Origin of the sequence: Streptomyces sp. NRRL S-350 (genome assembly GCF_000719705.1) — a bacterium.
Classification (GTDB): domain Bacteria; phylum Actinomycetota; class Actinomycetes; order Streptomycetales; family Streptomycetaceae; genus Kitasatospora.
In genome coordinates, this window is the sequence record NZ_JOHO01000003.1 from 284,858 (window position 1) to 336,114 (window position 51,257).

A 51,257-nucleotide genomic window follows, 5' to 3' on the forward strand; every position below is an offset into this window, starting at 1 on the left:
GCCACTACACCGTCGCCTGCGCGGCGGACGGCACGGTCGTCGGCTACGCCGGGCTGATGGCGATCGCCGGCGAGGGCGACGTCCAGACCATCGCCGTCGACGACCGCCACCAGGGCGCCGGCCTCGGCACGGCGCTGCTCACCGACCTGATCCGGGAGTCCGCCCGGCGCGGCTGCGCCGAACTGCTCCTGGAGGTACGGGTGGACAACCTGCGCGCCCAGCGGCTGTACGAGCGCCACGGCTTCGCGCCGGTGGGCATCCGGCGCGGCTACTACCAGCCCGCCAACGTCGACGCGCTGGTGATGCGCCTCGACCACCCGAGCACTGACAGCACCGACCCGAAGGACATTGAGGACACCCCCCATGGCTGACGAACCGCTCGTCCTCGGCATCGAGACCTCCTGCGACGAGACCGGCGTCGGCATCGTGCGCGGCACGACGCTGCTGGCCGACGCGGTCGCCTCCAGCGTCAACGACCACGCCCGTTTCGGCGGCGTCGTCCCCGAGATCGCCAGCCGAGCGCACCTGGAGGCGATGGTCCCGACCATCCAGCGCGCCCTGGACACCGCCGGGGTCAAGGCGAGCGACCTGGACGGCATCGCGGTCACCGCCGGCCCCGGCCTGGCCGGCGCGCTGCTGGTCGGCGTCAGCGCCGCCAAGGCCTACGCGTGGGCCCTGGACAAGCCCCTGTACGGGGTCAACCACCTCGCCTCGCACATCTGCGTCGACCAGTTGGAGCACGGCCGGCTGCCCTCGCCGACGATGGCCCTGCTGGTCTCCGGCGGGCACTCCTCGCTGCTGCTCAGCGAGGACATCACCACCGACGTCCGCCCGCTCGGCGCGACCATCGACGACGCGGCAGGCGAGGCCTTCGACAAGGTCGCCCGGGTGCTCGGCCTGGGCTTCCCCGGCGGCCCGGTGGTGGACCGGACGGCCCGCGACGGCGACCCCGGGGCGATCGCCTTCCCGCGGGGCCTGAGCGGCAGGAACGACCCGGCGTACGACTTCTCCTTCTCCGGCCTCAAGACCGCCGTCGCCCGCTGGGTGGAGGCCAAGCGCCGGGCCGGCGAGGAGGTGCCGATCGCCGACGTGGCGGCCTCCTTCCAGGAGGCGGTCACCGACGTGCTCACCCGCAAGGCCGTCAAGGCGTGCAAGGACAACGGCGTCGACCACCTGATGATCGGCGGCGGCGTCGCGGCCAACTCGCGGCTGCGCGAGATGGCCCAGCAGCGCTGCGACCGGGCCGGCATCCGGCTGCGGGTGCCCCGGCCGGGCCTGTGCACCGACAACGGCGCGATGGTCGCGGCGCTGGGCTCCGAGATGGTGTGGCGCGACCGCGCGCCCTCCGCCTTCGACCTGTCCGCCGACTCCTCGCTGCCGGTGACCGACGTCCACGTGCCTGCCGCGGGCACCGGGCACGCCGACTTCCACGGCCAGGCCTACCACGCCCTCGGCGGCGGCACGGCATGACCGTCGCCGCGATGTGGGAGGCCCGGGCGGCGGACGGCCGCGGAGCCGAACTCGCCGCCTGGGTGCGGGAGGAGGCGCTGCCCGCGGTGCGCGGCACGGCCGGGCTGGAGCGGCTCGAACTGTTCGGCGCCCCCGGGGACCGGGTGCTGCTGATCACCTGGTGGAGCGGCGAGCCGGCGCCCTTCGCCGACCCGCCGGCCGAACTGCTCGGCCGTCCGGTGCACCGCTGGTCCTTCACCAGTGAGCTCGTCGAACAGCCTGCGGCGGGAACCGCCGACCCGACCGCTACCGTGCATAGCTGAGAGAAAGCTGGACGGGAACCGGGAGCGCGGTGCGGTGAGCAGGGTCGGACGGAACAGGACCAGGACGTACGCGGCAGGGGCGCTGGCCCTGCTGGCCTTCGCCACCGCCTGCGGAGACAACGGCGGCGGTGGCAGCGCCGCCCAGCCCGCCCCGACGGCGGCGCCCGCCGCGCCCACCGGGGCCGCCCCGACCAGCGGCGCGGCCGCCACCCCCGGTGCCGCCCCGGCGGGCGCGAACGCGGCGGCCTGGGCGAAGTGGAACCTCACCCCGCTCGCCCCCGCCCCCGCGCCGCCCGCCGACAAGCCCGTCAAGCTCGAACGGACCGGCCCCGTACCGGTGTTCAGCGACATCAAGACGACCGACAAGGTGGTCTTCGTCACCATCGACGACGGCGCCGAGAAGGACCCGAAGTTCGTCGAGATGCTGACCGACCTCAAGGTGCCGATCTCGATGTTCCTGACCAAGGACATCGTCAAGAACGACTACGGCTACTTCAAGCCGCTGCAGGGCCTGGGCAACCACATCCAGAACCACACCGTGGACCACCCGGTGATGAGCAAGCTGCCGGCGGACAGGCAGAAGGCCGAGGTCTGCGACGACCAGACGGCGCTCACCCAGCAGTACGGCACCGCCCCGCTGCTGTTCCGCCCGCCGTTCGGCGACGGTGCCAACACCCCGATGCTCAACACCTCGGTGCAGCAGTGCGGCCCGCGCGCGATCGTGCTGTGGCGCGAGTCGATGCAGATCCACGACATGCAGTACCAGGCGGCGGACAAGAAGCTGAAGCCCGGCGACATCATCCTGGCGCACTTCCGCGGCCCCAAGGAGCTCAAGGGCGCCACGATGACCCAGATGTTCGGGGACCTGCTGGCCCGGATCCAGGAGCAGGGCTTCTCGGTGGCCCGCCTGGAGGACTACATCCAGGCCCCGGCGGCCTAGCCCGCGCGGACCGGCTGCCCCAGCATCATCAGCGGGCCGTGGTCGGTGCGGCTGAGGATCACCGTGACGGTGTTCGGCCCGGAGGGCTTGAGCTGGCGGCGCAGCTCCTCCGGGGTGATCGCCATCCCGCGCTTCTTGATCACCACGGTGCCGACGGCGCGTTCGCGCAGCAGCGCCTTCAGCTTCTTGATGTTGAACGGCAGCACGTCGGTGAGTTCGAAGGCGTGCGCGTACGGGGTGTCGACCAGCTGGTCCGAGGTCAGGTAGGCGATCTTCGGGTCGATCAGCCGGCCGCCGACCCGCTCGGCCACCTCGGCCACCAGGTGCGCCCGGATCACCGCGCCGTCCGGCTCGTACAGGTAGCGGCCGACCGGGCCGGCCGGCGGGTCGGGCAGGTCGCCGCCGGTCAGGTTGGCGCCCTGCGGCAGCAGGGTGGCGCGGTGCGGGTGGGCCGCCCTGGTGCCGAACCAGAGCACCGCCTCCTTGACGTCGCCGTGGTCGGAGACCCACTCGGCCTCGGCGTCCTGCGGGACGGCCTCGTGCGGGATGCCCGGTGCGACCTTCAGCGCCCCGATCGGGGTCCGGCGGCCGGCCTCGACGGCCCAGGAGAGGGGCGGCGCGTACGCCTCCGGGTCGAAGACCCGGCCGCGCGAGGTGCGCCGGGCCGGGTCGGTGAACACCGCGTCGTAGCCGGTGACGTCGATCTCGGCGACGTCCGCGCAGCGCACCTCGACGAGGTCGGCCAGGCCCAGCGCGGCGGCGTTCGCGGCGGTGGCGGCGCAGGCCGCCGGGTCCTTGTCGACGGCCAGCACCTCGATGCCCGCCCGGGCCAGCGCCAGCACGTCCCCGCCGATGCCGCAGCACAGGTCGGCCAGGCGCCGGACGCCCAGTGCGGCGAACCGCCGTGCCCGCCACTCGGCCACGCTGCGCCGGGTGGACTGCTCGACGCCGTCGGGCGTGAAGTACATGAGATCGGCGTCCGGCCCGAACTTCGCCCGTGCCCGCTGCCGCAGCCGGGCCTGCCCGAACGCCGCCGACACCAACTCCGCCGGGTGCTCCCTCCGCAGCCGGGTCGCCAGCGCCAGCTCCTCCTCGGGGGTGAACTCGCGCAGCTCGGCGAGCAGGGCCTGGCCCTCGGGGGCCAGCAGGGGCAGGAGGTTCTCGGTGTCCACGGGCCCATTCTCGCCGGTCCGCGCGGCCGCGAGCACGGGTCGCCGTCCGTCATCCGCGATCCGACGGGCGCGCCGTTGGCACTCTGGTTGACTGAGTGCTAACACAGGCCTATGGTCGTCCTTGGCACTCCCCACCGGGGGAGTGCTAACGCGAAGACGTGTGTCTGACCCCCGCGACGGCAGGCCCGCAGGTTCGCCCTACCCGTTAGAAAACCCCGTAATCTCCGAAGGGGAGCTCGGACGTGACCACCAGCAGCAAGGTTGCCATCAAGCCGCTCGAGGACCGCATCGTGGTCCAGCCGCTCGACGCCGAGACCACCACGGCCTCCGGCCTGGTTATCCCGGACACCGCCAAGGAGAAGCCCCAGGAGGGCGTCGTCCTGGCCGTCGGCCCGGGCCGCTTCGAGGACGGCCAGCGGCTGCCGCTCGATGTCGCCGTGGGTGACATCGTCCTGTACTCGAAGTACGGCGGCACCGAGGTGAAGTACCAGGGCGAGGAGTACCTCGTCCTCTCCGCCCGCGACGTTCTCGCCATCATCGAGAAGTAAGTCGTCCCGACCCGCCCCGGATCCGTGTCCCCCGTGACAATGGCCCGGGGCGTGGTTGTTGGTTCACGTAGTTCGGCGGCCGGTGGGCCGGCCGCAGCCCCCGAGGGAATAGGGAACATGGCGAAGATCCTGCAGTTCGACGAGGACGCCCGCCGCTCGCTGGAGCGCGGTGTCAACAAGCTGGCCGACACCGTCAAGGTGACCATCGGCCCCAAGGGCCGCAACGTCGTCATCGACAAGAAGTTCGGCGCCCCGACCATCACCAACGACGGTGTCACCATCGCCCGTGAGGTCGAGCTGGACGACCCGTACGAGAACCTTGGCGCGCAGCTCGTCAAGGAGGTCGCCACCAAGACCAACGACGTCGCGGGCGACGGCACCACCACCGCCACCGTGCTGGCCCAGGCCCTGGTCAACGAGGGTCTGCGCAACGTCGCCGCCGGCGCCGGCCCGGCCGCCCTGAAGAAGGGCATCGACAAGGCCGTCGCCGCCGTCTCCGAGCACCTGCTGTCCGTCGCCCGTGAGATCGAGGGCAAGGACGACGTCGCCGCCGTCGCGTCCCTCTCCGCGCAGGACACCCAGGTCGGCGAGCTGATCGCCGAGGCGATCGACAAGGTCGGCAAGGACGGTGTCATCACCGTCGAGGAGTCGAACACCTTCGGCGTGGAGCTGGACTTCACCGAGGGCATGCAGTTCGACAAGGGCTACCTGTCGCCGTACTTCGTCACCGACGCGGAGCGGCAGGAGGCGGTCCTGGAGGACCCGTACATCCTGATCAACCAGGGCAAGATCTCCTCCATCCAGGAGCTGCTGCCCCTGCTGGAGAAGATCCTGCAGGGCGGTACGTCGAAGCCGCTGCTGATCATCGCCGAGGACGTCGACGGCGAGGCGCTGTCGACCCTGGTCGTGAACAAGATCCGCGGCACCTTCAACGCCGTCGCCGTCAAGGCCCCGGGCTTCGGCGACCGCCGCAAGGCGATCCTCGGCGACCTGGCCACCCTGACCGGCGGCACGGTCATCTCCGAGGAGGTCGGCCTCAAGCTCGACCAGGTCGGCCTGGACGTGCTGGGCACCGCCCGCCGCGTGACCATCACCAAGGACGAGACCACCGTCGTCGACGGCGCCGGTGACGCCGAGGCCGTGGCCGGCCGCGTCGCCCAGATCAAGGGCGAGATCGCCGCGACCGACTCCGACTGGGACCGCGAGAAGCTGCAGGAGCGCCTGGCCAAGCTGGCCGGCGGCGTCTGCGTCATCAAGGTCGGCGCCGCCACCGAGGTGGAGCTGAAGGAGCGCAAGCACCGCCTGGAGGACGCCATCTCGGCGACCCGCGCCGCGGTCGAGGAGGGCATCGTCGCCGGTGGTGGCGCCTCCCTGGTCCACGCCGCCAAGGTGCTGGAGGGCGGCCTGGGCCTGTCGGGCGACGAGGCGACCGGTGTCGCGGTGGTCCGCAAGGCGCTGCACGAGCCGCTGCGCTGGATCGCCCAGAACGCCGGCCTCGAGGGCTACGTCATCACCCACAAGGTCGCCGAGCTGGAGACCGGTCACGGCTACAACGCGGCCACCGGCGAGTACGGCGACCTGCTGAAGGCCGGCGTCATCGACCCGGTCAAGGTCACCCGCTCGGCCCTGGAGAACGCCGCCTCCATCGCCTCCCTGCTGCTCACCACCGAGACCCTCGTGGTGGAGAAGAAGGAGGAGGAGGCCGACAACGGTCACTCCCACGGCGGTCACGGCCACTCCCACTGAGGCCTGAACCACTGACCGGAGGCCCGGTCCGCGCCCCGCGAGGGGTGGCGGGCCGGGCCTCCGGCGTTCGCCTTTGACGCTTCAACTATCAGTGGAATTTTGCAGAACGCAAAGATTGCCTTATAACTGAGGCATGATCGAGGCCCGCCATCTGCGCGTCCTGCGTGCCGTCGCCCGCACCGGCTCCTTCTCCGCCGCCGCCCGCGAGCTGGGGTGCACGCAGCCTGCCATCAGCCAGCAGATGAAGGCCCTGGAGAAGTCCGTGGACACCCCGCTGGTGGTCCGTTCGGGCCGGGGGATGCAGCTCAGCGAGGCCGGGCGGGTCCTGCTCAAGCATGCCACCGGGATCCTGGCCGGGCTCTCCGCCGCCGAGGAGGAGGTGGCCGCGATCGCCGGGCTGCGGGCCGGCCGGGTGCGGCTGGTCTCCTTCCCGACCGCGAGCTCCACCCTGGTGCCGCCCGCCGTCGCCCGGCTGCGGGACAGCCATCCGGGGGTGCGCGTGTCGCTGGTCGAGGCGGAGCCGCCGGAGTCGCTGGCGATGCTGCGCGGCGGCGAGTGCGAGATCGCGCTGGCCTTCCGCTACCCGCAGTCCGACGGCGCCGTCGCGCTGCCGGCCCCCGCGCACGGCACACCGCGCGAGGCGCGGGCCGAGGCCAACCTGGAGGCCCAGCAGCTGACGGCCGGCACCGACTGGTCCGACCTGGTGGTCACCCCGTTGCTGGACGACCCGCTGGTGGGCCTGCTGCCCGCCGCCCACCCGCTGGCCGGGCGGGGCGGGCCGGTGGAGCTGGCCGGACTGGCGGGGGAGCAGTGGATCGCCGGCTGCCCGCAGTGCCGGGGGCACCTGGTGGAGCTGTGTGCGGGAGCGGGCTTCGAGCCCAGGATCGACTTCGCGACGGACGACTACCCGGCGGTGGTCGGCCTGGTGGCGGCGGGGCTGGGAGTGGCGGTGCTGCCCCGGCTGGCGCTGCAGTCGGTGCGGCCTGACGGCGTGTCGACGGTGCCGGTGCGGACGGCCGCCGGGGCGCCGGCGGTGCGCCAGGTGGTCGCGCTGACCCTGCCGGACCTGGCCGAGGTGCCGGCCGTGGCGCTGATGCTGGAGCGGCTGGCGGGGGCGGCGGGCGCCCGCTGACGGCGCGTGACGGGGCCGGGATGGGCCCCCGCGCCCGCTGCGGGCAGGCCCAGTCGCCGTGAAGAAACGTTTCTTCACGGCGCACCGCGGAGGCGGGGCTAGCGGTGCGCGACGGCCGGCGGGGTCAGCGGGACCTCCACCAGCCGGTGCCGCGAGCGCCCCAGCATCTCCTCGCGCTCGTCCTCGGTCATCCCGCCCCAGACCCCGTACGGCTCCCGGACTGCCAGTGCGTGCGCCGCGCACTCGGCGATCACCGGACAGCGCATGCAGACCTCCTTGGCGCTGGCCTCGCGCGAACTGCGCGCTGCCCCGCGCTCGCCCTCGGGGTGGAAGAAGAGCGAGCTGTCCACGCCGCGGCAGGCTGCCGAGAGCTGCCAGTCCCAGAGGTCCGCGTTGGGACCGGGGAGGCGGGAGAAATCTGCCATGGCTCATTCCCTTCAGAGGCCGTCGGCCGTCAGCCGGGCACTCGGCGGGCTGCTGCCGAGCGGCACGGCGGGGCTTCGATGCACTGGTGTGGACACCTGGAAATATGACTTAAGGCAACTCCATGGACAAGTCACCCACACACTGGCACAACAGTCAATGACCATATGAAAGCTATAAAAAGCGGCAAAGCGGGCAAAGGGTTCGGCAGGCGCGGGCGTGGCAATCGGGTGGCCGACGGGCGCGCGACCAGCCGAATCGGTGTGCGGGTCGCACGCCGACCGCGCGCGAGCTGCGGAAAAGTGCGGCGTGTGCACCGCGATGCGGCTGATCGGTAACGGCTCGGCCACGTACAGTGGTGGAGATGGCCCTGAAGGCCGTAACTCATTCGAGTGACGGTCGTTGGAAGTGCGGAGGCGGTTAGCGGGCGCCGGACGTCGGGAACGATCGCGGGCAAGTTGGGGCGATCAGGACGGAGTCCGTCGCCGATCGGCCGTGTCGGAGAGGTTCGTACCAGCCAGGAGGCTCAACGTGACGCGGATCAGCTGCGGAGGACGACGGTCATGACTTCCGTTCTCGTTTGCGACGATTCCCCGCTCGCCCGCGAGGCGCTTCGCCGCGCCGTCGCGACCGTACCCGGTGTCGACCGGGTCACCACCGCGACGAACGGGGAGGAGGTCCTCCGCCGCTGGGTGGCCGACCGCTCCGATCTCGTCCTGATGGACGTCCGGATGCCCGGCCTCGGCGGGGTCGAGACGGTCCGGCGGCTGCTGTCCGCCGACCCGGGCGCCCGGATCATCATGCTCACCGTCGCCGAGGACCTCGACGGTGTCGCGCTCGCGGTGGCCGCGGGCGCCCGCGGGTACCTGCACAAGGACGCCTCGCGCGCCGAACTGCGGGCCACCGTCACCCAGGCCCTCGCCGACCCGACCTGGCGGCTCGCCCCGCGCCGGCTGCGCAGCCCCGACATGGGCGCCGCGCCGACGTTGACGGCGCGTGAGATCCAGGTCCTGGAGGGCATGAGCCACGGCCGCAGCAACGCCGAGATCGGCCGCGAGCTGTTCCTGTCCGAGGACACCGTCAAGACCCACGCCCGACGGCTGTTCAAGAAGCTCGGCGCCTCCGACCGCGCGCACGCGGTGGCACTGGGCTTCCGCTGGGGCCTGGTCCGCTGACCACCGGCGGCGCCGCCGGGTGCGGCGCACCGCCGGTGATTTCCGGAGCGGGCACCGCACAGGCGTGTGACGTTACGGTCCCGAGGTTGCACCATGGAGGAGTGGAGCACCTCGGGGACCAGCGGACAGGCACTGCGGCGAACCGCGCAGCCGCAGGACACTCGGCGGACGGCGCGACGGACGGGACCACCGACGGCGGGGCGGGAGGCGGCACGGTGCAGGAGGGGCCGGTGGTGCGCGGCACGCCCCACGGTGCGCCAGCGCATAACGTTCCGGTGCACAACTCCGGACGCGGTGCCGCGTTTTCCCACTCGACCAGGCACCATGGACCGATGCGCGACGACGTCGCCGGTGCGGCCGGCCAGGCGGACCCGGTGGAGGCCGAGCCCTCCGGCCCGGGTCACGATCCGTCGTACGCGGAATCCGGCACCCCCCGGGCCGAGGCCGGCCCGGGCCGCCCGCCGGTGCTCGGCACCGGCGGATCGCCGCTGGTGGGCGAGCTGGTCGCGGCCGCCGTCCGCGGCGAGAACCCGGCCATCGACGCCCTGCTCGCCTACGTCCACCCGCTGGCGCTGCGGTACTGCCGCGCCAAGCTGGTCCGGCTCCCCGGCGGCGCCCGGCACCACGTGGACGACGTCGCCCAGGAGGTCTGCGTCGCGGTGCTCTGCGCCCTGCCCCGGTACAAGGACCAGGGGCGGCCGTTCGAGGCCTTCGTCTACGGCATCGCCGCGCACAAGATCGCCGATCTGCAGCGGGCCGCGATGCGCGGGCCCGGCTCGACCGTCGTCCCGCAGGACGACCTGCCGGAGGTGCCGGACGAGGCGCTCGGCCCGGAGGAGCAGGCGCTGCTGAGCAGCGACGCGGCCTGGGCCAAGGAACTGCTCTCCAACCTGCCGGCCCGTCAGCGCGAGCTGGTGCTGCTGCGAGTGGCCGCCGGACTGTCGGCGGAGGAGACCGGGGAGGTGCTCGGGATGTCGCCCGGCGCCGTCCGGGTGGCCCAGCACCGGGCGCTCAGCCGACTGCGGGCGCTCGCGGAGGAGTCCTCCTGACCCCGTCGGCCCCGGGCCGCTCCGGGAGGCCTCCGTACCTCCCCGACCTGGGGCTTCCGGCCGGGCGGCGGGCGGAATGAGCCACGGGGCGGGGTTGTTGTCAAGGGCACACGAGGACACATTCGCGGTGCCAGTACCATGGGGTATCGGCGCCTGGGCGGGTTGCCAAAGTGTCACGGGTGTGCGCCGGATCTTCTTGGAGGATCCTCCCATTGCACCCGGCTTCGGCGGTCTGCGCGAGTGAGCGATGAATGCGCCCCCACCCTCAGGGCGTGAGCGGATAAGGCCGGCCACGGAAGGTACCCCCCAAATGTCTTACAACGCCGCAGGCGTACCCGAGAAGTTCGCCATGCTCGGGCTCACGTTCGATGACGTCCTGCTGCTGCCCGGGGCCTCCGAGGTACTGCCGAACCAGGTGGACACCTCCTCGCGGGTCTCCCGGAACGTCCGCGTCAACATCCCGCTGCTCTCGGCGGCGATGGACAAGGTCACCGAGTCGCGGATGGCCATCGCGATGGCGCGCCAGGGTGGCGTCGGCGTGCTGCACCGCAACCTGTCGGTCGAGGACCAGGCCAACCAGGTCGACCTGGTGAAGCGCTCCGAGTCCGGCATGGTCACCGACCCGATCACCGTCGGCCCGGACACCACGCTGGGCGAGGCCGACGCGCTGTGCGCCAAGTTCCGCATCTCCGGCGTGCCGATCGCCGACGAGGCCGGCAAGCTGCTCGGCATCGTCACCAACCGCGACATGGCCTTCGAGTCGGACCGCAGCCGCCAGGTCCGCGAGATCATGACCCCGATGCCGCTGATCACCGGCAAGGTGGGCATCTCCGGCGTCGACGCGATGGCGCTGCTGCGCCGCCACAAGATCGAGAAGCTGCCGCTGGTCGACGACGAGGGCCGGATCAAGGGCCTGATCACCGTCAAGGACTTCGTCAAGGCCGAGCAGTACCCGAACGCCGCCAAGGACGCCGAGGGCCGGCTGCTGGTCGGCGCCGCCGTCGGCGCCAGCGCCGAGGCGTTCGACCGGGCCCAGGCCCTGGTCGAGGCCGGCGTGGACTTCCTCGTCGTCGACACCTCGCACGGCCACAGCCACAACGCGCTGGCCTGGATCGCGAAGATCAAGTCGGCCGTCGGCGTCGACGTGGTCGGCGGCAACGTCGCCACCCGGGACGGCGCCCAGGCGCTGATCGACGCCGGCGTGGACGGCGTCAAGGTCGGCGTCGGCCCCGGCTCCATCTGCACCACCCGGGTGGTCGCCGGCATCGGCGTCCCCCAGATCACCGCGATCTACGAGGCCGCCCAGGCCTGCCAGGCGGCCGGCGTGCCCGTCATCGGCGACGGCGGCCTGCAGTACTCCGGCGACATCGGCAAGGCGCTGGCCGCCGGCGCCGACACCGTCATGCTGGGCTCGCTGCTGGCCGGCTGCGAGGAGTCCCCGGGCGAGCTGCTGTTCATCAACGGCAAGCAGTTCAAGTCCTACCGCGGCATGGGCTCGCTGGGCGCCATGCAGTCCCGCGGCCAGGGCCGCTCGTACTCCAAGGACCGCTACTTCCAGGCCGAGGTCGCCTCGGACGACAAGCTCGTCCCCGAGGGCATCGAGGGCCAGGTGCAGTACCGCGGCCCGCTGTCGGCCGTGCTGCACCAGCTCGTCGGCGGCCTGCGCCAGACCATGGGCTACGTCGGCGCCGGCACCGTCGCCGAGATGGAGAGCAAGGGCCGCTTCGTCCGGATCACCTCGGCGGGCCTCAAGGAGAGCCACCCGCACGACATCCAGATGACCGTCGAGGCGCCGAACTACTCGAGCCGCTGACCGGTCGGAACCGACCGCTGAGGGCCTGTCGCCGCAAGGTGGCGACGGGCCCTCCGGCGTGCCCGGACCGGGCCGTCGGGGCGGGGCCCGCCCCGGTACGGGATACTGGGACGCGGCCGGGGTGACCCGGCGGGCATGAGCAACACAGCAGAAGGGCTCGAAGTGACTGAGATCGAGATCGGGCGAGGCAAGCGCGGCCGCCGGGCGTACGCCTTCGACGACATCGCCGTCGTCCCCAGCCGCCGTACCCGGGACCCGAAGGAGGTCTCGATCGCCTGGCAGATCGACGCGTACCGCTTCGAGCTGCCGTTCCTGGCCGCCCCGATGGACAGCGTGGTCTCGCCCCAGCAGGCCATCGCCATCGGCCGCCTCGGCGGCCTCGGCGTGCTGAACCTCGAAGGCCTCTGGACCCGCTACGACGACCCGCAGCCCCTGCTGGACGAGATCGCCGCGATCACCGACGAGTCCGCCGCGACCCGCCGGCTGCAGGAGATCTACGCCGCGCCGATCCGTGCCGAGCTGATCAAGCAGCGGATCCAGGAGGTCCGCGACTCCGGCGTCGTCACCGCCGCCGCGCTGTCGCCGCAGCGCACCGCCGAGTTCTCCAAGGCCGTGGTGGACGCCGGCGTCGACGTCTTCGTCATCCGCGGCACCACCGTCTCGGCCGAGCACGTGTCCGGCGCCGCCGAGCCGCTCAACCTCAAGCAGTTCATCTACGAGCTCGACGTCCCGGTGATCGTCGGCGGCTGCGCCACGTACACCGCGGCCCTGCACCTGATGCGGACCGGCGCGGCCGGCGTGCTGGTCGGCTTCGGCGGCGGCGCCGCCCACACCACCCGCAACGTGCTGGGCATCCAGGTGCCGATGGCCACCGCCGTCGCGGACGTGGCCGCCGCCCGCCGCGACTACATGGACGAGTCCGGCGGCCGCTACGTGCACGTGATCGCCGACGGCGGCGTCGGCTACAGCGGCGACATCCCGAAGGCCGTCGCCTGCGGTGCCGACGCGGTGATGATCGGTGCCGCGCTGGCCCGCGCCACCGACGCCCCGGGCAAGGGCATCCACTGGGGCATGGAGGCCGTCCACGAGGAGCTGCCGCGCGGCAAGCGGGTGGACCTCGGCACGGTCGGCACCACCGAGGAGATCCTGACCGGTCCGTCGCACACCCCGGACGGCACCATGAACCTCTTCGGTGCGCTGCGCCGCGCGATGGCCACCACGGGCTACACCGAGCTCAAGGAGTTCCAGCGGGTCGAGGTGACCGTCAACCCGGCGCTCGACCTGCGCTGACCGAGCTGCGCTGACCGACCTGCGCTGACCGAGCTGGGCCGGCTCGACCTGGGTCGAGCCTGCTGCCGACAGGCCCTCGCCGACCCCGGCGGGGGCCTTCGGGCTGTCCGGGGGCGGCGGGTGGCTGCCGGTGGGTGGCGGCGCCGGGGGTCAGCCGCGGTCGGCGGTGCGGCGGGTGAGGAGGAAGCCGCCGATGACGGCGATGGCGTAGAAGGCGGCGTCGAGCGGGCGGAGTTCGGCGCGCCAGGTGGTCAGGGTGTCGTGCAGCAGGCCGTGGGGGCCGGGGCCCTCGGCGTTCACCCGGCGGAGCTGTCCGATCAGTTGGCCGAGGAGGAGCGCGCCGGCCGCGAGGAGGGCGCCGAGCGGCGGGAGCAGCCGGTTCCGGCCACCGAGGAGGCCGAGCGGGAGGGCGACCAGGCCGGCCGGGGCGATGGCCAGCCAGCCCAGGCTGTCGGCGGCCCGCAGCGGCGCGAAGCCGTAGACCAGCCCGCTGACCAGCATGGCGAGGACCGCGAGGGCGATGGCCAGGGCGGTGCGGCGGCGGGGGACGGTCCGCGGCACGGGGACGACGGGCTCGTACCCGGTCACCGGGGCGCCGGGCATGCCGGGGGCGACGTAGCCTTCGGGGGCGACGGGGGCCGGTGCGACCGAGTAGTGCTGGGCGGTGCGCGGCCGGGCCGATGGGCCGTCAGCGCCCGGCGCGGGTGCGGTCATGGACGTCGATCCCCCCGGAAAAGACGATGAGCTGCTGAACGTTAGCAGTGACTCGGGCGGATCTTGGCGAGTTTTCGATCACAGATCGGGCACGGAGCGCCGCACCCGTTCCGGTTCGTCCGGGCTTGGGACGGGGGCCGGGTGGTCGCGGGCCCCCGGGACAGGAGATGATGGAGGCTTCGGCGTTCGGGCCTGAGGCCGGGCCGACGCGCTGTCACCACGACCGCCAGCCGCACATGGGGGAACGTTCCGAATGACCCAGGCGAAGGGTTCCACCGGCCGCCTCTTGGCCGGCCGCTACCGCCTGAACGGCGTGCTCGGACGCGGCGGCATGGGCACCGTCTGGCGCGCCGAGGACGAGATGCTGGGCCGGACCGTCGCGGTCAAGGAACTGCGGATGAACGCCAGCGTCGACGAGGAGGAGAAGCACCGGCTGATCACCCGGACACTGCGCGAGGCCAAGGCCACGGCGCGGATCCGGCACAACTCGGCGGTCACCGTCTTCGACGTCGTCGACGAGGACGACCGGCCGTGGATCGTGATGGAGCTGGTCGAGTCCCGCTCACTGGCCGACGTCATCCGCGAGGACGGCCCGCTCAAGCCCGGCCGGGCCGCCGAGATCGCCCTCGACGTGCTGGGCGTGCTGATCGCCGCGCACGCGCTGGGCATCCTGCACCGGGACGTCAAGCCGTCCAACGTGCTGATCGGCGACGACGGCCGGGTGGTGCTCACCGACTTCGGCATCGCCAGCGTCGAGGGCGACGCCTCGGTCACCTCCACCGGCATGCTGGTCGGCGCGCCCTCGTACATATCCCCGGAGCGGGCCCGCGGGCAGAAGCCCGGGCCGCCGGCCGACCTGTGGTCGCTGGGCGGCACGCTGTACGCGATGGTCGAGGGCCGGCCGCCGTACGACCGCGGCTCGGCGCTGGCCACACTGACCGCGGTGATGACCGAGGACCTGGCCGTGCCGGTGAACGCCGGCGGGCTGCGACCGGTGATCGAAGGGCTGCTGGAGAAGGACCCGGCCGCGCGGCTGGACGCCTCGCAGACCCGGTCGATGCTCAAGCGGGTGGTCGCGGAGGCGACCGTGAAGGCCGAGTCGACCACCGAGCACGCGATGCCGGTGGGGGCGACGGCCACCGTGGCCGTGGCCGAGCCGGACGCGGAGTCGAAGCCGGACGCGAGCGCGGAGCCGAAGCCGGAGCCGGAGAAGCCCGAGGGCGCCCGGAAGCGGTCCGTGGGCGGGCTGCTGGGGACGGTCCGGGTGGGCAGCCGGGCCCGGGACGAGGAACCGCCCACCCTGCCCGCGGCGGAGCCCGCCGCCCGGGCGGACGCGCCGGCACCCGAACCGATCCGACCGGTGACCAGCGAGTGGACGATGGGCGCGACCCAGGCGGCCGGAGCCGACCCGCGCACCGGAAGGCGGCGGCTGGCCATCGCCACCGTGGTCGTGGTGCTGCTGCTGATCGCGGGAGTGGTCGCGGTGGTCCAGGCCGTCGGCGGCGGGGACGGCGGCGCCAAGGGCGAATCCACCCACGGCGCGGGCGCCACCTCGCCGGTCGCGGTGACCACCGGCCCCACGCCCGGCCAGGGCGCACCGGCCCCCGCGACCGAGGCCCCGCCCGGCGGCCCGGCCACCGGGACGCCCACGGACGCCGCCACCGCCGGCGCGCCCGCACAGCCCGTCACCCCGCCCCCCGCCACCGTGCCCGCCGCCACCACACCCGCCGCGCCCGTGCAGCCGCCGGCGCCGGCCCCCAACCCGGCGCAGTCCGCGCCGGGCGGTGCGGTGCCCGCCGGGTACCACGAGTACAAGGACCCGAGCGGCTTCTCCGTCGTGCTGCCGGACGGGCTCCAGCCGGCCGGCTCCGACTCCAACCGGCGGATCTTCAAGAACGCGGCCGACGGCAGCCAGCTGCGGATCGAGTGGAGCACCACGCCGCACGCGAGCGCCCTCGCCGACTGGCAGGAGTCCGAGCCCGACCTGCGCGCGCAGGTCACCAACTACCAGCGGCTGACGCTGTCGGCGATCACCTACCGGCAGTGGACCAACGCGGCGGACTGGGAGTGGACCAACGGCACGCCCACCATGCACTCCCTCAACCGCGGCTTCGTGACCGGGACTCCGGCCAAGTACGGCTACTCGATCTACTGGATCGTCCCGGACGCGCAGTGGGCCGCGCAGGCCCCGGCCCGGGACGTCGTCTTCAACAGCTTCCAGCCCGCGCCGTAGGGCGCGCGGGGCGCCGGGCTCGGCTCAGCCGATCAGGCGCTGCTTGGCGCGGGCGAACTCGTCGTGGGTGAGCGCGCCGGCGGCGTGCAGGGCGGCCAACCGCTCCAGCTGCCCCACGAGTTGCTCGCCCGCGCCGGGCCCGGCGGTGGCGGCGTCGGCCCGGGCGGCGTCGGCCGGCCCGACCGCGGGTGCGGCCGGCGGGGCGAGCCGGGCGAGCCGGGCGGACTCCCGTACCCGTTCGGCGAAGACGTCGGCCTTGGCCACGTCCTCGAAGCGATGGGAGCCGGTCAGTGCGACGATCGTCAGTACGTCGCCGTTGAACTTGGTGCGGGCCACGGCGGCGTCGGTGACGGCGGTGAGCGGAACCGGTACCGGGGGCTTCCCGTCCTTCAGGAAGAGCAGCCGGTGGGTGGTCAGCACGAGCACGCCCTTGCGGAAGTGGTCGGGGTGGCGCCCGGCGGTGGAGGCCACCGGCCTCTCGCCGGTGATGACGGCCGCCTCCACCGTGCGGACGGCCTCCGCCCGGTCGGTTCGGTCGGTGTTCCCCGCCACGCTGAAGGCGGTGTCGATCAGGTCGGTCCAGTCCATGGGGCCGAGGGTAAAGGAGCCGCTCAGTAGGCTGCTCGGTGAGCGAGAGGAACTGGCATGCGAGGCGGCCCCGGGCAGTTGCTGGGGGGACGGTACCGGCTGACGGACCGTCCCGAGCCGTTGTGCGCCCGCGCGGTGGACGAACGCACCGGAGAATCGGTACTGCTGCGCGCCCTGGAGCTGCCCGCGCTGCTGACCACCGGTCAGGACCCGGAGGGTGAGGCGTCCGCGCAGGCCGACCGGCTGGTGCGGCGGGTCGCGGCCGTCGGCTCCGCCGCGCCGACCGGGCACCCACGGCTGCTGCGTGGGGTCGGCGCCTTCGTCGACGGCGACCTGCTGTGGACGGTGGAGGAGCGACCGGCCGGGCTGACGGTGGCGGAGCTGCTCGCCGCCGGGCCGGTCACCCCCTACCGGGCGGCCGAGGCGGCGGCGGACCTGACCGGCGCACTGCGGGCGCTGCACGGAGCCGGGCTCACCCACGGGAACCTGACCGCCGAGTCGGTGCTGGTCTGCGAGGACGGCGCGGTGATGCTCGGCGGGCTGCTCGCCGGGGTGGCGCAGGAGGCGCTGGCCGAAGAGCTCGGCGGGCCGGGCGGGCGTCGCCGGTACGACGTCCGGGCCGTCCTGGTCGGCCCGGTGGCGGAGCGCTGGCCGCTGGACGGCGGCCCGGCGGGCGACTGCTGGGCGCTCGGGGTGCTGCTGCACCGGCTGGTCACCGGCCGCTCGCCGTACCCGGAGGGCGGCGTGCCGGAGCTGGTGACGGCCGTACGGGACGGGCGGCGCGAGCACTCGGCGGCCTGCGGGCCGCTGGGGCCGCTGGTCGAGCGGCTGCTGCAGCCCGACCCGGTGCGGCGGCCGACGGCGGAGGAGATGCGCCTGGAGCTGGCGGCCCTGCTGGCGGGCGCGCCGGAGCCGATGGACGAGGAGCGGGTGGCCGGGGCGGTGACGCTGAAGCCGGAGGCCCCGCTGGTGCCGGTGCGGCCGCGCCGGGGCCGCCGGGGCGGGCGGGGTGCCGGAGACGTCCGGGGCCGGGCCGGGGCGGCGGCCGGTCACGGGCCTGACGGCAGGTCCGGTGGCGGTCCCGGTGAGCGGCCCGGTGGCGGACTCGGTGGCGGTCCCGGTGACCGGGCGAAGCCGCCGCGGATACCCCCCGCACTCCTCGGCCCGCTGCTGGTGGGGGCCGTGTTCCTGCTGCTGGCGCTGGGAGTGGCCGCCGTGGTGCTGTTCGCAGGCTGACGGCCCGCCCGGACCACGGTCTCCCGGTCCGGAGGGTGGGCGTGATTACCGGGGGCGGCGGGGTGCGCCTAATGTGTGCGTGGGATTTGTTCGAACAGTGGTCTGCACCAGGTCCTCCGTCACGGTGACGGCAGGCGGAACGTGTGCGGGGGAGGTCGCGGATGGGCGTGCAGGACGGGCCGGAGGCGGTCAAGGCGGAGCGGTTGCTGGCCGGGCGGTACGAGCTCGGCGAGCGGCTCGGCCGGGGCGGCATGGGCACCGTCTGGCGGGCCTGGGACCGGATGCTGGACCGCGAGGTCGCGGTCAAGGAGCTGACCGTCAACCACCTGCCCGAGGAGGACCGGCAGATCCTGCACACCCGGATGAAGCGCGAGGCCAGCGCGGCCGCGCGGATCAAGCACCCCGGCGTGATCACCGTGCACGACGTGCTGGAGCAGGACGGCCGGCCGTGGATCGTGATGGAACTCGTCGACGGCCGCTCGCTGGCCGACGTGATCAGGCAGGACGGCACCCTGCAGCCGCGCGCCGCCGCCGAGGTCGGCAGCCAGGTGCTCGCCGCGCTGCACCGCGGCCACCAACTGGGCGTGCTGCACCGGGACGTGAAACCGGCCAACGTGCTGCTGGAGCGCGGCACCGGGCGGGTGGTGCTGCTGGACTTCGGCATCGCGAAGTACGAGGGCTCGACGGAGCTGACGCGCCCCGGTGACCTGGTCGGCTCGCCGGACTACCTGGCGCCGGAGCGCGCCCAGGGCGAGCGGCCCGGGCCGGCCTCGGACCTCTGGGGGCTCGGCGCGACGCTGTACGCGGCGGTCGAGGGCCAGTCGCCGTTCCGCCGGGACTCGCCGATCAGCACGCTGGCCGCGGTGGTGGACGAGCCGCTGCCGGAGTCGCGCCGGGCCGGGCCGCTCGGGCCGGTGCTGGCCGCGCTGATGGCCAAGGACCCGGACGAGCGGCCGACCGCCGACGAGGCGGCCCGGATGCTGGCCGAGGTGCAGGCCGGGCACACGATGGGCTTCAAGTCCGTGGTGGCGATGCGCGTGCCCACCCAGTCGGTGCCGGTGGTGGACCGCAGCGAGGGCCGGACGGAGGGCGCCGCGGAGCAGGTCGAGGGCTCCGAGGGGCCGACCGAGCCCCAGGCGGCCCAGGCCGCCCCCGCCACCTCCGCCACCCCTGTCACTGCTGTCACCCAAGCGGCCTCGGCGGGCCAGGCCACCCCGGCGACCCCGGTCACCCCGGCCACGCCCGTCGCCCCGGTCGCCCCGGTGGTCCAGGACACCGCCGGGGGCGCCCTGGCCGCCGCACATGCGCACACCGGCCAGGTCACGCCGGTGGCGCACTCCGTCACGCCCGCGCGCGGGCCGGCCAAGCGCCGCAACACCGCGAAGTTCGTCGCCGTCGCGGTGGCCGTCGGCCTGCTGGCTGCCGCCGGGACCTTCCTCGCCACCCGGCTGGTGGTGGGCGGCTCCGGTGAATCGACGCCGACCGGGCCGACCGACGCGGCCGAGTCGACCGGACCCGAGCCCACCGGCGGCGTCAGCCCCTCGGCGCCCCCGCCCGGCGGCTACCACTGGGTCGACGACCCGGCCGGCTTCCGCTTCCCGCTGCCGGACGGCACCCCGGCCTGGCAGCGCATCAGCACCGCGGACAACCAGATCTACTACAGCCCCGACGGCAAGGTGCACTACCTGCAGTTCGCCGTCACCGTCGGCCAGTCGGTCAAGCCGCTGGAGCACCTGCGGCAGATGGAGACCAGCGTCTCCAAGTCGTTGAAGGAGTACAAGCAGCACCGGATGGCCAGTGCCGCGGTGAACAGCCACGAGGCGGCCGTCTGGGAGTTCAGCTACGCCGCCCAGGGCGGGGGCCGGCGCCGCGCGATCGAGGCCGAGTTCATCGACGAGGACGGCACCAGCTACGCGATCTACTCGTCCAGCCCGGAGAAGGGCAACGAGTGGAACGAGGCCGAGCAGCGGTTCAACGCGGTGCTCAACCACTTCACGCCGACCCGCTGACGGCGGCGCCCCGGACCGGGGCACGCGGGCGGGGTGCCCGCTTTGGCCCGACTGCGGCAGATTCTTGTTACCGACGGGTACCGGACCGGCCCGCGAACGCCTAGGCTGCGCCGTATGTCGGACCTCACAGCAGATGCAGTGGCCACCGAACGCCCCGGCGCCGGCAACCCGGCGGCCCCCGGCGGCGGCCGGACCGTCGCGGCGGCCGTCCCGGCGGCCCTGGTCGCCCGGCTGGCCTCCGGCGTCACCGCCGCCGGCGATCCCGACCTCGTGGAGACCGTCGCCCCGCTGACCGGCGAGCGGCTGGCCGGCCTGCCGCAGTCCACCCCGGCCGACGTCGAGGTCGCGTTCCAGCTGGCCCGCCGCGCCCAGTCGGCCTGGGCCGCGCTGCCGGTGCGCCGCCGCGCCGCCGTACTGCTGCGCTTCCACGACCTGCTGCTCAGGCGGCAGGACGAGGTGCTGGACCTGATCCAGGCGGAGACCGGCAAGGCCCGACTGCACGCCTTCGAGGAGGTGCTGGCCGTCGCCATGGCCGCGCGGCACTACGGGCGGGCCGCGCACACGTACCTCAAGGACAAGCGGCGCGGCGGCGCGCTGCCGGTGCTCACCCACACCGTCGAGGCCCGCCGCCCCAAGGGCGTGATCGGCCACATCTCGCCCTGGAACTACCCGCTGGAACTGTCCGTCGGCGACGCCCTGCCCGCCTTCGCGGCCGGCAACGCGGTCGTCAACAAGCCCGACACCCAGACCGCGCTGACCGCGCTGTGGGCCCGCGAGCTGCTGGTCGAGGCCGGGCTCCCCGCCGACCTGTGGCAGGTCGTGATCGGCGACGGCCCGGTGATCGGCCCCGCCGTGGTGGAGCACGCCGACTACGTCTCGTTCACCGGCTCCACCCGCACCGGCCGCGACGTCGCCCAGCGCGCCGCCGCCCGGCTGGTCGGCGCCTCGCTCGAACTCGGCGGCAAGAACGCCATGCTGGTGCTCTCCGACGCAGACCTCGACGCCGCCGCCGCGGGCGCCGTCCGGGCCTGCTTCTCCTCCGCCGGGCAGCTGTGCATCTCGATCGAGCGGCTGCTGGTGCACCGCTCGGTGGCCGACGAGTTCCTGGAGCGCTTCGCCGCCCGCACCCGGGCCCTGCGCCTCGGCGGCGGCCTCGCGTACGGCGCGGACATGGGCTCGCTGGTCTCCGTCCGCCAGCTGGAGACCACCACCCGGCACGTGGAGGAGGCGGTCAAGGCGGGCGCCGTCGTGGTGGCCGGCGGCCGCGCCCGGCCGGATCTCGGGCCGTTCTTCTTCGAGCCGACCATCCTCGACGGCGTCACCCCGGAGATGGCGGTCTGCGCCGAGGAGACCTTCGGCCCGGTCGTCTCCGTCTACCGCTTCGACACCGACGAGGAGGCGGTGGCCGCCGCCAACTCCACGCCGTACGGCCTGAACTCCAGCGTCTGGACCGGGGACCGGCGGCGCGGCCGGGCGGTCGCGGCGCGGCTGCGCACCGGGACGGTCAACGTCAACGAGGCCTACGCGGCCGCGTACGGCTCGGTCGGTTCGCCGATGGGCGGCATGGGCGACTCCGGGCTGGGCCGGCGGCACGGCGCCGAGGGCATCCTGCGCTTCACCGAGGCGCAGACCATCGCGACCCAGCGGCTGATGCCGATCGCGCCGTCGTTCGGCCTGGACGACAAGCAGTTCGCCGCCGTGATGACCGGCGGGCTGCGCGCGCTCAAGGCGCTGCGCCTCCGGTAGACCGCGGGCGCCGGGCGGGCGCCGGCGGCAGCGGGGCCCGGCCTCGTACGGGGCCGGCGCGCGGCTGCCTCGGACGGCTTCATCCCGTTCGTCCTGTTCGTCCCGTTCGTTGCGTTATCCCGTTCAGACCGTTCAGACCGTTCAGACCGTTCAGACCGTTCATCCCGGCGAAGGAGCAGTGGCAGATGGTGGAGTCCGGCGGTGCGGCGGAGTTCGACTACGACGTGGTCGTGGTCGGCTCCGGCTTCGGCGGTTCGGTCGCGGCGCTGCGGCTGACCGAGAAGGGCTACCGGGTTGCCGTCCTGGAGGCCGGGCGGCGCTTCGACCGGGAGGAGCTGCCCAGGAACTCCTGGGACCTGCCGAACTACCTGTGGGCGCCGCGGCTCGGGCTGTACGGCATCCAGCGGATCCACCTGCTGGCCAACGTGCTGATCCTGGCAGGCGCCGGGGTCGGCGGCGGCTCGCTGAACTACGCCAACACCCTGTACGTGCCGCCGAAGGCCTTCTTCGAGGACCGCCAGTGGCGCCACATCACCGACTGGCAGGAGGAGTTGGCGCCGTTCTACGACCAGGCGCAGCGGATGCTCGGGGTCCGGCTCAACCCGACCGTCACCCCCTCCGACGTCCACCTCAAGGCGGCGGCCGAGCGCATGGGCGTCGCCGACACCTTCCACATGGCGCCGGTCGGGGTGTTCTTCGGCGACGGCAAGGACACCGACGGGACGGCCGAGGCGGCGCCCGGGGAGGAGGTCGCCGACCCGTACTTCGGTGGCGCCGGTCCGGCCCGCAAGGCCTGCGTGGAGTGCGGCGAGTGCATGACCGGCTGCCGGCACGGCGCCAAGAACATGCTCACGGAGAACTACCTGTACCTGGCCGAGCGGGGCGGCGCGGAGATCCACCCGCTCACCACGGTGGCCCGGATCCGGGAGCACACCGGCGCGGCCGGAAGCAGCGGCTTCGCCGTCGACGTGCGCCGCACCGACTCCCGCTCCAGGACGGACCGGGTGAAGGCGGGCGCACGGACCATCACCGCCGCCCGGGTCGTCGTCGCCGCCGGTACGTACGGCACCCAGTCGTTGCTGCACCGGATGCGCGCCGCCGGGCACCTGCCCCGGATTTCCGCCCGGCTCGGCGAGCTGACCCGCACCAACTCCGAGGCGCTGGTGGGCGCGCAGACCACCGACCGGCGCTACGGCACGAAGGCGGACTTCACCAAGGGCGTCGCGATCACCTCCTCGATCCACCCGGACGCCAACACCCACATCGAGCCGGTCCGCTACGGCAAGGGCTCGAACGCGATGGGTGCGCTGTCCGTCGCGCAGGTCAAGGGCGGTGGACGGGCTCCGCGCTGGCTGCGCTACCTGGGCAACTCGGTGCTCCACCCGGTGACCTTCGCCCGCTCGATGAACCAGCACCGCTGGTCCGAGAAGACGATCATCGGCCTGGTGATGCAGTCGCTGGACAACTCGATCACCGTCTCGCTGACGAAGGGCCCGCTCGGCAAGGACCGGCTCACCTCCACCCAGGGCCACGGCGCCCCCAACCCGACCTGGATCCCCGCCGCCGAGCAGGGCGCCCAGGCGCTCGCCGACGAGATCAACGGCTTCGCCGGCAGCTCCGCCGGCGAGATCTTCGACATCCCGATGACCGCGCACTTCCTCGGCGGCTGCCCGATCGGCGACGCCCCCGAGACCGGCGTGGTCGACCCGTACCACCGGCTGTACGGCCACCCCGGGATCAGCGTGGTGGACGGCGCGGCCGTCTCCGCCAACCTCGGCGTCAACCCCTCGCTGACCATCACCGCGCAGGCCGAACGCGCCCTGTCGATGTGGCCGAACAAGGGAGAGGCGGACCCGCGCCCGGCCCAGGGCGAGGCGTACCGGCGGGTCACCCCGGTGGCGCCGGTACGGCCCGCCGTGCCGGAGGGCGCGTTCGGTGCGCTGCGGCTGCCGCTGCTGCCCGTCCCGGAGGTCCCGAAGAAGCGCGGCTGAACCCCGTCCGGCGGGCCGATCCGCCTGCCGGGGAAGCCGGTTGACAGCCGTTCGGGTCCGATGGGATAAACGGGCTCCCTGGGGCGACCCCGGGACTCGTCGAGCGGGGGGAAAGCAGTCCATGGCCAACTGCGCATCGTGCGGGGCGACTTCGGTGGAGGGGGCGTCCGCCTGCGGTGCGTGCGGGCGGCCGTTCGCACCGCCCCCGCCGACCGCCGCACCGCCCCCGCCGACCGCCGCGCTGCCTGTGGTGCCTGCCGCGCCTGCCGGGCCCGCTGCGCCTGCCGTGCCGCCCGCCCCGGGGTACGCGCCGCCCCCGCCGTCCGGCCCGCCCGGTCCTCCCGCGACAGGCAGTTGGGGTGCGGGGAGGCCGTACGACGGGCAGCCGCCCGTCCAGCGCCTGCTGGCGGGGCCCGACTGGCGCCCCGCCTTCAAGGCGGCCCTCGCGCCGACCGCCGTGCTCCTGCTGGCCGCGCTGATCGCCGCCATCCCCGGCGACTACCAGTACGAGTACCGGTTCCGCTCGCCCGACTTCGGCAGCCGCTTCGGCGCGATGCTGTCGATGGCGCTGAGCGCGCTCGGCGCGCCGTTCAAGCTCGGCTACCAGAGCCCGCTCAGCGGCGGCCGCGCCGAGCGGATGGACTTCGTCTTCCGGGTGGCGCCGATGACCGTCACCGTCCTGTGGTGCCTGGCCCTCTGGTACGCCCTGCGGGCCGGGCTGCGCCGGCGCAAGGCGGTGACGGGCCAGCTGACCCGGAGCCAGGCCGCGGGGGAGGCGCTGCGCACCGCCTTGGTCCTCGCCGGGGTGACGACGGTGATCTGGGCGGTCGGCGGGACGACCCAGCAGCCTCGGGACAGCTTCGACGTCCCCGACTACCCGGGCACCGGCCAGGACCTGTCCAGGCCGGTGATCACCGCGGGCTCCGGCTGGCTGGAGGCGGTCGGCTGGACCGTGCTGCTGGCCGGCTCGCTCGCGTTCGCGGTCTACGGCACCGACGCGCTTCGCTGGGCCGCCTGGCGCAGCCGGTCGGTGCGCGGCTGGGCGGTCGCCGCGCTGACCGCGGGCCGGGCGCTGGGGGTGTCGGTGGGCCTGTCCTCGCTGGCGGGTTTCGTGCTGGTCGCCGCGAACAGCAGCGGTGGGGCGGAGACCGGGGTGTCGCTGGCCTTCCTGCCCAACCTCGGCCTCAACCTGCTCGGCTTCGGCTCGGGCGCGACTTTCCGGGCCCACAGCGGCACGACCGGCGGCGAGACCTCCTGGCGCGACCGCGGCGAGGACCTGGACCTCTCCTTCTTCGACCTGCACGACGAGGTGTCCGCCGACTGGCGCTGGGCGGCCCTGCTGGCGCTCTTCGCGGCGGCCGTGCTCGGCTGGACGGCGTACCGGCGGCAGCTGGACGCGGCCGACCGGCTGCGCCTGGCGGCGGTGTACGCCGTGGCGCTCACCGGGCTGATGGCGGTGGCCGGGGCGACGATGACCCGATCCTCCGGCATGGCGGGCTGGAGCCGGACCTCCGACCTGGAGGTGTCCCAGGAGAACGCGGTCGGGCTGACCTTCCTCACCGTCCTCGCGGCCAACGCGGTCTGGGCGGTGGTCGGCGCGCTGCTGGTGCCGCCGCTGCTGGCGGCCGCCCGCGGCGGCGGCGCGGGCGCTCCGTACGCCGGGGCGCCGTACGGGCCGACACCGCCGCCCCCGATGCCGACACCGACACCGGCACCGTCGACGGCGCGGACGCCGCACGGCGCCCCGGTGCCCGGGGTGCCGGCGCAGGGCGCCCCGGCGGACGACGCGCCGCCCGCCCTCGGGGCCGGGAGCGGGGTGAGCGAGGTGCTCGGCTCGGACGAGGCGCCGCCCGCCTCCGCCGCCGCACCGCCGGCTCCCGCCGAGGCACCGCGGCCCGCCGCCGAGGCGCCGGTGGACCCGAGCGTCTGGCGCGAGCACCCCTGAACCGCCCCGGCGCGGGGCGCCGAAGCGGGAAGCGGCGGCGGAAGCGGCAGAGCCCGGAAAGGGCAAAGGGCCCCGCGGGGGAACGGGGCCCTTTGTCGCTCAGCACTCGGCGTCAGGGCCGCGCCGGTGCTGGGGGTGACGGCGCCGGGGGAGGAGCGCCGTCGTGTCGGTTGGCTTCCGGAGGCGCCCCGGCGGCTCCGGCGCGGGTGGCCGGCGGCGCGGGGTGCGCGGGCCCGTTGCGCGGTGGTCGGCGGCTGGGGCTGCGCCGTCCCTCCGCTCACGGAGCGTGAAGTGAAAACCGCTGTCGCCTCCCTCTGCGGCGACGGCGGAGCATTGGGGCCGACCCTTCGCGGCGAGCCGTCGGGCCGCCGGAAGAACCGCTTACAACGAGCATCGTGCTGGACGGAGGGCTCGCTCTGCAACCGGTTCGGCACAGTTCGGCACAGTCCATTTACGGTCGGCCCGGCCGCCGATGATCACGGTGAGTAGTGGTGCATCCGGTGCGGCGCACGGGGACGCGCGTAGCGGCGCGGGACGGACGGGCCGGTGCGCCCGGGTGCGCCCCGGCGCGGGCCGGCGTGAGTCGGGCGGCCTGGGCGGGCCTGGGCGGGCCTGGGCCGCCGAGCGGGCCGGAGGGGGGACGGCCGGTCCCGGGCGTCCCCGGATTCCGGCCGTCCCACCTCTCGGCCCAGTCGCGGCCGGCTTCGCTGTCCCCTGCTCGTCGGCCGCTGCACCCGCGCACGGTCCCACGGAGCCGCGCCCCCGGCGGGGCCGGGCGGCGGCGCCACGTGCGCCGGTGGACTGGTGTGTAGCTCCACGCGTGGTCCTGCAGCCGTACGGCGGTGCCCCCGAGGGGGCCGGGGCGGCGCGTCTGGCGGACGCGGCGCGGCCGTACGGTCGTCAGAAGCAACGAACCGCGGCCCCGGCCGGTCACGGTCCTTTGGACGGGCAGACGAGTGAAACCGGACAGCCCGGTAGAATCGGTGTCCAGACACCCCACACCCGTCCCGCCGCCGCAGCCCCCCGCCGGGGAGGCGGTTCCGCGCGACACCTCGATACCGCTGCCGGAAGGCCGTCTGTGTCCTCTGCAATTCCCGTCCAGTCCGCGCCGGACAACGACCCCGTCCTGGTGGTCGACTTCGGCGCCCAGTACGCCCAGCTCATCGCCCGTCGGGTGCGTGAGGCGCGGGTCTACAGCGAGATCGTGCCGAGCAGCATGCCGGTCGCCGAGATGCTCGCCAAGAACCCCAAGGCGATCATCCTCTCCGGCGGCCCGTCGTCGGTCTACGAAGAGGGCGCGCCGCAGATCGACCGCGCGATCTTCGAGGCCGGTGTCCCGGTCTTCGGCATGTGCTACGGCTTCCAGCTGATGGCGAAGAGCCTCGGCGGCACCGTCGACAACTCCGGTGCCCGCGAGTACGGCCGCACCCCGCTGACCGTCTCCCGCACCGGCTCCACCCTGTTCGAGGGTGTCCCCGCGCAGCACTCGGTGTGGATGTCGCACGGCGACGCCTGCTCGGCGGCGCCGGAGGGCTTCACGGTCACCGCCTCCACCGACGTGGTGCCGGTCGCGGCCTTCGAGAACGACGAGGCCCGCCTGTACGGCGTCCAGTACCACCCCGAGGTGCTGCACTCCGACCACGGCCAGCAGGTCCTGGAGCACTTCCTCTACCGCGGCGCGGGCATCGCCCCGACCTGGACCACCGGCAGCGTGGTCGAGGAGCAGGTGGCCCTGATCCGCGCGCAGGTCGGCACCAAGCGCGCGATCTGCGGCCTGTCCGGCGGCGTGGACTCCGCGGTGGCTGCCGCCCTGGTCAACAAGGCCATCGGCGACCAGCTGACCTGCGTGTACGTCGACCACGGCCTGATGCGCAAGGGCGAGAGCGAGCAGGTCGAGAAGGACTTCGTGGCGGCCACCGGCGCGAAGCTGAAGGTCGTCGACGCCGCCGACCGGTTCCTGGACGCGCTGCGCGGGGTCACCGACCCCGAGGAGAAGCGCAAGATCATCGGCCGCGAGTTCATCCGGGTCTTCGAGCAGGCCCAGGCCGAGATCATCGCCGAGGCCGGCGAGCACGGCGAGTCGGTCGACTTCCTGGTCCAGGGCACCCTGTACCCGGACGTGGTGGAGTCGGGCGGCGGCACCGGTACCGCCAACATCAAGTCCCACCACAACGTCGGCGGCCTGCCCGAGGACCTGCAGTTCCAGCTGGTCGAGCCGCTGCGCAAGCTGTTCAAGGACGAGGTCCGGATGGTCGGCCAGGAGCTCGGCCTGCCGGAGGAGATCGTCCAGCGCCAGCCGTTCCCGGGCCCCGGCCTGGGCATCCGGATCGTCGGCGAGGTCACCAAGGAGCGTCTGGACCTGCTCCGCGACGCCGACGCGATCGCCCGCGAGGAGCTGACCGCGGCCGGTCTGGACCGTGAGATCTGGCAGTGCCCGGTCGTGCTGCTCGCCGACGTGCGCAGCGTGGGCGTGCAGGGCGACGGCCGCACCTACGGTCACCCGATCGTGCTGCGCCCGGTCTCGTCCGAGGACGCCATGACCGCCGACTGGTCGCGCCTGCCGTACGACGTGCTGGCCAAGATCTCCACCCGGATCACCAACGAGGTCCGCGACGTGAACCGCGTCGTCGTCGACGTCACCAGCAAGCCGCCGGGCACCATCGAGTGGGAGTAGGCACTCCCGCCGGCCGGTGAGGCCGGAGCCTGAACGGCCGCGCCGTCGTTCCCGTACTGAAGGGAGCGGCGGCGCGGCCGTTCGCGGTGCGGGCGCCGTTGCCCGGGTGGGACCTCCCACCGAAAGCGGGCAGGAACGGGCAGAATGCGGACCGGACCTGTCAGGGCGTGACAGGCCGAAAGGGAAGGTGTGAGGGATGTCGGAGGCCAGCGAGTCGGTGCCGGCCGGCGGGGGAGCGGCCGCCCGGGCCGGCCGGGCGGAGCAGCGCCGGACGATCGCGTCCAGGTACGCGCTGCTCCCACTGCGGCTCTTCCTCGGCGTCACCTTCGTGTACGCCGCTCTCGACAAGCTGTCCGACGCGCACTACCTGGCCGGGGCGGGCGATCCGGCCTCCTTCGTCTCGCAGACCCAGGCGGCCAAGGCGGGCGGCAGCCCGATCTCCTTCCTGCTCGGCCCCGCCCTCGACCACCCGACGCTGTTCGCGCTCGCCGTCGCCTTCGGCGAGCTGGCCGTCGGCCTCGGCACCCTGCTCGGCCTCTGGGGCCGGGTCGCCGCGCTCGGCGGCGCGCTGCTCAACCTCAGCCTCTGGCTGACCGTCAGCTGGAGCGTCTCGCCGTACTACCTCGGCAACGACCTGGCCTACCTGATGGCCTGGACACCGCTGGTGCTGGCCGGCACGCCGTACCTGTCGGTGGACGGCTACCTCGCCCGCAGGGCCGGGCGGGACCGCGCGCGCGGACTGGCCGAGGACCACGTCAAGCGCCGGGCACTGGTGGACGGCGGCATCGCCGCCGTCGCGATCGGCGGCGCCGGGCTGCTCACCGGCTCGCTGACCCGCACCTTCGGCCGGGACAAGGGCGCCGCGCCCAAGCAGTCGGCGGCCCCCGTCTCCACCGCCCCGGCGCAGGCCCCCACGGTGCCCGCCGCGAGCGTGCCGGTCGGCGGCTCGGCGCAGGTCAAGGATCCGGCCACCGGGGACGCCGTCTACATCGTGCAGCCCAAGGCGGGCCAGTACTGCGGCCTCTCCTCGGTGTGCACCCACTCCGGCTGCGCCGTGGACGCCCCGAAGAACGGCCAGCTGTACTGCCCCTGCCACGGCTCCCGGTTCGACGCCGCCACCGGCGCGGTGGTCAACGGGCCGGCGGTCAAGCCGCTGCCGAAGTACACGGTCACCAAGGACGGGGACACGCTGGCCCTGGGCCCGCAGCAGAGCTGAGGCCCGGGGCCGGGGGCGGTGCGGTGCTTCGAGGCCGTGCGGGGGGCCGGCGGCGGTGCGGGGCCGGGCCGGCGGCGGGTGCCCCGGGCCGTGGCCTACTCCTCGCGGTCGGGCCGGGCGCGCCGGGCCACCGCCGCGACCGCACCGGCCAGGCCGCCGACGCCGAGCACGATGAAGGTGACCGGGATGACGATCCGTCCGTTCACCGACCGGTCGTTGAGCGCCGCGACCAGGTAGACCACGGCGAGCACGGTGAACAGCGCGCCCGCGATCAGCGAGAACAGGTCGAGCCGGTGCTTCCTCACTGCTGGACCACCTTGATGTTGCCGAGCCCGATGCCGAGTTCGAGGTTGAGCGTGCCCTTGGAGGCCTGGCCGTTCGCCGGGCCGATCAGATAGCTGTGCCGTCCGGTGCTGTTGCTGCGGCCGCCGGGGACGCTGACGTCGCCGATGCCGACCCGGGCCGTCAGGTTCACCGTGACGTCGTCCGGCAGGGCGACGGTCAGCTCGCCGGCGCCGAGGTCGGCCTTGGTGGCGACGGTGGCCCCGGCCGGGTCGAGCCCGCTCAGGTCGAGCCGGACCTTCCCGGCGCCGAGGTTGTAGCGGTCGTGCAGATCGGCTGTCGAGGTGACCGTCCACTCCCGTTGACCGACGGCGTTGCGCATGGAGTCCGGCGAGTGGCCGACGAAGGCCAGCGCCAGGGTGAGCAGCAGGCCGGTCACCGCGAGCCTGCGGGCACGGCCGAACTTCGCGCCGACCAGCAGGGTCAGACCGACCACCAGCAGGGCGGTGGCCAGCACGGTCGCGCCCAGCACGGTGGGGTCGTGGCGGTCGGCCGAGGCGGCCCAGACCGCGGCGCCCGCGCCGATCGCCAGCAGGAAGCCGAAGAAGCCGAGCGCCGAGCGCTCCCGGGGGTGCCGCACGGCGGCGGGCTCCGAGCAGCGCTCCGGGCGCTCCTTGCGCAGCGGATCCCCCTCGGGCAGGTCGGCGCGCTGCCACCAGGGCCGGGCCGGGGCGCCGGCCGGCGGCACCGGGGTGCCGAACGGGGGGGTGGGGGCCGCGGAGGTGGCGCCGTACGGGTTGCGCTCCGGGTGGCGCGGATCCCACAGGTAGCCGCTCGCGCCGGGGGCCGGGCCGTCGGCGGGGGCCGTTGCGGCGGAGTGCCCGGTGCGCGTCGCCTCGTCGTCCTTCGGCCGCGGCCAGACGTAGCCCGCGGACTCGGGGAACCGGCGGTCGTACGGGCCGCCGTGCCGGCGCTCACGGCCGCGGCCGCGGCGGCGGTCCGGGTCGTAGCGCACCGCCAGGAAGACCAGGCCCGCGAGCAGCAGCAGCGGGAACAGCTGGTCGCCGTTGCCCATGGAGGAGAAGAACACCCCGGTGCCGATCACGGTCAGCAGGACCGCGCCGATCGACTGGCCGTCCACCCGGCCGGTGAGCACCCGCTGGAGCTCGGTGCGCCCGCCGCGGCCCTTGGACTCGTCGTCGGTCGGGACGATCAGCCACGCCAGGCCGTACAGGAACAGCCCGAGGCCGCCGGAGAGGCAGAGCACCACGATGACCACCCGGAAGACCACCGGGTCGATGTCCAGGTGCCGGCCGAGGCCGCCGCAGACACCGGCCACCACGCGGTGGTGTTCGGCCCGGGTCAGGGGCGGGCGTTCCGGCTCCGGCGGGGCGGCGGGCCCGGCCTCCTCGATGCGGGGATCCTCGGTCATGGGCACCATCCTTCCGGCAGGTGCCGCTCCGGCCCAACCGGGAGCACCCCGGTCCGTACCCTGACTTGTCCCTGATGCGGGCTAGGGACACACCCTGATGCGCCCGCGGCGGCGCGCGTGGAACCATCGGTGGCGTGGCAGCCCCCGGTACCGACCCCCGAACCACCGCCCCCGACGCCGTGCCGTCGGCCGGCGCCGACTCCACCGCGCCCGACGGCGGCAAACCGCCGTACCGCCGGCTCTACCGCAGCCCGCAGGGCCGGATGCTCGGCGGCGTCGCGCACGGCCTGGCGGTGCACCTGGGGCTGCCGGTGCGGTGGGTGCGGATCGCCTTCGTGCTGCTGTTCTTCGCGCAGGGCATCGGCGCGCTGCTGTACGCCGCGTTCTGGTTCGTGGTGCCGATCGGGATCGGCGAGCCCGCGCAGCGCGGCGGCGCCCAGTGGGTGTACCTCAACGGCGTGTTCGTCCCGGCCGCGCCCGGGCTGCAGGGCGGCCTGCTGAGCAAGGGCCCCACGACCGCCGCCGCCGGCGGGTGGCTCGGCCGGCTGCGCCAACTGCTCCAGCACACGCTGCAGGGCGAGCCGGTGGCGGCGCCCGTCGAGGGCGAGGGGACGGCGCCGGCCGGCAAGGCCGGACAGGGCGGCCTCGGCCAGCTCGCCGCGCTGGTCATGGTCGTGATCGGCCTGATCGCCCTGCTCAACGTGCTCGGCTGGCAGACCGCCAAGCCGTACACCTGGCCGCTGCTGGCGATCGGCGTCGGCGTCGCGCTGGTCTGGCGGCAGGCCGACGACTCGCGCTGGCAGCGCTGGTTCGGCATCGAGGAGGGCGAGAAGCGGCGCGGCGCCTACACCCGGGTCGGCACCGGCGTGCTGCTCGCGGTGGCCGGCACCATCGCGCTGCTCGCCATGCAGGGCAGCGGCTCCACGCTCGGCTCGGTCGTCGAGGCCTCGCTCGCGGTGCTCGCCGGGGTGCTGGTGCTGCTCGGCCCGTACGGCCTGCGGTTGTGGCAGGACCTCGGCGCCGAGCGCACCGCCCGCATCCGGGCCCAGGAGCGGGCCGAGATCGCCGCGCACATCCACGACTCGGTGCTGCACACCCTGACCCTGATCCAGCGCCGGGCCGAGGACCCCAAGGAGGTGCTGCGGCTGGCCCGCTCGCAGGAGCGCGAGCTGCGGCTGTGGCTGTACCGCCCGGAGGCGGCCGCCGAGGCCGCGCCGGACACCATGGCGGAGACCCTGCGCGCGGTGGTCGCCGAGGTCGAGGACCGGCACGGCGTCCCGGTGGAACTGGTGATCGTCGGCGACTGCCCGATGGACGAGGGCATCGCGGCACAGATGCAGGCCGCGAGGGAGGCGACCGTCAACGCGGCCAAGTACGGTGGCGGGGGACCGGTCCAGGTCTACGCCGAGGTGGAGGGGAGGGCGGTGTCGGTGTTCGTCCGTGACCACGGGCCCGGCTTCGACCCCGACACGGTGCCGGAGGACCGGATGGGCGTACGGGAGTCGATCATCGGCCGGATGAAGCGCAACGGCGGCACCGCTCGGGTGCGGCCGGCGGCGGGCGGCGGTACCGAGGTCGAGCTGGAGATGGAGAGAACGAATGACTGACGCAGCTCCGGAGCGCACGGCCAGGGTCGTGCTGGTGGACGACCACCGGATGTTCCGGACGGGGGTCCGGGCCGAGATCGGCCGCACCGACGTGACCGGCATCGACGTGGTCGGCGAGGCCGACGACGTGGACTCGGCGGTCCGGGTGGTGGCCGAGACCAGGCCCGACGTGGTCCTGCTCGACGTCCACCTGCCCGGCGGCGGCGGGGTCGAGGTGCTGCGCCGCTCGGCCGGGCTGATGGGCGAGCAGGGCGGGGTGAAGTTCCTGGCGCTGTCGGTGTCGGACGCCGCCGAGGACGTCATCGGCGTCATCCGCGGCGGAGCGCGCGGCTACGTCACCAAGACCATCACCGGCACCGACCTGGTGAACGCGATCTTCCGGATCGCCGACGGCGACGCCGTGTTCTCGCCGCGGCTGGCCGGCTTCGTCCTGGACGCCTTCGCCGCCACCGACACCCCGCCGGTCGACGAGGACCTGGACCGCCTCACCCAGCGCGAACGCGAGGTCCTGCGCCTGATCGCCCGCGGCTACGCCTACAAGGAGATCGCCAAGCAGCTCTTCATCTCGGTGAAGACGGTCGAGAGCCACGTCTCCGCCGTGCTGCGCAAGCTCCAGCTGAGCAACCGCCACGAGCTCACCCGCTGGGCCACCGCCCGCCGCCTGGTCTGAGCCCGCAGCCCGGGGCGGGCGGGCCGGTCGAGCGGGTCGAGGGGGTCGGACCCGCGCCGGCACGGCCGCCAGGCCCGCACGCCCGTCGAGCCCGTCCGGCCGGTTCGCTCCGGGCGGGCGGGCTTGTCGGTGGGTGGCCATAGACTCGTCAGTGCCATGAATAGCCTCTTTGACGACCTTCCGCTCCCCGGCTTCGAGGCTCCCGCCGCCGGGTCGAAGCAGCCCGACGCGACCGCCGGCGAGGAGCCCCCGCCGTACGAGGACGACGTTCCGTACGACGCCTACGAGGAAGCCATCCCGGAGGGGCTGTTCCAGACCGACCACGCCGCGCAGGCGGAGCGGGACGCCTGGTACCGCAACGGCGCCGCCCGGACGGTGGTCGACCCGGCGCAGCTGCTGGAGGGGATGAACGACCCGCAGCGCGAGGCGGTGCTGCACGCGGGCTCGCCGCTGCTGATCGTGGCCGGCGCCGGCTCCGGCAAGACCCGGGTGCTGACCCACCGGATCGCTTACCTGCTGGGCGCCCGCGGGGTGCAGCCGGGGGAGATCCTGGCGATCACCTTCACCAACAAGGCCGCCGGCGAGATGCGCGAGCGCGTCGAGGCGCTGGTCGGCCCGCGCGCCCGGGCGATGTGGGTCTCCACCTTCCACAGCGCCTGCGTGCGGATCCTGCGCCGCGAGTCCAAGCAGCTGGGCTTCACCTCCAGCTTCTCGATCTACGACTCGGCCGACTCGCAGCGGCTGATGTCGCTGGTCTGCCGGGACCTCGACCTGGATCCGAAGCAGTTCCCGCCGAAGTCCTTCACCGCCAAGGTCAGCAACCTCAAGAACGAGCTGATCGACGAGGAGACCTTCGCCGACCAGGCCGCCAACCCGATGGAGAAGAAGCTCGCCGAGGCGTACGCGCTGTACCAGCGGCGGCTGCGCGAGGCCAACGCGCTGGACTTCGACGACATCATCATGACGACGGTCAACCTGCTGCAGGCGTTCCCCGACGTCGCCGAGCACTACCGGCGCCGCTTCCGGCACATCCTGGTCGACGAGTACCAGGACACCAACCACGCCCAGTACACGCTGGTCCGCGAGCTGACCGGCGGCTCGGTCGCGGACGCGCCCAAGCGCACCGTGGACGGCGACCTGGTGAACCCGGCGGCCGGGCGCCTGGCCGAGGTGCCGCCCGCCGAGCTGTGCGTCGTCGGCGACGCCGACCAGTCGATCTACGCCTTCCGCGGCGCGACCATCCGCAACATCCTCCAGTTCGAGGAGGACTACCCGAACGCGACCACGATCCTGCTGGAGCAGAACTACCGCTCCACCCAGACCATCCTGAGCGCGGCCAACGCCGTCATCGAGCGCAACGCCAACCGCCGCGCGAAGAAGCTCTGGACGGCCGGGGACCACGGCGAGAAGGTCATCGGCTACGTCGCGGACGACGAGCACGGCGAGGCGCAGTTCATCGCCGACGAGATCGACCGGCTCACCGACAAGGGCGAGGCCAAGCCCGGCGACGTCGCGATCTTCTACCGGACCAACGCCCAGTCCCGGGTGTTCGAGGAGGTGTTCATCCGGGTCGGCCTGCCGTACAAGGTGGTCGGCGGGGTGCGCTTCTACGAGCGCAAGGAGGTCCGGGACGTCCTGGCGTACCTGCGGGTGCTCTCCAACCCGGAGGACACCGTGCCGCTGCGCCGGATCCTCAACGTGCCCAAGCGCGGCATCGGCGAGCGGGCCGAGGCGATGATCGACGCGCTGGCCGCGCGGGAGCGGATCTCGTTCGCCCAGGCGCTGCTGCGGGTGGACGAGGCGTACGGGATGGCCGCGCGCTCGGCCAACGCGGTGAAGAAGTTCAACACCCTGATGGCCGGGCTGCGCCAGGTGGTCGAGTCGGGCGCGGGCCCGGCGGCGGTGCTGGAGGCCGTCCTGGAGGAGACCGGCTACCTGGGCGAGCTCCAGTCCTCCACCGACCCGCAGGACGAGACCCGGGTGGAGAACCTCCAGGAGCTCGCCTCCGTCGCCCTCGAATACGAGCAGGACCCGGGCGAGCGCCCCGACGCCGGGGAGGAGGGCACGCCGCCGGTCGGCTCGCTGGCCGACTTCCTGGAGCGGGTCGCGCTCGTCGCCGACTCCGACCAGCTGCCGGACGAGGACCAGGAGGGGCAGGGCGTCATCACGATGATGACCCTGCACACCGCCAAGGGCCTGGAGTTCCCGGTCGTCTTCCTGACCGGCATGGAGGACGGCATCTTCCCGCACATGCGGGCGCTCAACCAGGTCAAGGAGCTGGAGGAGGAGCGCCGGCTCGCGTACGTCGGCCTCACCCGGGCGCGCGAGCGGCTCTACCTGACCCGCTCGGTGCTGCGCAGCGCCTGGGGGCAGCCGGCCTACAACCCGGCCTCGCGGTTCCTGGAGGAGATCCCGGAGACGCTGGTGGAGTGGAAGCGCAAGGGCGCGGCGCAGGCGCCGGTCCAGCGCGGCTTCTCCTCGGGTTCGTCCTGGGGCAAGTCCGCCTCCGGGGGCGGGATTTCGCGCTCCTCCTCGGCCGCGGCGGCCTCGCCGAAGGCGGGCTGGGGGCAGTCCGCGCGACGCGGCGGCAAGGTCGTCGAGCGTGACGTCGTCTCCCTCGCGATGGGGGACCGCGTCACCCACGACAGCTTCGGGCTGGGCACCGTGGTGGGCATGAAGGGCGCCGGCCACGACGCGCAGGCCGAGGTGGACTTCGGCGCGGCCGGCCGCAAGTGGCTGGTGCTGCGCTACGCGCCGGTCGAGAAGCTGTAGCGGAGGTCAGCGCGGGTCGAGCCCGTTCGAGAGGAACCACGGCAGCGGGTCGACCGGCCCGCTGCCGTCGGCGGGCCGGATCTCGAAGTGCAGGTGCGGCCCGGTGCTGTTGCCGCTGCTGCCGACGAAGGCGATCACGTCGCCCTGCTTCACCGGCCCCTTGCGGATCTTGTACCCCCGCAGATGGCAGTACCAGGCCTCGGTGCCGTCGGGCATCTTGAGTATCGACATGTAGCCGTAGAACGGGTTCCACTGGGTGCGGATCGTGCCGTCGGCGACGGCCATGACCTGGGAGCCGCCGTCCACCGGGAAGTCGATGCCGGTGTGGCGCTTGGCCCAGTGGGTGCCGGCCGCGCCGAACAACTCACCGAGGCCGTGCTGCGCGACCGGCATGACCACCGCGGGCCTGACCGGCGCCGGGGCCGGCTCGGCGGTGGGCTGCCCGGTCGGGGCGTCGGCGGGCTGGGCGCCGGCCAGCGGCTGACGGGCGTCGCCGCGGGAGGCCTGGGCCTGGCCGTCGACCGCGGCCGTCTGCCGGGCCGCCGCCCCGGCGGCCGCGTCCTCGGGAGCGCCCGCGGAGCGCGGCGGCACCCGTCCGGCGGCCTGGGCGTGCCGGTCGGCGTCCCCCTGGACCGTGACCGCCGCGGCGGCGGCGACTCCGAGCGCGGCCACCGACGGGAGCGCGACCCGCAGCAGCGCCGTCCGGGTGGCCGCCCTGGCGGCACCGCGGCGCTGGGCGCGGGACTGCTCCCGGGCGGCGAGGCGCAGTTCCGCGCGGGTCGGACGGGCGGCTGCTTCGGGAGCCATCGGGGGCTGCCTCCTCGGTGGGCCTCGGACACGTCGTCGGGCGAGGGGAAAACAGCCGTGACTGTAGCCGGAAGGCCGACGCCCCGGAAAAAGCTCCGGTTGTCAAGGGGGCGGCCGGGCGGTCTGTGCCGAGGTTGCGGGCAGTACGGTCCGTACTCGCCGGTAGAAAGTCCTGGAGCTGTGACTTTGCCCTCCTCTTGGGAGGGGGCGCGGCCAACGGGCCCCGGTGGCGCTAACCTCCCCTCAGGTTGGTTATTGACCGTTAACCGCGCCCGTGGCCCCACCAGGCCCGGTCGGGTGGTGGACGACGAGGTCCAGGAGGCAGTGATGGGTGTGTCGGGGCCGATCCGTGTGGTGGTCGCCAAACCGGGGCTCGACGGCCACGACCGTGGCGCCAAGGTCATTGCGCGCGCCCTGCGCGACGCCGGTATGGAGGTCATCTACACCGGGCTGCACCAGACGCCCGAACAGGTCGTCGACACCGCGATCCAGGAGGACGCGAACGGCATCGGGCTGTCGATCCTCTCCGGCGCCCACATGACGCTCTGCGCGCGGGTGCTGGAGCTGCTCAAGGAGCGCGACGCCGAGGACATCAAGGTCTTCTGCGGGGGGATCATCCCTGAGGAGGACATCGCCGAGCTGAAGGCGATGGGTGTCGCCGACATCTTCACCCCGGGCACGCCCACCCGGGACGTGGTCGCCTGGGTCGAGGCCAACCTGCGGGCGAGCTGACCTCGGGTACGACGGGCGGGCCGGTCCTTCGGGGCCGGCCCGCCCTGCCGTCACCGGCGGCCGGCCGCCGGCGGAGCCTCGGGGCCGGTGCGTCGGCCGGTCGGCGCGTCAGCCCGCCAGCTCCGCGAGCATCGCGGCCCGGAAGCGCAGGGTGCCGGCCAACCGGGCGAAGGTCTCCGCCCAGGCGGAGTCCGGGGCGGCCCCGGCGGCCAGTTCCTCCACCGCGGCGGCCGTCTCCGGGGCGAGCACGCGCTCCGTCATCCCGAGCACCCCGCTGTGGCTCCACGGGTAGGCGCCGGAGGCCGCGGCCCGGGCCAGCGCCGCCACCACGGCGGTGGACAGCGGCGGCGTCCACGGCGTGGCGCAGGCGCCGAGCAGTTGGAAGGCCTCCCCCAGCCCGTGCACCTCGATGAACGCGGCCGTCCAGGCCGCCCGCTCCTCGGGCGGGAGGACGGCCAGCAGCTTGGCCGGAGCGCCGGTGGTCCGCGAGGTACGGGCCCGGACGGCGCCGCGCGCGGGCGGCACCGGGGCCGGCCCGAGCAGTGCCCGGGCCCAGTCGGCGTCGTGCTGGCGGACGGCGGCGCGCGCCCAGGCCTCCCGCAGGTCGTCGGCCCAGCTGCTGCTGGTCTCGTCGACGCTGTCGCCGACCCGCAGGGCGAGCAGCTGCTCGGGCGTCAGGCCGGTGCTCCGCGGCCACACCGAGAGCGGCGCCGCGGCCACCACCTCGCCGAACCACCAGGCCCGTTCCCCGCGCCCGGTGGGCGACTTGGGTGCGATGCCGTCGCGCTGCATCCGGGCGTCGCACTCGGCGGGCGGGGTGACCAGCAGGTGGGTGCCGGTCTCGGCGAGGCGGACGGCGGCCAGCGCCCGCTCGGCCATCCGGTGGGCCAGCGCGGAGCCGGGCAGGGTGGAGAGCAGTTCGGCGGCGGTGGCGCGGACGTTCTTGCTGCGGTCGCCGAGGGCCGCCTCCAGGAAGGGCTCGTCGGCGGGGGAGAGGCCGTCCTGGAGGGCGTCCAGGAAGAGCAGGCGGTCCTCGGCGCGCTCGGTGGGCCAGGTGCTCCGCAGCAGCTCCAGGCCGGTCGCCGGATCGCTGCGGCGCAGCAGCGTGAGGTGGGTGACGCGTTCGGCGAACAGGCCCTCGTGCCACAGGTGGTGGGCGGCGGGGTCGTCGTGCCGGCCCACCTGCTCCGGGGTGGTGGTGCGCAGGACGAACCGCCAGTCGGGGTTCTGCTCGGCCAGCCAGCGGCCCGTCGGGCCGGCCAACGCGACCGCGTCCGAGCGCAGTTCGCTGCGGGCCCGGGCGGCGTCGAGCAGGCCGGGTATCAGTGCGGCGGGCGGCCGCAGGCCCCGGGCTCGGGCGGTGGCGAGCCACTGGGGCAGCAGCTCGGTCAGGTTGGCCAGGGTGCCGCCGGCGCTGCTGCCGCCCGTCCGGCCGGCCAGCAGGACGGCCAGTCGGCGGCCGGCCGGCTCGGGCAGCTCCGGGCGGGTGTCCTCCGGCGCGGGCGGGCCGGGCGGTCCGGCGGCCGGTACCGGCAGCGCGCCGGCCCGGCGGCGGACGGTGGCGAGGGCGGCCAGCTCCAGCAGGGCGGTGGCCGGGTCGGCCTGGTCCACGGCGTCGGCGAGCGGCAGGGCGGTGGCCGGGAGCGGGCGGCGGTCGGTGCCGAGCAGGGCGCTGGTGAGCAGGGTCTCCCAGGGGTCCTGTGCGGTCGTCATTCTCGGTGCTCCTAAGCGTTGGTGAGGCCGACCGGGCGCCGGCCGGCGGCCCAGGCGGTGACCGGGGCGAAGCCTTGGTGGCCGTACTCGCCGAAGAGCGTCAGCGGGCGGCCGGTGGAGACGGCGGCCAGCCGCCACAGCGCCGCCTCCGGGACGGCCGAGGCACGGACCGGCACGGTGTGGTGGCTGTCCGTCAGGTACCAGCCGTCCGGGGTGCGGACCGGGACGACGCCGGTGAGGACGGTCGGCCAGTGCTCCAGCCACGGGTCGTCGGCGACGGCGGTGCCGTAGCCCGCCACCGCCTCGGCGACGGTGAGCCCGGCGGGCGGGGCGGCCGGGCCCGCCTCGGGGGCGCCGTAGCGGGTGCCGAGCACGGCGCGCAGCGGGCGGGCGCCGGGGTGGTAGGCGAGTTCGGCCTCCAGCAGGTGGCCGGTGGGCAGGGCGAGGTCGGGGGCCTGGCCCGGGCGGCCGAAGGCGAGCAGCAGGGCCGGGCGGCCGGTCTTGGCGCCGCGCAGCCAGACCCGGCGGGTGGTGAGCCGCTCGTCGGACGTGTCCCGGCTGCCGAGCACCAGCCAGCGGTCGCGGACGGTCGGGCCGGCCAGCACCTCGGCGGCCTCCACGGTGTAGCCGACCCGGGTGCGGACGGTCGCGGCCAGCTCGGCGGGCAGCTCGTCGATGCGGGTGGCGGCGGTGGCGAGCAGGTGGAGCATCGCGTACTCCTCCAGCAGCCGCTCCTGCGGGAGGGCGTCCAGCTCCCTCACCCGGGCGGCCAGGCCGGGAGCCTGCGCGTCGACCATCCGGGCGGCGACCTCCTCCCAGGGCCCGGCGGTGGACTGGTCGGCCAGGCCGTGCCGGATCCGGTCGGCCAGCCGCAGCCGCAGCTCGGCCGCACCCGCCGCCACCCGGGCGCCGCGCTTCTCGGCCCGGCGACGGGCGGCCTCCGGGTCGGCCGGGGCCGCGGCCGGCTTCCGGGCGCGCTCCTGGCGGCCCTTGAGCCAGTCGGCCGCCCAGTCGGCGGGCTCGGCGGCCGGGACGGCCTCCGCGGAGCCGCTCCACAGCAGGAGGAGCCCGAGCGCGTGCTTGCAGGGGAACTTCCGGCTGGGGCAGCTGCACTGGTAGGCGGGCCCGGCGAGGTCGATCACGGTGCGGTACGGCGTGCGGCCGCTGCCCTTGCACTCGCCCCACAGCGCGGCGCCGTCGGTGCCGGTGCCCGACCACGGCGCGGGCGAGGAGAGCTTGCCCGCCGCCTTCTGCGACGAGGCGTCAGGGGCCAGGGACAGGACGTGTTCGGTGCTCCAGCGTTCCTCCATGCGACCGACCGTAGGCGGCGGCACTGACAGTGGCTGACTGGCCGTCCGGAGCCCCGCCCGGGGTCCGTGCGGGGCCTGTCCGGGGTCGGCGGTCGATGTCAGTGGCCCGGTGCAGGGTGGTTCCCACAGGCCGGGACGCCGATCCGGCTCCCCCCGATCACCCTGCCGCCGGGGCCACCGCGTACCCGGGCGGCCGACCCGAAGGAGTCTCGATGACCGACGTTCTGCGGCAGCACGCCGAGGACGCCTTCGCCGGTGAACTGGCCGCGCTGGCCGCGCAGGACGACCGTCCGCGCCCCGAGCGCTGGAAGCTCTCGCCGTGGGCCGTGGCGACGTACCTGCTCGGTGGCGAACTGCCCGACGGCACCCGGATCACCCCCAAGTACATCGGCCCGCGCCGGGTGGTCGAGGTCGCCGTGACGACCCTGGCGACGGACCGCGCGCTGCTGCTGCTCGGCGTGCCCGGCACCGCGAAGACCTGGGTGTCCGAGCACCTGGCCGCCGCGATCAGCGGCGACTCCACGATGCTGGTGCAGGGCACCGCCGGCACCCCCGAGGAGGCCGTCCGGTACGGCTGGAACTACGCCCGGCTGCTGACCGACGGTCCGAGCCGGGACGCCCTGGTGCCCTCGCCGCTGATGCGGGCGATGGCCGACGGAAAGATCGCCCGGGTCGAGGAGCTGACCCGCATCCCGGCCGACGTGCAGGACAGTCTGATCACCATCCTGTCCGAGAAGACGCTGCCGGTGCCGGAGTTGGGCTCCGAGACGCAGGCGGTGCGCGGCTTCAACGTGATCGCCACCGCCAACGACCGCGACCGCGGCGTCAACGAGCTGTCCAGCGCCCTGCGCCGCCGCTTCAACACCGTGGTGCTGCCGCTGCCGGGCTCGCTGGAGGAGGAGGTCGACATCGTCACCCGCCGGGTCGGCCAGCTCGGCCGCTCCCTGGAACTGGCCGAACTGCCCGGCGGGGCCGAGGAGATCAGGCGGGTGGTCACCGTCTTCCGCGAGCTGCGCGCCGGGATCACCGTGGACGGCCGGACGAAGGTCAAGATCCCGAGCGGCACCCTCTCCACCGCCGAGGCGATCTCGGTGGTGACCAACGGCCTGGCCCTGGCCACCCACTTCGGCGACGGCGTGCTGCGCGCCGGCGACGTCACGGCCGGCATCCTCGGCGCCGTCGTCCGCGACCCGGTGGCGGACCAGGCGGTCTGGCGCGAGTACGTCGAAGGCGTGGTGCGCGAACGCGACGGCTGGAAGGACTTCTACCGGGCCGCCCGCGAGGTGACGGCATGACCGCTGCTGGGGTCGCCCTCCTCGGCATCCGCCACCACGGCCCCGGCTCGGCCCGGGCGGTGGCCGCCGCGCTGGCCGGGTGGCGGCCGGACGCGGTGCTGATCGAAGGGCCGCCGGAGGCGGACGGGATCGTCCACCTGGCGGCCGGGAAGGACCTGGTGCCGCCGGTCGCGCTGCTCGCCCACGCGGTGGACGACCCGGCGAAGGCCGCCTTCTGGCCGTACGCCGAGTTCTCCCCGGAGTGGGTGGCGATCCGCCACGCCGTGGAGCACGACCTGCCGGTCCGCTTCATCGACCTGCCCGCCGGGTACGGCTTCGCGCCCGGCCCCGAGGAAGCGCCCGGCCCCGACGACGCCCCCGGCTCCGACGGCCCCGGCGGGCGGCCCGCCGATCCGCTGGCGCTGCTCGCCGAGGCGGCCGGGCACGACGACCCGGAGCGCTGGTGGGAGGACGTGGTCGAGCACCGCGCGCCCGGCACCGACGCGATGGCGCCGTTCGCCGCCGTCGCCGAGGCGATGGGCGCGCTGCGCGCCGAGGGCCTCGGGGAGTCCCGCCGGGACCTGCTGCGCGAGGCGCACATGCGCCGGCAGATCCGCGCCGCCCGGCGCGCCGGCCACCGCCGGATCGCCGTCGTCTGCGGGGCCTTCCACGTCCCGGCGCTGGAGACGATGCCCACCGACGCGCACGACCGGGCGCTGCTCGCCGGGCTGCCGAAGAAGGTGCGGACGGACATCACCTGGGTGCCGTGGACGCACCGGCGCCTGTCCCAGTCCACCGGTTACGGCGCGGGCGTGCAGTCGCCCGGCTGGTACCACCACCTGTTCACCACCGACGGCGACCCGGTGCCGCGCTGGCTGACCCGGGCCGCCGAGCTGCTGCGCGCCGAGGACCACCCGGTCTCCTCCGCGCACGTCATCGAGGCGGTCCGGCTCGCCGAGGCCCTCGCGGTGCTGCGCGGCCGCCCGCTCGCGGGGCTGACCGAGACCCTGGACGCGGTGCGGGCGGTGCTCTGCGAGGGTTCGGACGTCGCCCTGGAGCTCGTCCGAGACCGCCTGGTGATCGGCGACGAGCTCGGCGAGGTCCCCGACGCCGCACCGGCGGTGCCGCTGCAGCGCGACCTCGTCCGGCTGCAGCGCTCGCTGCGGCTCAAGCCCGAGGCCGCGCCGAGGGACGTCGACCTCGACCTGCGCAAGGAGACCGACGCGGCCCGCTCGCGGCTGCTGCACCGGCTGCGGCTGCTGGGCGTGCACTGGGGCGTGCCCGCCCGCTCGTCGGTCAACTCGACCGGGACCTTCCGGGAGAGCTGGCGGCTGTGCTGGCAGCCGGAGTTCGCCGTCCGGATCGCCGAGGCCGCCCAGTGGGGGACCACGGTCGAGGAGGCGGCCACCGGAAAGGCGGTCGGCACCGCCCGCGCCGCCGGCGAACTCGCCGAGCTGACCGGCCTGGTGGAGACGTGCCTGCTGGCCGGGCTGTCCGGCGCGCTGCCTGCCGTGATGCGGGCTCTCGCCGACTGCGCGGCCCTCGCCACCGATGTCGCGCATCTGGCCGGGGCACTGCCCGCGCTGGTCCGCGCGCTGCGCTACGGCGACGTGCGCGGCACCGACCACGGTGCGCTCGCCGGGGCGGCGGCGGGGCTGGCCGAGCGGGTCTGCGTCGGGCTGCCGCCCGCCTGCGTCGGACTGGACGCCGAGAGCGCGGCGGCGATGCGCGGCCGCCTCGACGAGGTGCACGGCGCGATCGGCCTGCTGGGCTCCACCGGGCCCCAGTCCGCCGACGCCGCACCGCCCGCCGACGCCGCACCGGCCGACGGCCTGAACGGCCAGGCCGGCCTGGCCGACCGCTGGGCCGCCGCCCTGCGCTCCCTCGCCGCCCGCGAGCCGTCCGGCGGACCGGCCACCGGCGCCCCCGGCCTGCTCCGCGGCCGGGCCGTCCGCCTCCTGCTGGACGACGGCCGGCTCGACTCCGAGGAGGCCGGCCGCCGACTGCGACTGGTCCTGTCCGTCGCCGCAGCCCCGGCGGACGCCGCCGGCTGGGTCGAGGGCTTCCTGACCGGTGGCGGCGCCCTGCTGCTCCACGACCCCCGGCTGCTCGCCCTGCTGGACGAGTGGCTGACCGGGGTGGGCGGGGAGGTCTTCACCGACGTCCTGCCGCTGCTGCGCCGCACCTTCGCCGGGCTGGAGGCGGGCGTGCGCACCACCATCGGCAGCCGGGTGGCGGCCGGCCCGCTCGGCGAGCTCCCGGCGGAGCGCGCCCCGGCGCGCGAGCTGGACCGGGCCCGCGCCGATGCCGCCGTCCCCGCGGTGGCCCTGCTGCTGGGCGTCCGCCCGACGATTCCCCGGCAGGCGGCCGGCCGCAACACCTGAGCGCCCGCCACCCCGCCCGGCCCGCCCGCCACCCCGCCCGGCCTGCCCGACTTACCCGCCCGGCAGCGGCCCCCCGGCGACCACCGCAGTGACCCCGACGACAGGAGGAGGACGAGATGGCAGCGCCCACGACCGACGAACGGCTGCGCCGCTGGCGGCTGGTGCTCGGCGGCGAGGCCGACGGCACCGGCTGCACCCTGCGCGGCCGGGACGCCGCGATGGACGGCGCCCTCGCCGCGCTCTACCGCGGCGCGCCCGAGGAGGCCGCCCGGGCACCCCGCGGTGGCCGCCGCAGCGCTGGGCTGGGCGGTTCGGCCCCACAGGTGGCCCGCTGGCTGGGCGACATCCGCGAGTACTTCCCGTCCACCGTCGTCCGGCTGATGCAGCAGGACGCGATCACCCGGCTCGGCCTGGACCGGCTGCTGCTGGAGCCGGAGATGCTGGAGGCCGTCGAGCCGGACGTCCATCTGGTCGCCACCCTGCTCTCGCTCAAGCACGCGCTGCCGGAGACCACGCGGGAGAGCGCCCGGGCGGTGGTCGGCAAGGTCGTCGCCGACCTGGAGCGCCGGCTGGCCGAACGCACCCGGGCGACCCTCGGCGGCGCCCTCGACCGAAGTGCCAAGGTCAACCGGCCCCGGCACCGGGACATCGACTGGGACCGGACGATCCGGGCCAATCTGAGGAACTACCTGCCCGACCACGGCACGGTCGTCCCCGAGCGGCTGGTGGGGCACGCCCGCGCCCAGCGCGCCGTGCGGAAGGAGGTCATCCTCTGCATCGACCAGTCCGGTTCGATGGCGCCGTCGGTCGTGCACTCGGCGGTCTTCGGGGCGGTGCTCGCCTCGATGCGCACCCTGGACACCCGGCTGGTCGTCTTCGACACCTCGGTGGTCGACCTCACCGAGCAGCTCACTGACCCGGTGGACGTCCTGTTCGCCACCCGGCTCGGCGGCGGCACCGACATCAACCGCGCGCTCGCCTACTGCCAGTCCAGGATCACCCGTCCGTCCGAGACCGTCGTGGTGCTGATCAGCGACCTGTACGAGGGCGGCATCCGGGACGGCATGCTCAAGCGGGTGGCCGCGATGAAGGCGGCCGGTGTCCAGTTCATCGCCCTGCTCGCGCTCTCCGACGAAGGTGCGCCCGCCTACGACCACGCGCACGCCGCCGCCCTGGCGGCCCTCGGCGCGCCGGCCTTCGCCTGCACCCCGGACGCCTTCCCCGGGATCATGGCCGCGGCCATCGAGAAGCGCCCCGTCCCGGTGCCGGACCAGGGCGCGTGACGGATTCACCCGGACGTGCGAATCCACCCGATCGGTGGACCGGCCGTCCCCCCGGGCGATTCGGCCTGTCTGTGACGGTTCTCACCCAAGCCGGGCAGGCCCCGGGCGGAACAGGCCCGTCCCACGGGGATAACCTGCCAGACGGACGTGACGCGCGTGTTGATTGACGTGTGCGCCCGTGGCTGTGTGGGCCGCAAGGCCGTACCTCTGCGTACCCGCACCGCCCCGACGACCCGCAGCGAAGATCCTGCCGTGGCACGCTCGTAGAGACACAATCCGCGACCACGAACAAGGACAAACACGTGGACCTGTTCGAGTACCAGGCGAGGGACCTCTTCGCCAAGCACGGTGTGCCCGTGCTTGACGGCGATGTCATCGAGACCGCCGCAGACGCTGCCGCCATCGCGGAGCGCTTCGGCGGCCGCGCCGTCGTCAAGGCTCAGGTGAAGGTGGGCGGCCGAGGCAAGGCCGGTGGCGTCAAGCTCGCCGCCGACCCGGCGGACGCCGTCGCCAAGGCCGAGCAGATCCTCGGCATGGACATCAAGGGCCACACCGTCAACAAGGTGATGCTGGCCCAGACCGCGGACATCAAGGACGAGTACTACGTCTCGTTCCTGCTGGACCGCACCAACCGCACCTTCCTGGCCATGGCCAGCGTCGAGGGCGGCGTGGAGATCGAGGTCGTCGCCGAGGAGAACCCCGACGCGCTCGCCAAGATCCCGGTCGACGCCAACGAGGGCTGCACCCCGGAGAAGGCCGCCGAGATCGTCGCCGCGGCGAAGTTCCCGGCCGAGGTCGCCGACCAGGTCGCCGACGTCCTGCAGAAGCTGTGGACCGTCTTCATCAAGGAGGACGCCCTCCTCGTCGAGGTCAACCCGCTGATCAAGTCCGGTGACGGCAAGATCATCGCGCTCGACGGCAAGGTCTCCCTGGACGAGAACGCCGAGTTCCGCCAGCCCGAGCACGAGGCCCTGGAGGACAAGGCCGCGGCCAACCCGCTGGAGGCCGCCGCCAAGGCCAAGGGCCTGAACTACGTCAAGCTCGACGGCCAGGTCGGCATCATCGGCAACGGCGCGGGCCTCGTCATGAGCACCCTCGACGTGGTCGCCTACGCCGGTGAGAAGCACGGCGGCGTCAAGCCCGCCAACTTCCTCGACATCGGCGGCGGCGCCTCCGCCGAGGTCATGGCCAACGGCCTGGAGATCATCCTCGGCGACCCCGACGTCAAGTCGGTCTTCGTCAACGTCTTCGGCGGCATCACCGCGTGCGACGCGGTCGCCAACGGCATCGTGCAGGCCCTGGAGCTCCTCGCGAGCAAGGGCGAGAACGTCACCAAGCCGCTGGTCGTCCGCCTGGACGGCAACAACGCGGAGCTGGGTCGCAAGATCCTCGACGACGCCAACCACCCGCTGGTCCAGCGCGTGGACACCATGGACGGTGCGGCCGACCGCGCCGCCGAGCTGGCCAACAAGTAAGGAAGGGGACTTAACACCATGGCTATCTTCCTTACCAAGGACAGCAAGGTCATCGTCCAGGGCATGACCGGCTCCGAGGGCATGAAGCACACCCGCCGCATGCTCGCCTCCGGCACCCAGATCGTCGGCGGTGTCAACCCGCGCAAGGCCGGCACCACGGTCGACGTCGACGGCACCGAGGTGCCCGTCTTCGGCTCCGTCGCCGAGGCGATGGAGAAGACCGGTGCCGACGTCACCGTCATCTTCGTGCCGCCGAAGTTCACCAAGGACGCCGTCGTCGAGGCCATCGACGCCGAGATCGGCCTGGCCGTCGTCATCACCGAGGGCGTCCCGGTGCACGACACCGCCGCCTTCTGGGCGCACGCCGGTTCGAAGGGCAACAAGACCCGCATCATCGGCCCGAACTGCCCCGGCCTGATCAGCCCCGGACAGTCGAACGCCGGCATCATCCCGGCCGACATCACCAGCTCCGGCAAGATCGGCCTGGTCTCCAAGTCGGGCACCCTGACCTACCAGCTCATGTACGAGCTGCGCGACATCGGCTTCTCCTCGGCCGTGGGCATCGGCGGTGACCCGGTCATCGGCACCACCCACATCGACGCCCTCAAGGCGTTCCAGGAGGACCCGGAGACCGAGATCATCGTCATGATCGGTGAGATCGGTGGCGACGCCGAGGAGCGTGCCGCGGCCTTCATCAAGGAGAACGTGACCAAGCCGGTCGTCGGCTACGTCGCGGGCTTCACCGCCCCCGAGGGCAAGACGATGGGCCACGCCGGCGCCATCGTCTCCGGCTCCTCGGGCACCGCCCAGGCGAAGAAGGAGGCCCTCGAGGCCGCCGGTGTCAAGGTCGGCAAGACGCCGTCCGAGACCGCCCGCCTGGCCCGCGAGATCATCGCCGCCCAGGCCTGATCCCCGCCCCGCGCGTGACGAGCGCCCCCGCCCCTCCCGGGCGGGGGCGCTCGCGGTTTCAGCGCGCCTTCGGCCCCGTGCTGCACGGCAGCGGCGACCACAGCCGGCAGACCGTCGGCCCCTGCGGCGGCGGCGCCTCGGCGCCTCGGGCGGCCGGCGGCAGCTCCCACCGGGCGGCGGCCTGGCCGTGCGGCTCCACCACGACCGCCTCCAGCCCCGGCGCCGGGCTGCACCACAGGCTGGTGATGCCGTTCGGGGCACCGCCGGGCAGCAGGGGTACGGCCGGCTCGTCCTCCTCGGCGGGGGGCAGGCACAGCGAGGGCGCCGGCGCGGGCGGCGGCCCGAACAGCGCCGCCGGCCGCATGCCCGCGAGGGTCGCCAGCACCGCCCCGCCCACCGCCACCGTCAGCAGCGCCGCCGCGCCCGTCCGGCTCGCCGTCCACAGCCGGTGCCGGGCCCGCAGCAGCGGCACCGGCGAGCGGTGCGGCGCCGGGCACCCGCGCACCGCCGCCCGGTGCAGCAGCCGGCTGAGGCCGTCCGCGAATCCCGGCGCCGACGGATCCGGCCCCACCAGGTCCGGCACCCACTGCGCCAGCGCCACCCGGGACGTCCACACCCGGCCCTCGGCCGCCGCCAGCGTCGACTCCACCTCGACCGCGACCGCCGCCGCCGGCAGCCCCAGCCCGTCGTGCAGCACCAGGGCCCGCCGCTGCGGCCGGGACAGCCGCCGGAGGGCCTTCAGGAGCGCCCGGTCCCGGTCGGTCAGCCGGTCGTGGTCCGGCAGCACCGCCTGGGACTCGTCGGCCGGGCGCACCTTGATCCGCCGGTGCGGCAGGCCCCAGGCGTGCGCCCGCCGGGGGCCGCCCCGGTGCCACGGCGACAGCGCCAGCTCGCAGGCCCGCACCCGCACCCACCCCTCCGGATCCCCCGACCCGGCCACCGCCGGCCACCCCCGCCGAGCCTCCCCGAACGCCCGCCGCACGCAGTGCACGGCCCGGTGCCGGCAGGCGGTCAGCAGGAACACCTGCTGTGCCAGCCGGGTGTACGCCGTCTCGTACAGCTCCTCGAAGCTGCCCGCCGGGCGGTCGGCGGGCGCCGGGGGTGCCGACTCCGGACCCTCGCCTGCGGCTGGTGCGGCCGGAGCCAGCTGCGCCATGGTGCCGTGCCCTTCCGTGCCCGCGGGCTGTCGGCTCCCGCTCGCCGTCGTGGAACCCGGGGCCGCCGGCGCCGCCTGCGCCGATCCGCTGCCGGGGGGGTGCTGCGACCCCTGTGCCATGGTGGCGGCCCGTGCCCGCGCTGCCACGTCGCCACGCTCCACCCCGCCCGCATGGCCCGCGTCCGGGTGTCCCGCGACCGAGGGGCGCCGCGCCGTGGCGGCGGGGGAGGCGGGGGCTCCGGCCGGCCCGTCGTCGGAGGCCGCCGTACGGTCGGGCTCCGCGTGGCGCCTGCCGGGGCCGGCGGGAGCTTCCGGCCCGGGCGGGCGTCCGGGCGCGGGGGGCGTGTGCGCCGGGGCCGCGCGCTCCGGGCCGGTCGGCTGCGCCGACTGTGCGCGCCACCGACCGGCGGCGGGCCCGAGGGAGGACGGGTCGACGCCGGCGAAGTTCGTCCGGATGGCGGCCGGGGGCGTCGGCAGGGGGTCCGCGGCCGGGGCGTCCGGGGCGAGGGTGTCCGGGGCTGGGGTGTCCGGGGCCGGGGTGTCCGGGGCCGGGGTGTCCGGGGCGGGGAAGCCCTCGGCCGGGGTGTCCGGGGCGAGGATGTCCGCGGCGCGGGTGACGGCCTCGGCTTCGGTGGGGGCGCCGAGCTTCCTCATGGCGCGCTGCAGGTAGCTGCGGGCCGTGGCGGGGGTGACGCCGAGGGCGGCGGCGGTGTGCGGAAGGTCGTGGCCGGCGGCGAGGTGGGCGAGGGCCTGGGCTTCACGGGGGGTCAGTTTCCGGAGCAGGCGGGCCGAGTCGCGGTCGGCGCGGGCGGGTGCGCGGTGGCGCTTCGGGGTGGGGGAGTCGGCGGTGGGCGGCGTGGCCATCAGACGCTCCGGGCCGGGGCGCCGGCGGCTTGGGGGCAGGGTCTGAAAATGCGCATAAGCCAATAATCTGGGACACGGCGGCGGTTTGCCGCTTCACGGAGCATGGCGAGTCGCCTTGGCACCATGAGGCGCATGACGCAGCTGATGGGCCGTCCGATCCTGGAGACGCCGGGCGCATTGGGCGGACGCCCGGCGCTGGCCGACCTGTTGGCGGGTGTGCGGGCGGCACTGGTCGGCCTGGCGGTGGTCGGAGTGCCGGTGCTCGGGCTCTGGGTGGTGACGCCCTACGCGGACGACGGTGCCGCCGCTGCCACCCGGTTGGCGGGGGCGCTCTGGCTGCTCGGGCACGGCGCGCCGGTGCTGCGCGGCGACGCGGACGCCCCGCTGACGGTCACTCCGCTGCTGATCGGTGCCCTGGCGGTGGTCCGGCTCCACCGGGCGGGTGCCGGGGTGGCGGCGCGGCGCGGGCTGCGTTCGCGGTGGGGCGGCCCGGTGGCGGTGTGGGCGGGCTACTGCGCGGTGGCCGTCGTGGTGGCGCTGCACTGTGCGGGCCCCGGGCTGTTCCACAGCCGGGTCCTGCCGGACGTGCTGGTGGTGGGGCTGGTGGCGGCCGTGGCGACGGCCGCCGGCGTCCGTTCGGCAGAGCGCCCGGGCGCCGCGGGGGCCGTCGCCTCCGCGTTGGACCGCCTTCCGCCGCCGTTCCGTCCGGCCGGCGGTGCGCCGGTGGTGCGGAACGCCGTGCTGGCGGCCGGGGCGGGGCTGGTCGCGGTGGGCGGGCTGCTGGTGGCGGTGTCGGCGCTGCTGGGCGCGGTGGCCGGCGGCGGTCGGGGGATGGCGCTGCTCGGGCGCGGGCCCGTCGCGCTGGTGGCCCTGTTGCTGCTCGCGCTGGTGCTGCTGCCGAACGCGGTGCTGTGGGGGACGGCGTACGCGCTGGGCCCCGGGTTCGCGGTGGGGGCCGGGACGGTGGTGGCGCCGGCCGGCACGGTGTTGGGGCCGGTGCCGGAGTTCCCGTTGTTCGTCCTGCTCCCGGCCGACGGCCCGGGCGGGTGGCGGCTGGTGGCGTTGGCGTTGCCGCTGCTGGCCGGGGCGGTGCCGGCGGTGCTTCTGGGCCGGGCGGCGGCGGGTCTGCGGCGTCCGGCCGACGGGGGCGCGGCGGGCGGGGGAGTGGCGGGCGA

Annotated in this window: 39 protein-coding genes and 1 pseudogene (1 of these 40 cut by a window edge); 30 read left to right on the forward strand and 10 right to left on the reverse strand. The window is 74.6% G+C overall.

The window, feature by feature from the left end; all coding sequences use genetic code 11:
• The 4 genes in view from rimI to IF30_RS0105195 are tightly spaced (at most 34 nt apart) and all read left to right on the forward strand, a layout consistent with a single transcriptional unit that may run on beyond the window.
• Positions 1-371: the 3' portion of a ribosomal protein S18-alanine N-acetyltransferase gene (gene rimI / locus IF30_RS0105180; RefSeq protein WP_037899058.1), read on the forward strand. 118 nt of this gene lie to the left of the window's left edge; only the last 371 of its 489 coding nucleotides appear in the window; its start codon lies beyond the left edge, outside the window; the stop codon is at positions 369-371.
• A complete protein-coding gene (tsaD, locus tag IF30_RS0105185; protein ID WP_030232550.1) occupies positions 364-1,470 on the forward strand; it encodes a tRNA (adenosine(37)-N6)-threonylcarbamoyltransferase complex transferase subunit TsaD in 1,107 nt (368 codons plus the stop codon). Before rimI ends, tsaD begins: the two co-directional genes overlap by 8 nt.
• Positions 1,467-1,772, forward strand: coding sequence for a hypothetical protein (locus IF30_RS0105190; protein WP_037898981.1), 306 nt, complete (start codon positions 1,467-1,469; stop codon positions 1,770-1,772). The genes tsaD and IF30_RS0105190 overlap by 4 nt, the downstream gene beginning before the upstream one ends.
• A gap of 34 nt (positions 1,773-1,806) precedes the next feature.
• On the forward strand, positions 1,807-2,712 hold the full coding sequence (locus IF30_RS0105195; protein WP_030232553.1) for a polysaccharide deacetylase family protein: 906 nt from the start codon (positions 1,807-1,809) through the stop codon (positions 2,710-2,712).
• Here the strand turns inward: IF30_RS0105195 and IF30_RS0105200 are convergent.
• Complete coding sequence (locus IF30_RS0105200) at positions 2,709-3,884, reverse strand: class I SAM-dependent methyltransferase (RefSeq protein ID WP_030232555.1); 1,176 nt, start codon at positions 3,882-3,884, stop codon at positions 2,709-2,711. The two genes, IF30_RS0105195 and IF30_RS0105200, sit on opposite strands and share 4 nt — an antisense overlap.
• Before the next feature lie 242 nt (positions 3,885-4,126).
• Here IF30_RS0105200 and groES point away from each other — a divergent pair, with 242 nt between their 5' ends.
• The 3 genes from groES to IF30_RS0105215 all read left to right on the forward strand — a co-directional run bounded on the left by groES (position 4,127) and on the right by IF30_RS0105215 (position 7,310).
• Entirely contained in the window at positions 4,127-4,432 is a 306-nt protein-coding gene (gene groES / locus IF30_RS0105205; RefSeq protein ID WP_014136232.1) for a co-chaperone GroES, read from the forward strand.
• Between the two features lie 117 nt (positions 4,433-4,549).
• The gene (groL, locus tag IF30_RS0105210) at positions 4,550-6,178 is read left to right on the forward strand and encodes a chaperonin GroEL (protein WP_030232558.1); all 1,629 of its coding nucleotides are present in this window, start codon (positions 4,550-4,552) and stop codon (positions 6,176-6,178) included.
• Between the two features lie 133 nt (positions 6,179-6,311).
• Positions 6,312-7,310 (forward strand): LysR family transcriptional regulator, encoded by a 999-nt coding sequence (locus IF30_RS0105215; RefSeq protein WP_030232560.1) that lies wholly within the window; start codon positions 6,312-6,314, stop codon positions 7,308-7,310.
• A 98-nt stretch (positions 7,311-7,408) separates the two neighbouring features.
• Here the strand turns inward: IF30_RS0105215 and IF30_RS0105220 are convergent, their stop codons facing one another.
• Positions 7,409-7,735, reverse strand: a complete 327-nt coding sequence (locus IF30_RS0105220; protein WP_030232562.1) for a WhiB family transcriptional regulator — start codon at positions 7,733-7,735, stop codon at positions 7,409-7,411.
• Positions 7,736-8,296: 561 nt separating this feature from the next.
• On the opposite strand from IF30_RS0105220, the gene IF30_RS0105225 reads away from it, so the two are divergent.
• The 4 genes from IF30_RS0105225 to IF30_RS0105240 all read left to right on the forward strand — a co-directional run bounded on the left by IF30_RS0105225 (position 8,297) and on the right by IF30_RS0105240 (position 13,060).
• The gene (locus tag IF30_RS0105225) at positions 8,297-8,908 is read left to right on the forward strand and encodes a response regulator transcription factor (protein WP_014136228.1); all 612 of its coding nucleotides are present in this window, start codon (positions 8,297-8,299) and stop codon (positions 8,906-8,908) included.
• A 332-nt stretch (positions 8,909-9,240) separates the two neighbouring features.
• Positions 9,241-9,957 (forward strand): RNA polymerase sigma factor ShbA, encoded by a 717-nt coding sequence (shbA, locus tag IF30_RS0105230; protein ID WP_078891132.1) that lies wholly within the window; start codon positions 9,241-9,243, stop codon positions 9,955-9,957.
• Between the two features lie 310 nt (positions 9,958-10,267).
• Positions 10,268-11,770 carry an IMP dehydrogenase gene (gene guaB / locus IF30_RS0105235; protein ID WP_030232565.1) on the forward strand — a complete coding sequence of 501 codons (1,503 nt, stop codon included), beginning with the start codon at positions 10,268-10,270 and terminating at the stop codon, positions 11,768-11,770.
• 162 nt (positions 11,771-11,932) lie between these two features.
• Positions 11,933-13,060, forward strand: coding sequence for a GuaB3 family IMP dehydrogenase-related protein (locus IF30_RS0105240; protein ID WP_030232567.1), 1,128 nt, complete (start codon positions 11,933-11,935; stop codon positions 13,058-13,060).
• A gap of 150 nt (positions 13,061-13,210) precedes the next feature.
• Here IF30_RS0105240 and IF30_RS43225 read toward each other — a convergent pair whose 3' ends face one another.
• Positions 13,211-13,774 (reverse strand): hypothetical protein, encoded by a 564-nt coding sequence (locus IF30_RS43225; protein WP_030232568.1) that lies wholly within the window; start codon positions 13,772-13,774, stop codon positions 13,211-13,213.
• A gap of 253 nt (positions 13,775-14,027) precedes the next feature.
• Here IF30_RS43225 and IF30_RS0105250 point away from each other — a divergent pair, with 253 nt between their 5' ends.
• On the forward strand, positions 14,028-16,007 hold the full coding sequence (locus IF30_RS0105250) for a serine/threonine-protein kinase (protein WP_030232571.1): 1,980 nt from the start codon (positions 14,028-14,030) through the stop codon (positions 16,005-16,007).
• 24 nt (positions 16,008-16,031) lie between these two features.
• Here the strand turns inward: IF30_RS0105250 and IF30_RS0105255 are convergent, their stop codons facing one another.
• Positions 16,032-16,595, reverse strand: coding sequence for an SHOCT domain-containing protein (locus IF30_RS0105255; protein WP_030232573.1), 564 nt, complete (start codon positions 16,593-16,595; stop codon positions 16,032-16,034).
• A 57-nt stretch (positions 16,596-16,652) separates the two neighbouring features.
• Here IF30_RS0105255 and IF30_RS0105260 point away from each other — a divergent pair, with 57 nt between their 5' ends.
• From IF30_RS0105260 to IF30_RS50750, 8 genes and pseudogenes are all read left to right on the forward strand, one after another.
• Entirely contained in the window at positions 16,653-17,831 is a 1,179-nt protein-coding gene (locus IF30_RS0105260) for a protein kinase domain-containing protein (protein ID WP_051709246.1), read from the forward strand.
• 161 nt (positions 17,832-17,992) lie between these two features.
• The gene (locus IF30_RS0105265; RefSeq protein ID WP_030232578.1) at positions 17,993-19,840 is read left to right on the forward strand and encodes a serine/threonine-protein kinase; all 1,848 of its coding nucleotides are present in this window, start codon (positions 17,993-17,995) and stop codon (positions 19,838-19,840) included.
• Between the two features lie 114 nt (positions 19,841-19,954).
• Positions 19,955-21,586, forward strand: a complete 1,632-nt coding sequence (locus IF30_RS0105270; protein ID WP_051709248.1) for a succinic semialdehyde dehydrogenase — start codon at positions 19,955-19,957, stop codon at positions 21,584-21,586.
• Positions 21,587-21,771: 185 nt separating this feature from the next.
• A complete protein-coding gene (locus IF30_RS0105275) occupies positions 21,772-23,577 on the forward strand; it encodes a GMC oxidoreductase (RefSeq protein WP_030232583.1) in 1,806 nt (601 codons plus the stop codon).
• Positions 23,578-23,863: 286 nt separating this feature from the next.
• Complete coding sequence (locus IF30_RS0105280; protein ID WP_158834752.1) at positions 23,864-25,522, forward strand: hypothetical protein; 1,659 nt, start codon at positions 23,864-23,866, stop codon at positions 25,520-25,522.
• 1,078 nt (positions 25,523-26,600) lie between these two features.
• Entirely contained in the window at positions 26,601-28,196 is a 1,596-nt protein-coding gene (gene guaA, locus IF30_RS0105285; RefSeq protein WP_030232590.1) for a glutamine-hydrolyzing GMP synthase, read from the forward strand.
• A gap of 196 nt (positions 28,197-28,392) precedes the next feature.
• Positions 28,393-28,929: pseudogene (locus IF30_RS50745) on the forward strand (DoxX family membrane protein); the annotation flags it as partial.
• A 198-nt stretch (positions 28,930-29,127) separates the two neighbouring features.
• Positions 29,128-29,412: a Rieske (2Fe-2S) protein gene (locus IF30_RS50750; RefSeq protein ID WP_267884502.1), complete on the forward strand. Its 285-nt coding sequence runs from the start codon at positions 29,128-29,130 to the stop codon at positions 29,410-29,412.
• A gap of 95 nt (positions 29,413-29,507) precedes the next feature.
• Here the strand turns inward: IF30_RS50750 and IF30_RS0105295 are convergent, their stop codons facing one another.
• Complete coding sequence (locus tag IF30_RS0105295) at positions 29,508-29,717, reverse strand: hypothetical protein (protein ID WP_030232595.1); 210 nt, start codon at positions 29,715-29,717, stop codon at positions 29,508-29,510.
• The gene (locus IF30_RS0105300; protein WP_030232597.1) at positions 29,714-31,126 is read right to left on the reverse strand and encodes a PspC domain-containing protein; all 1,413 of its coding nucleotides are present in this window, start codon (positions 31,124-31,126) and stop codon (positions 29,714-29,716) included. The genes IF30_RS0105295 and IF30_RS0105300 overlap by 4 nt, the downstream gene beginning before the upstream one ends.
• 134 nt (positions 31,127-31,260) lie before the next feature.
• Here IF30_RS0105300 and IF30_RS0105305 point away from each other — a divergent pair, with 134 nt between their 5' ends.
• The 3 genes from IF30_RS0105305 to pcrA all read left to right on the forward strand — a co-directional run bounded on the left by IF30_RS0105305 (position 31,261) and on the right by pcrA (position 36,175).
• Positions 31,261-32,733, forward strand: coding sequence for an ATP-binding protein (locus tag IF30_RS0105305; protein WP_030232600.1), 1,473 nt, complete (start codon positions 31,261-31,263; stop codon positions 32,731-32,733).
• Positions 32,726-33,403 (forward strand): LuxR C-terminal-related transcriptional regulator, encoded by a 678-nt coding sequence (locus IF30_RS0105310; RefSeq protein ID WP_030232603.1) that lies wholly within the window; start codon positions 32,726-32,728, stop codon positions 33,401-33,403. The genes IF30_RS0105305 and IF30_RS0105310 overlap by 8 nt, the downstream gene beginning before the upstream one ends.
• A gap of 156 nt (positions 33,404-33,559) precedes the next feature.
• Positions 33,560-36,175 (forward strand): DNA helicase PcrA, encoded by a 2,616-nt coding sequence (gene pcrA / locus IF30_RS0105315; RefSeq protein WP_030232606.1) that lies wholly within the window; start codon positions 33,560-33,562, stop codon positions 36,173-36,175.
• Positions 36,176-36,181: 6 nt separating this feature from the next.
• Here the strand turns inward: pcrA and IF30_RS50525 are convergent, their stop codons facing one another.
• Entirely contained in the window at positions 36,182-36,982 is an 801-nt protein-coding gene (locus tag IF30_RS50525; RefSeq protein WP_051709250.1) for a M23 family metallopeptidase, read from the reverse strand.
• 327 nt (positions 36,983-37,309) lie between these two features.
• Between IF30_RS50525 and IF30_RS0105325 the strand changes: the two genes are divergently transcribed.
• Positions 37,310-37,714: a cobalamin B12-binding domain-containing protein gene (locus IF30_RS0105325; protein WP_030232611.1), complete on the forward strand. Its 405-nt coding sequence runs from the start codon at positions 37,310-37,312 to the stop codon at positions 37,712-37,714.
• Positions 37,715-37,822: 108 nt separating this feature from the next.
• Here IF30_RS0105325 and IF30_RS0105330 read toward each other — a convergent pair whose 3' ends face one another.
• Both IF30_RS0105330 and IF30_RS0105335 read right to left on the reverse strand, forming a co-directional pair.
• Positions 37,823-39,427, reverse strand: a complete 1,605-nt coding sequence (locus IF30_RS0105330) for a DUF5691 domain-containing protein (protein ID WP_030232613.1) — start codon at positions 39,425-39,427, stop codon at positions 37,823-37,825.
• 11 nt (positions 39,428-39,438) lie between these two features.
• Positions 39,439-40,737 (reverse strand): SWIM zinc finger family protein, encoded by a 1,299-nt coding sequence (locus IF30_RS0105335; RefSeq protein WP_030232616.1) that lies wholly within the window; start codon positions 40,735-40,737, stop codon positions 39,439-39,441.
• Positions 40,738-40,949: 212 nt separating this feature from the next.
• Here IF30_RS0105335 and IF30_RS0105340 point away from each other — a divergent pair, with 212 nt between their 5' ends.
• The 5 genes from IF30_RS0105340 (at position 40,950) to sucD (ending at position 48,062) form a co-directional block, all read left to right on the forward strand.
• The gene (locus IF30_RS0105340; protein ID WP_030232619.1) at positions 40,950-42,032 is read left to right on the forward strand and encodes an ATP-binding protein; all 1,083 of its coding nucleotides are present in this window, start codon (positions 40,950-40,952) and stop codon (positions 42,030-42,032) included.
• Entirely contained in the window at positions 42,029-44,395 is a 2,367-nt protein-coding gene (locus tag IF30_RS0105345; protein ID WP_037898984.1) for a DUF5682 family protein, read from the forward strand. The genes IF30_RS0105340 and IF30_RS0105345 overlap by 4 nt, the downstream gene beginning before the upstream one ends.
• A gap of 116 nt (positions 44,396-44,511) precedes the next feature.
• Positions 44,512-45,678: a VWA domain-containing protein gene (locus IF30_RS0105350; RefSeq protein WP_030232624.1), complete on the forward strand. Its 1,167-nt coding sequence runs from the start codon at positions 44,512-44,514 to the stop codon at positions 45,676-45,678.
• Between the two features lie 302 nt (positions 45,679-45,980).
• Positions 45,981-47,153, forward strand: coding sequence for an ADP-forming succinate--CoA ligase subunit beta (gene sucC / locus IF30_RS0105355; RefSeq protein ID WP_030232625.1), 1,173 nt, complete (start codon positions 45,981-45,983; stop codon positions 47,151-47,153).
• An 18-nt stretch (positions 47,154-47,171) separates the two neighbouring features.
• Positions 47,172-48,062 (forward strand): succinate--CoA ligase subunit alpha, encoded by an 891-nt coding sequence (gene sucD, locus IF30_RS0105360; RefSeq protein WP_030232628.1) that lies wholly within the window; start codon positions 47,172-47,174, stop codon positions 48,060-48,062.
• Positions 48,063-48,120: 58 nt separating this feature from the next.
• Here the strand turns inward: sucD and IF30_RS50145 are convergent, their stop codons facing one another.
• The gene (locus IF30_RS50145; protein ID WP_030232630.1) at positions 48,121-50,082 is read right to left on the reverse strand and encodes a sigma factor-like helix-turn-helix DNA-binding protein; all 1,962 of its coding nucleotides are present in this window, start codon (positions 50,080-50,082) and stop codon (positions 48,121-48,123) included.
• A 132-nt stretch (positions 50,083-50,214) separates the two neighbouring features.
• On the opposite strand from IF30_RS50145, the gene IF30_RS0105370 reads away from it, so the two are divergent.
• Positions 50,215-51,257: DUF6350 family protein (locus IF30_RS0105370; protein WP_234322584.1), on the forward strand; the 1,043-nt coding region annotated here is incomplete at its 3' end.

What these genes read in the sequence shown, in the direction of transcription:
- tsaD (WP_030232550.1), top strand. Translation starts at nt 364, where the DNA reads ATGGCTGACGAACCGCTCGTCCTCGGCATCGAGACCTCCTGCGACGAG.
- IF30_RS0105190 (WP_037898981.1), top strand. Translation starts at nt 1,467, where the DNA reads ATGACCGTCGCCGCGATGTGGGAGGCCCGGGCGGCGGACGGCCGCGGA.
- groL (WP_030232558.1), top strand. Translation starts at nt 4,550, where the DNA reads ATGGCGAAGATCCTGCAGTTCGACGAGGACGCCCGCCGCTCGCTGGAG.
- IF30_RS0105215 (WP_030232560.1), top strand. Translation starts at nt 6,312, where the DNA reads ATGATCGAGGCCCGCCATCTGCGCGTCCTGCGTGCCGTCGCCCGCACC.
- IF30_RS0105220 (WP_030232562.1), bottom strand. Translation starts at nt 7,735, where the DNA reads ATGGCAGATTTCTCCCGCCTCCCCGGTCCCAACGCGGACCTCTGGGAC.
- IF30_RS0105225 (WP_014136228.1), top strand. Translation starts at nt 8,297, where the DNA reads ATGACTTCCGTTCTCGTTTGCGACGATTCCCCGCTCGCCCGCGAGGCG.
- shbA (WP_078891132.1), top strand. Translation starts at nt 9,241, where the DNA reads ATGCGCGACGACGTCGCCGGTGCGGCCGGCCAGGCGGACCCGGTGGAG.
- guaB (WP_030232565.1), top strand. Translation starts at nt 10,268, where the DNA reads ATGTCTTACAACGCCGCAGGCGTACCCGAGAAGTTCGCCATGCTCGGG.
- IF30_RS43225 (WP_030232568.1), bottom strand. Translation starts at nt 13,774, where the DNA reads ATGACCGCACCCGCGCCGGGCGCTGACGGCCCATCGGCCCGGCCGCGC.
- IF30_RS0105250 (WP_030232571.1), top strand. Translation starts at nt 14,028, where the DNA reads ATGACCCAGGCGAAGGGTTCCACCGGCCGCCTCTTGGCCGGCCGCTAC.
- IF30_RS0105255 (WP_030232573.1), bottom strand. Translation starts at nt 16,595, where the DNA reads ATGGACTGGACCGACCTGATCGACACCGCCTTCAGCGTGGCGGGGAAC.
- IF30_RS0105260 (WP_051709246.1), top strand. Translation starts at nt 16,653, where the DNA reads ATGCGAGGCGGCCCCGGGCAGTTGCTGGGGGGACGGTACCGGCTGACG.
- IF30_RS0105265 (WP_030232578.1), top strand. Translation starts at nt 17,993, where the DNA reads ATGGGCGTGCAGGACGGGCCGGAGGCGGTCAAGGCGGAGCGGTTGCTG.
- IF30_RS0105270 (WP_051709248.1), top strand. Translation starts at nt 19,955, where the DNA reads ATGTCGGACCTCACAGCAGATGCAGTGGCCACCGAACGCCCCGGCGCC.
- IF30_RS0105275 (WP_030232583.1), top strand. Translation starts at nt 21,772, where the DNA reads ATGGTGGAGTCCGGCGGTGCGGCGGAGTTCGACTACGACGTGGTCGTG.
- IF30_RS0105300 (WP_030232597.1), bottom strand. Translation starts at nt 31,126, where the DNA reads ATGACCGAGGATCCCCGCATCGAGGAGGCCGGGCCCGCCGCCCCGCCG.
- IF30_RS0105310 (WP_030232603.1), top strand. Translation starts at nt 32,726, where the DNA reads ATGACTGACGCAGCTCCGGAGCGCACGGCCAGGGTCGTGCTGGTGGAC.
- pcrA (WP_030232606.1), top strand. Translation starts at nt 33,560, where the DNA reads ATGAATAGCCTCTTTGACGACCTTCCGCTCCCCGGCTTCGAGGCTCCC.
- IF30_RS50525 (WP_051709250.1), bottom strand. Translation starts at nt 36,982, where the DNA reads ATGGCTCCCGAAGCAGCCGCCCGTCCGACCCGCGCGGAACTGCGCCTC.
- IF30_RS0105325 (WP_030232611.1), top strand. Translation starts at nt 37,310, where the DNA reads ATGGGTGTGTCGGGGCCGATCCGTGTGGTGGTCGCCAAACCGGGGCTC.
- IF30_RS0105330 (WP_030232613.1), bottom strand. Translation starts at nt 39,427, where the DNA reads ATGACGACCGCACAGGACCCCTGGGAGACCCTGCTCACCAGCGCCCTG.
- IF30_RS0105335 (WP_030232616.1), bottom strand. Translation starts at nt 40,737, where the DNA reads ATGGAGGAACGCTGGAGCACCGAACACGTCCTGTCCCTGGCCCCTGAC.
- IF30_RS0105340 (WP_030232619.1), top strand. Translation starts at nt 40,950, where the DNA reads ATGACCGACGTTCTGCGGCAGCACGCCGAGGACGCCTTCGCCGGTGAA.
- IF30_RS0105345 (WP_037898984.1), top strand. Translation starts at nt 42,029, where the DNA reads ATGACCGCTGCTGGGGTCGCCCTCCTCGGCATCCGCCACCACGGCCCC.
- IF30_RS0105350 (WP_030232624.1), top strand. Translation starts at nt 44,512, where the DNA reads ATGGCAGCGCCCACGACCGACGAACGGCTGCGCCGCTGGCGGCTGGTG.
- sucD (WP_030232628.1), top strand. Translation starts at nt 47,172, where the DNA reads ATGGCTATCTTCCTTACCAAGGACAGCAAGGTCATCGTCCAGGGCATG.
- IF30_RS50145 (WP_030232630.1), bottom strand. Translation starts at nt 50,082, where the DNA reads ATGGCCACGCCGCCCACCGCCGACTCCCCCACCCCGAAGCGCCACCGC.